42 protein-coding genes and 1 tRNA gene are annotated in these 55346 nt (G+C 63.9%); 19 read left to right on the forward strand and 24 right to left on the reverse strand.

Annotated features, from left to right (window positions below; translation table 11 throughout):
* Nucleotides 1–344: 344 nt before the first annotated feature.
* The 7 genes from N3C12_15980 to N3C12_16010 form a co-directional block, all read right to left on the reverse strand.
* Nucleotides 345–2861: a BatD family protein gene (locus tag N3C12_15980; protein ID MCX8073914.1), complete on the reverse strand. Its 2517-nt coding sequence runs from the start codon at nucleotides 2859–2861 to the stop codon at nucleotides 345–347.
* Nucleotides 2862–2872: 11 nt separating this feature from the next.
* Entirely contained in the window at nucleotides 2873–3787 is a 915-nt protein-coding gene (locus N3C12_15985) for a tetratricopeptide repeat protein (GenBank protein ID MCX8073915.1), read from the reverse strand.
* Entirely contained in the window at nucleotides 3784–4812 is a 1029-nt protein-coding gene (locus N3C12_15990) for a VWA domain-containing protein (protein MCX8073916.1), read from the reverse strand. The genes N3C12_15985 and N3C12_15990 overlap by 4 nt, the downstream gene beginning before the upstream one ends.
* Nucleotides 4809–5804, reverse strand: coding sequence for a VWA domain-containing protein (locus N3C12_15995; protein ID MCX8073917.1), 996 nt, complete (start codon nucleotides 5802–5804; stop codon nucleotides 4809–4811). Before N3C12_15995 ends, N3C12_15990 begins: the two co-directional genes overlap by 4 nt.
* Nucleotides 5794–6813, reverse strand: a complete 1020-nt coding sequence (locus N3C12_16000) for a BatD family protein (protein ID MCX8073918.1) — start codon at nucleotides 6811–6813, stop codon at nucleotides 5794–5796. Before N3C12_16000 ends, N3C12_15995 begins: the two co-directional genes overlap by 11 nt.
* Complete coding sequence (locus N3C12_16005; protein MCX8073919.1) at nucleotides 6810–7685, reverse strand: DUF58 domain-containing protein; 876 nt, start codon at nucleotides 7683–7685, stop codon at nucleotides 6810–6812. Before N3C12_16005 ends, N3C12_16000 begins: the two co-directional genes overlap by 4 nt.
* A gap of 67 nt (nucleotides 7686–7752) precedes the next feature.
* A complete protein-coding gene (locus N3C12_16010) occupies nucleotides 7753–8742 on the reverse strand; it encodes a MoxR family ATPase (GenBank protein MCX8073920.1) in 990 nt (329 codons plus the stop codon).
* A 334-nt stretch (nucleotides 8743–9076) separates the two neighbouring features.
* On the opposite strand from N3C12_16010, the gene N3C12_16015 reads away from it, so the two are divergent.
* The 3 genes from N3C12_16015 (at nucleotide 9077) to aat (ending at nucleotide 12532) form a co-directional block, all read left to right on the forward strand.
* A complete protein-coding gene (locus tag N3C12_16015; GenBank protein ID MCX8073921.1) occupies nucleotides 9077–10024 on the forward strand; it encodes a bifunctional methionine sulfoxide reductase B/A protein in 948 nt (315 codons plus the stop codon).
* Between the two features lie 556 nt (nucleotides 10025–10580).
* Entirely contained in the window at nucleotides 10581–11792 is a 1212-nt protein-coding gene (locus tag N3C12_16020) for an MFS transporter (GenBank protein MCX8073922.1), read from the forward strand.
* A gap of 83 nt (nucleotides 11793–11875) precedes the next feature.
* Nucleotides 11876–12532, forward strand: coding sequence for a leucyl/phenylalanyl-tRNA--protein transferase (gene aat, locus N3C12_16025; GenBank protein ID MCX8073923.1), 657 nt, complete (start codon nucleotides 11876–11878; stop codon nucleotides 12530–12532).
* 60 nt (nucleotides 12533–12592) lie between these two features.
* On the opposite strand, the gene N3C12_16030 is transcribed toward aat, so the two are convergent.
* From N3C12_16030 to N3C12_16055, 6 genes are all read right to left on the reverse strand, one after another.
* Nucleotides 12593–13102, reverse strand: a complete 510-nt coding sequence (locus N3C12_16030; GenBank protein ID MCX8073924.1) for a hypothetical protein — start codon at nucleotides 13100–13102, stop codon at nucleotides 12593–12595.
* Between the two features lie 46 nt (nucleotides 13103–13148).
* The gene (locus N3C12_16035; protein MCX8073925.1) at nucleotides 13149–14282 is read right to left on the reverse strand and encodes a DGQHR domain-containing protein; all 1134 of its coding nucleotides are present in this window, start codon (nucleotides 14280–14282) and stop codon (nucleotides 13149–13151) included.
* 117 nt (nucleotides 14283–14399) lie between these two features.
* A complete protein-coding gene (locus tag N3C12_16040; GenBank protein ID MCX8073926.1) occupies nucleotides 14400–15623 on the reverse strand; it encodes an anion transporter in 1224 nt (407 codons plus the stop codon).
* A complete protein-coding gene (locus N3C12_16045; protein ID MCX8073927.1) occupies nucleotides 15611–15949 on the reverse strand; it encodes a hypothetical protein in 339 nt (112 codons plus the stop codon). The genes N3C12_16040 and N3C12_16045 overlap by 13 nt, the downstream gene beginning before the upstream one ends.
* Before the next feature lie 20 nt (nucleotides 15950–15969).
* Nucleotides 15970–17136 carry an acyl-CoA dehydrogenase gene (locus N3C12_16050; protein MCX8073928.1) on the reverse strand — a complete coding sequence of 389 codons (1167 nt, stop codon included), beginning with the start codon at nucleotides 17134–17136 and terminating at the stop codon, nucleotides 15970–15972.
* A 226-nt stretch (nucleotides 17137–17362) separates the two neighbouring features.
* The gene (locus N3C12_16055; protein ID MCX8073929.1) at nucleotides 17363–19000 is read right to left on the reverse strand and encodes a hypothetical protein; all 1638 of its coding nucleotides are present in this window, start codon (nucleotides 18998–19000) and stop codon (nucleotides 17363–17365) included.
* A 99-nt stretch (nucleotides 19001–19099) separates the two neighbouring features.
* Between N3C12_16055 and N3C12_16060 the strand changes: the two genes are divergently transcribed.
* From N3C12_16060 to N3C12_16070, 3 genes are all read left to right on the forward strand, one after another.
* Entirely contained in the window at nucleotides 19100–20227 is a 1128-nt protein-coding gene (locus N3C12_16060; protein MCX8073930.1) for an Ig domain-containing protein, read from the forward strand.
* A 750-nt stretch (nucleotides 20228–20977) separates the two neighbouring features.
* Entirely contained in the window at nucleotides 20978–21202 is a 225-nt protein-coding gene (locus N3C12_16065) for a hypothetical protein (GenBank protein MCX8073931.1), read from the forward strand.
* Between the two features lie 12 nt (nucleotides 21203–21214).
* The gene (locus tag N3C12_16070; protein ID MCX8073932.1) at nucleotides 21215–23038 is read left to right on the forward strand and encodes a CRTAC1 family protein; all 1824 of its coding nucleotides are present in this window, start codon (nucleotides 21215–21217) and stop codon (nucleotides 23036–23038) included.
* 147 nt (nucleotides 23039–23185) lie between these two features.
* Here the strand turns inward: N3C12_16070 and N3C12_16075 are convergent, their stop codons facing one another.
* The 7 genes from N3C12_16075 to N3C12_16105 form a co-directional block, all read right to left on the reverse strand.
* A complete protein-coding gene (locus N3C12_16075) occupies nucleotides 23186–24274 on the reverse strand; it encodes a transcriptional regulator (protein MCX8073933.1) in 1089 nt (362 codons plus the stop codon).
* Between the two features lie 351 nt (nucleotides 24275–24625).
* Entirely contained in the window at nucleotides 24626–24979 is a 354-nt protein-coding gene (locus N3C12_16080) for a ferredoxin family protein (GenBank protein MCX8073934.1), read from the reverse strand.
* Between the two features lie 27 nt (nucleotides 24980–25006).
* Nucleotides 25007–25495, reverse strand: a complete 489-nt coding sequence (locus N3C12_16085) for an Rrf2 family transcriptional regulator (protein ID MCX8073935.1) — start codon at nucleotides 25493–25495, stop codon at nucleotides 25007–25009.
* Nucleotides 25496–25606: 111 nt separating this feature from the next.
* Nucleotides 25607–26494 carry a dihydropteroate synthase gene (folP, locus tag N3C12_16090; GenBank protein MCX8073936.1) on the reverse strand — a complete coding sequence of 296 codons (888 nt, stop codon included), beginning with the start codon at nucleotides 26492–26494 and terminating at the stop codon, nucleotides 25607–25609.
* Nucleotides 26457–27236 carry an enoyl-CoA hydratase-related protein gene (locus tag N3C12_16095; protein ID MCX8073937.1) on the reverse strand — a complete coding sequence of 260 codons (780 nt, stop codon included), beginning with the start codon at nucleotides 27234–27236 and terminating at the stop codon, nucleotides 26457–26459. The genes folP and N3C12_16095 overlap by 38 nt, the downstream gene beginning before the upstream one ends.
* A gap of 965 nt (nucleotides 27237–28201) precedes the next feature.
* A complete protein-coding gene (tkt, locus tag N3C12_16100; protein MCX8073938.1) occupies nucleotides 28202–30214 on the reverse strand; it encodes a transketolase in 2013 nt (670 codons plus the stop codon).
* A gap of 180 nt (nucleotides 30215–30394) precedes the next feature.
* Complete coding sequence (locus N3C12_16105; protein ID MCX8073939.1) at nucleotides 30395–31726, reverse strand: citrate synthase; 1332 nt, start codon at nucleotides 31724–31726, stop codon at nucleotides 30395–30397.
* A 135-nt stretch (nucleotides 31727–31861) separates the two neighbouring features.
* Here N3C12_16105 and N3C12_16110 point away from each other — a divergent pair, with 135 nt between their 5' ends.
* The 6 genes from N3C12_16110 (at nucleotide 31862) to N3C12_16135 (ending at nucleotide 39268) form a co-directional block, all read left to right on the forward strand.
* On the forward strand, nucleotides 31862–33721 hold the full coding sequence (locus N3C12_16110) for a glycoside hydrolase family 3 C-terminal domain-containing protein (GenBank protein ID MCX8073940.1): 1860 nt from the start codon (nucleotides 31862–31864) through the stop codon (nucleotides 33719–33721).
* A 129-nt stretch (nucleotides 33722–33850) separates the two neighbouring features.
* A complete protein-coding gene (recG, locus tag N3C12_16115) occupies nucleotides 33851–36352 on the forward strand; it encodes an ATP-dependent DNA helicase RecG (GenBank protein ID MCX8073941.1) in 2502 nt (833 codons plus the stop codon).
* 16 nt (nucleotides 36353–36368) lie between these two features.
* Nucleotides 36369–37277, forward strand: coding sequence for a cytochrome c (locus N3C12_16120; GenBank protein MCX8073942.1), 909 nt, complete (start codon nucleotides 36369–36371; stop codon nucleotides 37275–37277).
* A 76-nt stretch (nucleotides 37278–37353) separates the two neighbouring features.
* Nucleotides 37354–37800, forward strand: a complete 447-nt coding sequence (locus tag N3C12_16125; protein ID MCX8073943.1) for a cytochrome c — start codon at nucleotides 37354–37356, stop codon at nucleotides 37798–37800.
* A gap of 64 nt (nucleotides 37801–37864) precedes the next feature.
* Nucleotides 37865–37937, forward strand: a tRNA-Asn gene (locus N3C12_16130).
* 1151 nt (nucleotides 37938–39088) lie between these two features.
* Nucleotides 39089–39268, forward strand: a complete 180-nt coding sequence (locus N3C12_16135; protein MCX8073944.1) for a hypothetical protein — start codon at nucleotides 39089–39091, stop codon at nucleotides 39266–39268.
* 472 nt (nucleotides 39269–39740) lie between these two features.
* On the opposite strand, the gene N3C12_16140 is transcribed toward N3C12_16135, so the two are convergent.
* Nucleotides 39741–42551 carry a penicillin acylase family protein gene (locus N3C12_16140; GenBank protein ID MCX8073945.1) on the reverse strand — a complete coding sequence of 937 codons (2811 nt, stop codon included), beginning with the start codon at nucleotides 42549–42551 and terminating at the stop codon, nucleotides 39741–39743.
* Between the two features lie 109 nt (nucleotides 42552–42660).
* Here N3C12_16140 and N3C12_16145 point away from each other — a divergent pair, with 109 nt between their 5' ends.
* The 5 genes from N3C12_16145 (at nucleotide 42661) to N3C12_16165 (ending at nucleotide 48064) form a co-directional block, all read left to right on the forward strand.
* Complete coding sequence (locus N3C12_16145) at nucleotides 42661–42987, forward strand: carboxymuconolactone decarboxylase family protein (GenBank protein MCX8073946.1); 327 nt, start codon at nucleotides 42661–42663, stop codon at nucleotides 42985–42987.
* A 76-nt stretch (nucleotides 42988–43063) separates the two neighbouring features.
* A complete protein-coding gene (locus tag N3C12_16150; GenBank protein ID MCX8073947.1) occupies nucleotides 43064–44482 on the forward strand; it encodes a 4-hydroxybutyrate CoA-transferase in 1419 nt (472 codons plus the stop codon).
* 326 nt (nucleotides 44483–44808) lie between these two features.
* Nucleotides 44809–45591 (forward strand): QueT transporter family protein, encoded by a 783-nt coding sequence (locus N3C12_16155; protein ID MCX8073948.1) that lies wholly within the window; start codon nucleotides 44809–44811, stop codon nucleotides 45589–45591.
* Nucleotide 45592: 1 nt separating this feature from the next.
* Complete coding sequence (locus N3C12_16160; GenBank protein ID MCX8073949.1) at nucleotides 45593–47287, forward strand: energy-coupling factor transporter ATPase; 1695 nt, start codon at nucleotides 45593–45595, stop codon at nucleotides 47285–47287.
* A gap of 6 nt (nucleotides 47288–47293) precedes the next feature.
* The gene (locus N3C12_16165) at nucleotides 47294–48064 is read left to right on the forward strand and encodes an energy-coupling factor transporter transmembrane protein EcfT (protein ID MCX8073950.1); all 771 of its coding nucleotides are present in this window, start codon (nucleotides 47294–47296) and stop codon (nucleotides 48062–48064) included.
* 144 nt (nucleotides 48065–48208) lie between these two features.
* On the opposite strand, the gene glmU is transcribed toward N3C12_16165, so the two are convergent.
* Nucleotides 48209–49642: a bifunctional UDP-N-acetylglucosamine diphosphorylase/glucosamine-1-phosphate N-acetyltransferase GlmU gene (glmU, locus tag N3C12_16170; GenBank protein ID MCX8073951.1), complete on the reverse strand. Its 1434-nt coding sequence runs from the start codon at nucleotides 49640–49642 to the stop codon at nucleotides 48209–48211.
* A gap of 258 nt (nucleotides 49643–49900) precedes the next feature.
* On the opposite strand from glmU, the gene N3C12_16175 reads away from it, so the two are divergent.
* Entirely contained in the window at nucleotides 49901–50800 is a 900-nt protein-coding gene (locus N3C12_16175) for a LysR family transcriptional regulator (protein ID MCX8073952.1), read from the forward strand.
* Between the two features lie 9 nt (nucleotides 50801–50809).
* Here N3C12_16175 and N3C12_16180 read toward each other — a convergent pair whose 3' ends face one another.
* The gene (locus N3C12_16180; GenBank protein ID MCX8073953.1) at nucleotides 50810–53206 is read right to left on the reverse strand and encodes a penicillin acylase family protein; all 2397 of its coding nucleotides are present in this window, start codon (nucleotides 53204–53206) and stop codon (nucleotides 50810–50812) included.
* Nucleotides 53207–53320: 114 nt separating this feature from the next.
* Nucleotides 53321–53896: a hypothetical protein gene (locus N3C12_16185; protein ID MCX8073954.1), complete on the reverse strand. Its 576-nt coding sequence runs from the start codon at nucleotides 53894–53896 to the stop codon at nucleotides 53321–53323.
* Between the two features lie 198 nt (nucleotides 53897–54094).
* Between N3C12_16185 and N3C12_16190 the strand changes: the two genes are divergently transcribed.
* The coding region (locus tag N3C12_16190) for a hypothetical protein (GenBank protein ID MCX8073955.1) at nucleotides 54095–55346 on the forward strand (1252 nt) is incomplete at its 3' end.

The raw sequence follows: 55346 nt of genomic DNA on the forward strand, positions 1-55346 counted from the left end.
TTTTGCAACGCGCCGTACACGAACTTTTGTAGCTTTGCGCCCTCGCCCTGGATACGCTTTTGGCACTTGTCGATGGCGGCATGGCTCGTGCCTGCGGCGAGCAGCAGGGCTCCAACGACCGCTGTCACCGTGATTCTCCTCATCGAGTACCCTCCCTCGTTGAATAATTTTGCCGCGCTGCTCGCACCTCGAGCGCGGCGCCGTTGCGACCACTGGTTCTTCCTGCGAGCGGCGCCCACCATACGAAGACTCAGGCTCGTTTGTCAATACTGAATGTTTACCGTGGGTGCTTTGCCGTGATTCCGCGGTGCACGTACGCTCCGGAGTCGGGTTAAAACTGCCCATCAACGGTGCGGTGGTAGCGGAGCCAACGCTTCCACCTCTCGAGCTTGCACCCAGCCGCGCCGGCCATCGCAGCGTTGTGCGAGCAGCCAATCTCCGCGTCGTTCGCGAATCTTCACCGCCGCTCCGGCAGGTAAGCGGAAGTATTCGGTCGCTTGGGGTTCCGGGGCAAATCGTGCCACCGCCGGCATTAATGTGATTCCCGTTCGACTCCACGGGCGAGCCACGTCCGCCCACAGGGCGTTCGTTGCTGCCGCAAGCGCCATGAATGTGGCCGCAACCGCGAGTTGCTGCCAGCGCTTGCGCCAGGTTGGGTGGAGGAAGGCTACCGTCCACAAACCCAACGCGAGCAGGTAAACGAACGAAGCGGTCTGCCACAGGCTGGCGCGCGACACGCGCGGCGCCAGTGGAAACATCGCTCGCTCCCACCACGGCGCCGCACACGCAGGGGCGCGCGCCTCGCTGCGGGCAAACTCGAGATTGGCCAGGATGTCGGCATCGCGCGGGGCGAGCGCGTGGGCGCGCTCGTAGTTGAGAATGGCTTTGCCGAGGTTGCCGAGCTTGTAGTACGCGTTGCCGAGGTTGAAGAACAGGTTTGCTGAGCCCACTCCTTGGTCCACCACCTTCTCATAGGCAGCAATGGCAGCAGCGTAGTCTTGCGCCGCATACGCGCTGTTCCCCTGGTGAAACCAGGCGTCGGGCACGGCCGCCGACGCCTGGCGCGCCACGCTGCACAGGAGCCAAGCGAGCAGCCAAAAGCGCCAGCGCCAAGCGCGCTGGCTTTTGCCGTCGCTTTCTTCAAGCACGCGCTGAAACAGTTGCCAGTGCTCCTCCACCGCGGCGGCTGAAACTTGCTGACCGAAACGCACCTCTTCGCACGCTTCCAGAAGGCGGGCGACATCGGCACGGAGGGGCGGGTCAATCGGGAGCTCCGGAACAGTTGCCGCGTCGAGCCGGCCCGGGGGTAAGGCAAAGCGCTGCCGCAAGTATTCCCGCAAACCGGTGGCGATGACGTCATAAAACCGCTGCGGGTCGCCGGCAGAGCGCGCGGCCGTACACTCGGCAAGCACGCGTGCAGCCACTTTCCGGGCTGCGGTGCGCTGCTGGAAAAGGGCATCGGCCGCTTGTTGGCGCCGGCGGCGATCGAAGAGGTAGGCGGCCACGGGCACAACGAGAAGCCCGCCGTGCACGGCAACGAGCGCGGGCGCACTGCGCTCATGCAAGCGCACCCACCGCCCCGGTTCTTCCTTGATGTACACAATGTCGCGCCCGAGCGTCTCGCTCGGAGCCGTGGGTGTCGCAGGAGCAGCCAGCGCTGGCGGGCTTTCGGCGCGCGGGCGCACGGTAACTTCGATCGGGCGGCTGCGCTCCGTGTGGTAACGGCCCGCTTCGGGGTCGAAGTAGCTGAACTCGATGGGTGGCAGGCTGCTGACTCGCTCGGTGGGAATCGCCACCTGCTCGAAAACGAACTCGCCCGCTTCCGCGTTCACCGCATGCGGCTCGTACACCCGCCAGGCGGGCGACTCGCGCAGCGCGGGCGGGGACACACCGTCGAGATTGCCTTGCCCGCGGAGAACGATCCGGAGCGTGATCGGATCGCCCACGGTCAGTTCGGTCGGGCTTGCCTGCACAGCCAGCGAAAAGCGCCCCACGGCACCGCTGAACGTAGCGGGTTTGCCTTCTTCCGGAAGCGGCAGCACTTCGAGCGTCACGGGTTCGCTTTCCAAACTCACGGGGCGCCGCTGCGAGAAAAAGGGATCGTCAAAAAACCCACCGCGACGCCGCTCGTACACGTTGAGGCGGGTGGTTGCCGGACCGAGCACCAGAGTGCCGGTGCGCAGGGGCGTGAGAGAAGAGGCAAAGCGCACCACGGTGTAGGTAACCCCGTCGATCTCCTCTTGCGTTTGTGTGGGCTCTTGGAAGCGATCGAGAGCACACCCGTCCGCGGGCAAGCTCGGGTATTGCAAGTCGCCAGCCCGTACCGCCCCGACATACAACGCCACCTCCACGGGCACTTTTTCGCGCAGGTACAAGCGGGTGCGGGGAACGCGGACGACCAGGCGCAAGGCGCCCCCGTACGGGCTTGTGGCCTGCCCGCGGCCGGCCACGTGCAGGGTGACCGCTTGCGCCTCGTACCGCTGGCCGCCGTGCAGCACGGTGAACGGACCGAGGCGGTAGGTGCCCGGTTTTTCCGCCGTGACGCTGTAGCGGTGCTGCACCGACGCCTGCATCCGGCCGTTGATGATGGTCACCTGCGTGGCCGGGCCGATGTATTCGACACGCACGCCCTCCGTGGCTGCGATCGTTGGAGCAGGCGCATCTTGCGCCCCGGCGATTTCGATGCTGAGCAGGGCGGCCTCGCCCGCCTGCACGGTGGGCGGCTGCAACGTGGCGCGCACCTCGATGGCCGCGATCGCCGGTTGGGGTGCGGTGGTCGTCAGCAGCGCACCGAGCACGATGCAGGCAAAGGCCTTGGCGCCGTCTCGGCCTTTCCGCACTGATCCCCTCGCGTAAAGCACGAGTGCCTCCATCACCAGTCTTGCGCCGGCTCTGCCACCACGCCGTGCTGTTGCTGCCGCCAGAATTCCATCGGCGACAGTTCCTCTTGACGCGCCGTATCGATGAGCGCGCGAGCCTCACGCCGATCGCGTGCTTCCTCGCTACTGGAAGCCACGGCCTCCCCCGTGCCGGCTCCCCCCTGCGGTTCGCCAGTGCTTTCCTCCTCGCTGGTCTCTGCACCGCTCGGCGCTTGTGCTTGTTCTTCTTGGCTCGCTCGCGGCTCGCTCGGCGCATTTTGCCCCCCGGCTTGCTGCTCGGAGTGTTCTTGTTGGTCCTGTGCTTGCTGTTGCTGGCCGCTGCTGTCGGAGGGCGCCGGTGGGGTTTGTTCCGCTGCTTGCTCCTGGTTCGCGGGCGTCGGCGGCGGCTGCTGCTCGCCCGCAGGCGGTGTGGGCTGCTGCTTGGCCGTTTCCTCCAGGCGTTTGCGGAGTTCTTCCATTTTTCGCTGCGTGTATTCGTAGTTGAACTTGGCGTCCTCGTCGTTGGGGGCGCGGCTCAGCGCGCGCCGGTACTCGACGAGCGCTTCGGCGTACTTGGCTAGAGCTTCTTGGGGGCGATCCTGCTCTTGCCCTTGTGCGATGCGGAAGAGCGCGTTCGCGCTGTTGTAAATCGCGCGGGCGGCCAACTCCGGGTCGGCTTTGTCCGCCCGCACCCGCCGGTATGCTTGCACTGCGGCTTCGTACTGTTTGGCACGGTAGTGGGCGTTGCCGAGGTTGTACGCAATCAGCGGCGAGTCCGGCTCGTCGGCGAGTGCCTGGCCGAGTTTGTCCACCGCAGCTTCGGCTTTCCCTTCGCCGAGCAACCGTTCCGCAGCCCGCAGGTTGTCGTTTGCCGGGGCGAGCCACGAGCTGCCGAGGAAGAGCAAGGGCAACACTGCGAGGACGCTCACCGCTGACCTCCTCTTGTTTGCCGCGCGGCGCGGCGGACGAGCCAGTAGGGTTCGAAGACGAGCAACAGGACCGCAGGTGCAAGCAGCCACCAGAAGCGATGCTCCATCCGCTTTTCGAGCGTGCTCTTGCGCTCGCGCTTGTCGAGCTTGGCTAAGTGTTCCTCGTACAGTGTTTCCAAGCCGAGTTGGCTCGTGCTGCCGCGCAGGAACGCACCGCCAGTTTTCTCCGCAATTTTTTGCAGGGTGACCTCATCGAGGCGCGACTTCACCACCTGCCCGCGACGATCTTTGAGGAAGCCTCCCTGTCCCTTCTCGCTCGTAGGGATGAGTTCGCCCTCCGGGGAGCCGACGCCCACGGTGTAAATTCTCACCCCGCTTTGGGCAGCGAGCTCAATCGCCTCGTCTACCCCGCCTTCATGGTCTTCCCCGTCGGTCAGCAACACCACCGCGCGGTACGTGCCTTCGTGACCCTCGAAGGCCTGCAGGGCCGTGCGGATGGCAGCCGCTAGCGATGTGCCGCCGCGCGGAACGATGCCGACGTCGGTGGCCCGCAGCGTTTCCAAGAAAGCATTGTAGTCCAGGGTGAGCGGGCACTGAGTGAAGGCGGTGCCCGCGAAGGCCACCAACGCCACACGATCGCCGCGGAGCTTTTTGACCAAGTCCTGGATTTCCAGTTTGGCGCGCAGCAAGCGGCTCGGCTTGACGTCTTGCGCCAGCATGCTGCGCGAAGTGTCGAGGGCAATCACCAGGTCGATCCCTTGCCCCCGCACCTCTTGCCAACGAAAGCCCCACTGCGGGCCAGCAGCCGCAGCAGTGAGCAGCACGACCGTGAGCGCGGGCACTGCCCACGACCAGCCCTCGGGCTCGAGCCGTGCCGAGGGGGCGAACTTGTGCCAGAGGTGCAGCGCCGCAAACCGCTCGTAGGCGCGGCGGCGCCGTCGCTCCGCAAGGGCGAGCAGCACCACGAGCAGTGGCACGAGGGCAAGGAGCACCAACAGCGTTGGTTTGTACCAGGGAATCGTCACGGCACCACCCGAAGCCAAGTGTGGCGAAGGACGAGCTCGCTGACGTACAACAACAGGCCAGCGAGAATAAACCACGGATAGGCGTCTTCGTACGCGTGGTAGCGCGGGGCGGTAAACTCGGTGCGCTCCATGCGGTCGATCTCGTTGTACACTTGCCGCAAGCTCGCAGTGTCGGTGGCGCGGAAGTACCGACCGCCGGTGAGCTCGGCGACTTCTTGTAGCGTGGCTTCGTCGACATCCACCGGCATGGGCCGGTACACCCGATTCCCGAACACATCGCGGGCGGGAAACGGGGCCAGTCCGCGGGTGCCCGCGCCGATGGTGTACACACGAATACCGAGGGTGGCGGCAGCTTCCGCGGCTGTTTTCGGCGACACCTTTCCAGCATTGTTTTGCCCGTCGGTGAGCAGCACGATGACTTTACTTTTGGCGTCCGAAGCCTCCAGGCGCCCAGCGGCGGTCGCCAGCGCCGATCCGATGGCCGTGCCATCTTCGATCATCCCGATTTGCACGCGCTCCAGGTTGCGCAGTAGCCAGCCGTGATCGAGCGTGAGCGGGCACTGCGTGTACGGCCGACCCGCAAACACCACCAGGCCAATGCGATCGTTGCGCCGGCGCGCCACGAACTCGCGCACAACGTCTTTGACCACTTCGAGGCGGTTGGCGCGCTCCCCGGAAGGCTTGGTGAAATCCTCCGCCAACATGCTGCCGGAGATATCGACGGCCAAGACAATATCGATACCTTCGCCGCGGTACTCGCTTTCCGCCGTGCCGTACTGCGGGCGGCTGGCGGCCACCACGAGCGCGGCGAGGCAGAGGGTGCGGAGGGCGTTCGGCAGCCATTGCCAGCGGACGCGTCCGAGGGGAGCGCTGGGCAGGTGCGGAAAAAAGGGCAGAGGAGCCGCCTCGTTCGTCGTGGGACGGTTCCACCACCAGAGGAGCAAGGGCAGAAATGCGAGCAGCAGCAGTACCCACGGATACTCAAGCTGCACGGCGTTCCTCCTCCGCAGTTGTAGTCAGTTTGGTTTCGTCGACGAAGCGGCGGGCGCTGCGGTAGGCAGCCTCGGCATCGGCGAAGCTCGGCACCGCGCGCGCAAACTTCACCAAATCGGCTTGCACGAGGAAGTCGGCAAGCAACTCGCGCTGCGCGGCCGTGAGGCGGCTGTCGGTGCGGGCGGCAGCGAGAAATTCTTCCGTGGTCATTTCCGGAGCGCGGAGATGGAAGCGCTCCTCCAAGTACTTCCGCACGATGCTGCTGAGTTCAACGTAGTAAGGCTCCCAGCGCCCTTCTTGGAGATCGTGCCGCGCCCACAAGCGATCGAGCGCGCGCAGGGCGATCTCGTGCGGCGGAGGCGGTGGGACTACGTAGGCCTTCTTGGGGCGATTGAAGAGAAACCACAGAGCCGCGGCGAGTGCGAGCAAGCCTGCGAGCGAGGCGGCTCCGAAGTACAACGGACGGTAGTCTCTCGGTGCCGAGACCAGCGGCTTGATGTCGCGGATGTCGGTGGCCCCTTCGTTCTTCGGAAGCACACTGCGGACTTCGACAGTGACCTCGTTGCCTTGCACCGCGTGTTTCCCTTCTCCCTGTTGCACCTGCACGGTGGGCGCGGGCAGCACGTAGCGGCCAGTGTCGAAGGTGGTGAGTGTGTACCAGTGAGCGGTGCGCACGCGGCCGTTGTGGCTGCGGGGCGGTTCCGAGCCGAAGTCGACAATTTCGAACACCCCTATGCGCTCCGCGAGCACGGGCACGCTGAGCTTGGTTCCTTCCGGCGCCTCCACCTCGATCGTGTAGCGCAGGCGGTCGCCAATGGTGACGTGTGCAGGCTCGGCGTGGGCGCGCACGAGTACCAAGGGAGTGTCCGGTGAAGCCGCGGCTTCCGGGGTTGCCGTGGTTTGCAACGGAGGGGGCGACTCCTGGCTGGCAGCGGGCTGGGGTGCGGCGGCAGCGAGCAAGAGGCAGAGCAGAACTGGTAACGGGATGCGGATACGGGCAGCTGTCATCGGCGTTTCTCCCGCGTGCGGAAAAAGCGCACCAGCGCAGGCGCGTAGGGTTCGTCGGTGCGGACGACAACAGTATCCACATCGCAGGCGCGCAGACGGCGCAAGCGCTCCTCGGCAAACGCGCGGGCCTGCTCGGTAAAGCGGCGGCGCACTTGCGGGTGGGAGCTATCGACGAGCAGAGTGCGCCCGGTTTCCGGATCGGTGAGCCGGAGCAACCCGAGCGGGGGCAATTCGAAATCGCGCGGGTCGTCGAGCACGATGGCGATCAAGTCGTGCCGTTGGCGGGCGAGTTTCAGTGCGGCATAGCCCTCGGGGTCGAGAAAATCCGACAGGACGAAGACGACCGAGCGGCGTTTGTGCACATGGACGAGATGCTCAATGGCGGCGGTGAGGCTGGTGCTGTGCCCGCGCGGAACGAACGACAACACGTCGCGCACCACGCGCAGCACATGCCGCGTCCCTTTTTTCGGCCGCAGGGAGTGCTCCACCTGGTCGGTGAATAAGATCAGGCCGACTTTATCGTTGTTGCGGATGGCAGCGAAGGCGAGCAGCGCGGCCAGCTCGGCCGCGAGTTCGCTTTTCAATTGGCGAACAGACCCAAAGCGAGTAGAGCGGCTGGCATCGACGAGCAGCATCACCGCGAGTTCCCGTTCTTCCACATAGCGCTTCACGTGGGGCGTGCCGGTGCGGGCTGTGACGTTCCAATCGATGGTGCGCACGTCGTCGCCGGGCACGTAGGGGCGCACTTCAGAAAACTCCATCCCGCGGCCTTTGAAGACGCTATGGTACGCTCCGGCAAAAAAGTCGCTCACCAAGTGACTGGTGTGGATTTGAATCTTGCGGATTGCTCGCAGTTGTTCCGTCGTGAGCATGGTGTCCAAGCCCTGCACGCGCGCGGGGAACCGTCAGCCGCAAGGCATTCGCCAGTGCTGCCGTGCCTCACGGTACGGGAACGCCATCGAGCACGCGTTTGACGATTTCGTCAGCTGTGATGTCCTCGGCCTCGGCTTCGTAGGAGACAATGACGCGGTGCCGGAGCACGTCCGGCGCCAGGGATTTCACGTCCTGGGGGGTGACGTAGCCGCGGCCTTGCAGGAGGGCGTGGGCCTTGGCCGCCAGGGTTAAGTACAACGTGGCGCGGGGCGAGGCGCCGTACTGAATCCAGCGCTGCAGGTCGAGCTGGTATGCTTGAGGCTCGCGTGTGGCGAACACCAGGTCGACAATGTAGTCCTTGATCTTGTCGTCCACGTACACTTGGTCGACGAGTTGGCGGAGCCGCACGATGTCGCGCGTGGAGAGCACCGGCGCCGGCTCCGGGGGCGGTAAGGTGGAGGCCATGCGGTCGAGAATCTGCCGTTCCTCGCTTTTACTCGGGTACTGGATGGTGAGCTTCAGCATGAAGCGATCCACTTGTGCTTCGGGCAGCGGGTACGTGCCTTCTTGTTCGATGGGGTTTTGGGTGGCCAACACGAGGAAGGGATCGGGAAGCGGGTGGGTTTCTTCGCCGATGGTCACTTGCCGCTCTTGCATCGCCTCGAGCAAGGCACTTTGTACCTTGGCCGGGGCGCGATTGATTTCGTCGGCCAACACGATGTTGGCGAAGATCGGCCCCTTCTTCGTGGTGAACGTGCCGTTTTGCGGCTGGTAGACGAGGGTGCCGATTAAGTCGGCCGGCAGCAGATCGGGCGTGAACTGCACGCGCTGGAAACTCGCGTCGATCGTGCGCGCCAAGGTTTTGATCGACAAGGTCTTGGCCAAGCCCGGCACTCCTTCGAGGAGCACGTGGCCGTTTGCGAGCAAGCCGATGAGCAGGCGGTCGACCAGCGCGCGCTGGCCGACGATGACCCGGCCAATTTCTTCGCGCACGCGAAAGAGCTGGGTGGCTTCTTGACGCAGTTGCTCTTGCAACAAACTCGTTCCTGCTTCCATCCTGGTTTGTTCCTCCTGCGCTTGCGGTTGCCGGCGGAACACCGTGCCGCGCCGGCGCGCAACGCGCCCTCAGACGTGGCTGTGGTCGCTTTGCTTCAAACGCATGTTGGTGGCGCCATGTGCGAGGCAACGACTCTTACCATCGATGCGCGAGCGCGCAAGTTTGCGACCGCCTCCCGTGCAACGCGGCGAGCGGTGTGGCACATTGGGGGCTGTGGCGGTTTCCTGCTGGAAAGCGTGCTCGTGGATTTTCCTGGTGGCCGTGCTGCTCTCCGCTTGCCGGAGTGCGGACGTGATGCCACAAGTGGGAGCGAAAGGAGTGGAGCGAGAACGTATGCGTCCGCGTTATTCCCCGTCGCTGTACGACATCACCCCGCTGTCGCGCGAGGAAGTGGAGCGCCTGGCTGCGCGGCTCGATGCTGAGGCCTACCGTGTGACCCAGCGCGCAGGAACCGAGCCGCCGTTTTGCGGGCAGTTTGTCGATCATCACGAGCCCGGGGTGTACGCGTGCGTGGTGTGCGGGCTTCCGCTGTACAAGAGCGAGCACAAGTTCCACTCTGGCACCGGGTGGCCGTCGTTCTATCGGGAGTTCGACCGCGCGCACGTAGAGCGCCGATTGGACTTGTCGCACGGGATGGTGCGCACGGAGATTGTTTGCGTGCGGTGCGGAGCGCACTTAGGGCATGTGTTCGATGACGGTCCGCCGCCCACGGGAGAGCGGCACTGTCTCAACTCCGCCGCACTCACGTTTTACAAGGAGGGCGAGCCGCTGCCGCCGGAAAGCCAGCCCGTGCCGGCGGAAGTGGCCTATTTTGCCGGTGGCTGTTTTTGGGGCATCGAGCATTATTTCCAGCAGGGCCCGGGGGTGATCGATGCGGTGTCGGGCTACATGCAGGGGCACGTGGAGCAGCCGACGTACGAGCAAGTCTGCTCAGGCAACACCGGGCATGCGGAGACGGTCAAGGTGGTGTACGACCCGCGCCGCATCACCTACCGGCGGCTGCTAGAGGCGTTTTTCCGCATGCACGACCCCACGCAGTGGAACCGCCAGGGCCCGGACATTGGCGAGCAGTACCGCTCAGGCATTTGGTACGTGAACGAAGAACAGCGGCGGCAGGCGGAAGAGTACATCAAGGATCTCGAGGCGAGTGGCCGCTACGGCGGGCGCAAAATTGTAACGCTGGTGGAACCGGCAAAAACCTTTTGGCCAGCCGAGGATTACCATCAGGATTACATCGCCAAGACCGGACGCCCCTGCCACGTGTCGAACCCCTGGGAGTAAGCCCGGCGCGACGGGTAATCCCCCGAAGCGGCAGCAATTGTGCGGCAGGAGTAGCGAGCCGCGAGCGACGGGGCGGAAAGGACGTCCGCCTGCCTCCGTCGGGAACGAAGGCTGCCACGTCTCGCCGAGATAATGCCAACGAGACGCGCGGCGTGTGGAGTGCGTGTGCAAACGTCGCCGGCAGGATGTGGCGACGCGTGACGAAATGCTTGTGCAGCGTTTGCGCCGCTGTCCCATGGCGCCGCCCTGGGGCGGCGCAATAAACGCAGGGCCGGGGAGGCGGTGGTGACCAGCGAGCGGCGAGCTGGGAACGGCGGTCGGCGCGCAATAGGTGCGGCCAATGCAGGACGGAATAGTGGACACCAGGTAATTGACCCGCGGATGCTCGCAGGCTCGAGGCTTCTGGCTGCTGCGGCGGCGGTGGCGATTGGCTATCCTGAATCCGTGCTCGCTGGCGACGGGGCGTACGACGACAAGGGTTGCCTTGCGACACACCGCTTGTTGCCTCTGCTGCGCCCTTGCGGCTCCCAGGTGGGATGGGTAGCGGTGAGCGTTCATGACTCGTCGGTTCCCCGCCGATGTGTGGTCGTATTTGCTCAGCCGGTTCTGTGCGGCCACGTCGATGACGCTCATGCGCGCCACGGTGGCGTGGCACATTTTCGAACTCTCGCGCTCGCCGTTTTACCTCGGGCTCGTCGGACTCGTGCAGTTCGTGCCCGCATTTTCCCTGCTCCTGGTCGGCGGCATGGTGGCCGATCGCTACGAGCGGCGCCGCATCGTGATGCTGGCGCAGTCGGTAGCGCTTGCGGGTGCAGCGCTGCTAGCGTGGAGCACCGCGCACGGGTGGGTGACGCTGATCGTGGTATACGCGGTGATTTTTGTTCAGGCCGCCGCCGCGGCATTCGACAATCCTGCGCGCGCTTCGATCTTGCCGAATCTCGTGCCCCCGGCAGACTTTCCCCGGGCAGTGACGCTGGCTTCCACCGTCCAAGCGTTAGCTTTTGCCACTGGCCCGGCGCTCAGTGGAATGGTGATTGCGGCAGCAGGAGTTGCTGCGGCCTATGGGCTGGCGGGCGGTTTGTTGTTGGTGGCGATTGCGGGGCTGACGCGCGTGCGACCGAGTTGGCCCGAGGGCACGGGGCGCGCCATGGGCTGGCAGGCGATGGTGCGAGGGGTGCGCTTCGTGGCCAGTCGGCCGGTGGTGTGGGGTTGCATGCTGCTCGACATGCTGGCGGTGATCTTCGGCGGTGCGACGGCGTTGCTCCCAGTGTACGCGAACGAGATCCTGCGCGTGGGTCCGCGCGGCTACGGGATCCTGTCGGCCTCCTTGGAAATGGGCGCCTTGCTGACCTCGCTTGCCCTGATGCTGTTGCCGCCGATCCGGCGGGCTGGCCGCGCTCTGCTGTCGGCTGTGGCGGTGTTCGGCGTCGCCACCATCGTCTTCGGCCTATCGCGCTGGTTTCCTTTGTCGGTTGCAGCGTACATGATGGCCGGCATGGCGGATCAAATCAGTGTGGTGATGCGCAGCACGATCGTGCAACTGAATACCCCTGATCATTTGCGCGGGCGGGTGAGTGCGATCAATTTCATGTTCATCAACGCCTCGAATCAACTCGGCGCCGTGGAATCGGGCTTCGTGGCGGCGCTGACCTCGCCGACGTTTTCCGTGGTGAGCGGCGGCGTGGGTTGCCTGCTGGTGGTCGCTGCCATTGCGCTCCGTGTTCCTGCATTACGCACCTACACGATCCGCGGCGAAATTCGGCCTTGAGTGCGGCAAGCTGCGGAGATCCGTTATATTGGAGCGCGATTGCCGGCGTATGACCGGCCGGAGTCGAGCAGAACGAGGAACCTATGCCGCGCGATGAGTGGTCCCCAACGGTGGTAGATGATGACCGCGACGGTTTGGTCGCCATCGGCGGCCGGCTCGACGCGCGCACGGTGCTTTACGCGTACCGGCAGGGCATTTTCCCGTGGCCGGTGCCGGGGCTGCCGATGCTGTGGTTTTGCCCCAAGGAGCGCGCGATTCTCGAATTTGCTCGCTTGCACGTACCCCGCAGTTTGCGGCAAGCCCGCCGGCGCTGCACGCTGGAGTTCACCATCGACCGCGCGTTTCCCGCCGTCATCCGCGCTTGCGCCGAAACGCCGCGGCCGCACCAAGAGGGCACCTGGATCACCCCCGAGGTGATTCGTACCTACACGCGCCTTCACGAGATGGGGGTGGCGCACAGCGTCGAAGCGTGGCGCGACGGGAAGCTTGTGGGCGGTGTGTACGGGGTCGACATTGATGGCGCGTTTGCTGGCGAAAGCATGTTTTACCGCGAACCCAACGCCTCCAAGCTCGCCTTGTTGTTTTTGATCGATCATCTCGCCAGCCGGGGGTTGGACTGGATCGATATCCAAATGATGACCCCGCACATGGCGCGCCTCGGGGCGCACGTGATCACCCGCGAGGAGTTTCTCGCCAAGCTGGCCGCCACGCGGGAGCGTGGTTTACGCTTGTTCGAGTGAGCTCTGGTAGCTCGCGCCCTCGCTGCGCGAGCTGCAATGCCCTCGGTTTGTGTGCCGCTGTCACTCCCGCCAGTCGGGTGGCGGCGGAAACGTCACACTCCCTTTGCGCACCGCGTACGCTTCCAGCAAAAACCCAGTCGGCCCAACTTCGCCTGCGTAAGTGGTATACACATCCCAGCGGACCATTTGCGTGGCACCGGGGGCCAGGCGAACGTCCATGAACTTGTAAAAGCGATCGAGCTCGCGGGCTCCGGCATCCGGGGCGGCGAGGAGTTTGAGCACGAGGCGCACGCCCTCCACCGGCTCGTTGCCGTCGTTCCGCACCACCGCGCGGAGAGCGATCTGTTGGCCGTCGGTCAACTGATCGGTCGCCACTACGCTCAGGCGAGCCGGGTCTGGAGCGGCGGGGGCGGGCGTGACCGCCACGAACCGGCGCGCACCGGGTTGCGGCCTCCCTCCCGGCGCAAGGCAGAGCAACGCGAGGAGGCATGCCAGCGCGCGGAGGTTTCCGGGATCGCGCGGTGTCACGAACCAGGCTCTGGCTTTGTGCTTGCGATGCCAGCGGGGCATGCCCGTCATCTTCCGCGCCGCGACCGCCAGTGGCAAGTCCCGGAGTTCATGCACCTAAGGCGGTGCGCAGCTCGCGGGTAAGAATTTCCACCGTGCCCCTAGTGCCTCCGCCGAGCTTCAACCGCCATTCCCCATCGGTCTCGAAGCGTGCATCGCCCAAGTAGGTGCTCCACGGTTCCAGCACGCGATGCAGCGCCCCGGCATCGAGCGGATCGCCGCCGTTTTTCCGTACCGCAGCAAGTACGTCGGGGACCACACGGATGAAGGCGCGCAAGGCCGCCGCGGTTTTGATGCTGTAGCGCTTGCCGGTCCAGGCCCGCGGAAACACGTTGGAGACCGCCCGGAAGTAGGTGAGAAAAAACTTGGCGGAACGCTCGCGAAAGTCTTCCGCTTGCCGCCCGCCGAGCGCTTCCAGGGCGGTGAGCACGCCCTTGAGTTCCTCGGCAAGCGGTGCTTGCGCCACGCGGCCCCGCCCCACCCCGAACAACTTGATCTCGCCATGGAGCGGGGAGGCAGGATCTTCGCTGAGCGCGCGCACCACGTCGTGCGCGGCGGCCAGCGTCGGGTCCGGATACAAGCGACGTCCCGCGAGCGAAATCAGGTGCGACGGGTTCAGGCGCGTGTGCTTGGCGTTGATCGTGACGAACAGTTCCACCACTTGGTCGGGAGTCAGGCAGTCGAACACGATAGCCGGCACTTGCACGTCGGGCGGTTGTCCTTGCTCCGCCAATTGGTGCAGGGCGAGCAACCGGTGCTGGCCATCCAACGCTCGCAAGCAGCCCTCCTCGCTGGGCAGTTGCAAGATGCCGAGCACGCGATGGGCGGTGACGGGCACGAACTCCAGTCGCCGCTCGGAAGTGAGCAGCACGGCGCCCGGAATGGCGGGGAGAGTTTGCGTTTCGGCGCACTGCAAATAGTAGTCGATCAGCTCGGCAATTTTGCGCTGGATAATGGGGCGCTGGTAAGCCTCCTCGCTGTGGGCAATCTTTTCTTCGAGCACCTCCCAGTTGATCTTCCCGGCCCGCTGCGTTTTGAGCGGCCGCCGCCCGTGCGTGCGCCCTTCATGGCCGTAACTCAGCACTTCGAAACGTACCAGACGCTGAATGTCTCGCACCGCGAGTGAGCACTGATAAAACACCACGCCGAACTGATGCAGCCGGATGGCTGGAACCGACGTCATCGCGCCTCCTTTTGCCCACAGCGGCACTCTACGGGAGCGGAAGCAGCTCGGTCAAGCCGGCGAGAGAGTGCTTGGTGAACGCGGGAGGCGTACGCAGGCGGGCCGTGTCCTCGGCCGTCAGCGGTACACATAGGCGAAGGTGAGAACCGTCAGCGTCAGGGTGGCAAGAGTCACGGGAATTCCCACGCGGGCGTATTGCCAAAACGAAATCGCGATCCCGGCGCGCCGGGCTTGTTCGAGCACAATCAGGTTGGCCACCGAGCCAATGGTGAGCAGATTGCCGGCAAACGTGCTGGCGGCGGCAACGAGCATGGCGGTGCGTGTTGGGTCGGTTGCCTGCACAACGGCGGGTTTGAGCAACATCACCGCCGGCACGTTGCTCACCAGGTTGGAAAGCGCAGCGGTGGCGGCGAGGAGCGCCGCGACGCCCCAATGGTGGATGCTGGCCACGGCGGAAAGCACGCGGCGGTCGATTCCCGCATGCTCGACGGCACCCACGATCACGAACAGGCCAATGAACAGCACCAGCAGCGGCCAATCGATTTCCCGGTAAATCTTCTCAGGGCGCACGCGGCGCGTGGCGAGAAGCCAGGCGGCCACGCCGAGGGATACTTCCGCGACGGGGTAACCGGCAAAGAACAAACTCACGGTCAACAATGCGGCAAAACTCGACTTGTACAGCAGCGGCTTGTGCACCCGCCGCTCGAGTAAGTCGGTTGCCGGTACCGTAAGGTGCCCATAGAGTTCGCGGCGGAAGAGGAGGCGCAAGATGGCGTAATCCACTACGAGGCCGGCCGCGGCGAGCGGCGCGAGGTGCAGGGCAAAGTCCGCGTACGGAACGCGCGCGAAACTGGCGACCAGCATGTTTTGCGGATTGCCGCTGATCGTGGCCGCACTGCCAATGTTCGCCGCAGTGGCGAGCGCGAGCAAATACGGTGTGGGCGGGAGGCGCAGGCGGTGGGCAACTTGCAACACCAGCGGAGTGCAAACGAGACACACGACATCATTGATGAAAAAAGCCGCGAGGATCCCCGGTACGAACACCGTGACCGCCAGGAGCTGCCGCGGCGAGCGCGCGCGGGCCACAGCGCCGGCGGTGACCAGACGGAAAAACCCCGCCAGGCGAAGGTTGGCGACCACGATCATCATGCCGAAGAGGAAGATCAACGTGCGGTAATCGACGGCCTCGACGGCAGCGTCGAGCGGAATCGCCCCGGTGAGCAGCATGGCGGCAGCGCCCATAATGGCGATGCCGGTACGGTCGAAGCGGAACGGAGGCAGGCCGCCCACGGCCAGCAGGGCGTAGGAGACGAGGAAAAGCGCGAGCGTCAGGCGGTCCATGGTCGCCGGCAGCCGACCTTGCGCACGGCAATACCGTGGCGCTTCAGCCACCGTTGCCAGTAGCCGAGGGCGCGCAGCGAGTACGGTTCCATCTCCACCGGTTGCCAGCGTTCGCCTTGTTGCGCGGCGTAGCCCACGCACAACTCGTCGCCGTCGAGCGTAAAGGCGAGGCTCACGACGCGATCTTGCTCGCGCAGTTGGTACCAGGTGCCGACCGCCACCACCTGCTCGCCGCTGGCGAGGCGGGCAACCACCCCGAGCTGGCTGAGGGTGCGGTCGGACTTGACCGACACCTGCCCACCACCGCGGCGGCGTTTTGCGCCCACGAGCTGCGCCTCCCCGCCGTTTAACGGATGGCGTCGAAGCCGGTGATGTCCCGCCCGACGATGAGCGTGTGCATATCGTAGGTGCCTTCGTACGTATTCACGGTTTCCAAATTGAGCATGTGGCGGATCACCGGGTATTCGTTCACAATGCCGTTGGCCCCCAAAATGTCGCGCGCCAAGCGGGCAATCTCCAGAGCTTGCGCCACATTGTTGCGCTTGGCCAGCGACACTTGTTGCGGGCGCAACTTGCCTTGGTCTTTGAGTTGCCCCAATCGGTAAGCGAGCAACTGCCCCTTCGTGATCTCGCTCAGCATGAACACCAGCTTTTGCTGCACGAGTTGATAACCTGCAATCGGCCGCTCGAACTGATGCCGCGTCTTCGCGTACTCCAGAGCGGTGTGATAACAGGCCATGGCCGCCCCGAGAGCACCCCACACGATGCCGTAGCGGGCTTGCGTGAGGCAGGAAAACGGGCCTTTGAGACCGAGCACGCCGGGGAGGACGTTGGCATCAGGCACGCGGACTTCGTCGAGAACGAGCTCGGAAGTGATCGATGCGCGCAGCGAGAATTTCCCTTTGATATCGCGCGCGGAAAACCCGGGACGATCGGTTTCGACCAAAAACCCCCGAATGCCCTCCGGGGTTTTCGCCCAGATTACAGCGAGTTGTGCAATCGAGCCGTTGGTAATCCAGCGCTTGGTGCCTGTGAGGACCCAATGCGAACCGTCGCGCCGCGCTTTGGTTTCCATCCCGCCCGGGTCGGAGCCGTGGTCCGGTTCGGTAAGGCCGAAGCAACCGATCACGTCTCCCTTGGCCATGGGAGGGAGCCAGCGCTGTTTCTGCTCCTCCGAGCCGAAGGCATAAATCGGGTACATGCACAGCGAGCCTTGCACGGACACCATCGAGCGCAGCCCGCTGTCGCCACGTTCCAGCTCTTGGCAAATCAGGCCGTAAGCGATGTTGTCCAAGCCGGCGCAACCATAGCCGTGCAGGTTTGCGCCAAAGAGGCCAAGCGCGGCCATGCGCGGGATCAAGTGCCTGGGAAACTCCTCGCGGGCATGGCAGTCTTCGATAACGGGCAACGCCTCGCTCTCCACGAACTCGCGCACCGTCCGCTGAATCAAGCGCTGCTCCGGGGTGAGCAGATCGTCGAGGCCGTAGTAATCGACTCCGGAAAATCGTTGCATGGTGCGGTCACCTCACTGGGAATGGCCGCCCTTATCGCAAAGGAACTCCACTTGTGCCAACTGTTGTCGGAGCGAACAGGTTGGTCGTGGGGGTGCGGACAAAATCGAATCACTCGGATCAACGGAACTTGGCTGACGGTCTGCCGGCTCGCTCCCAGCGATCGATCGCATGCTCCGTCTGAGCGGAACGGGGCGGGAAGCCCTCTGTTCGCCTCGCGGCGACGGATCAGTGGGAGCGCCACCCCTCGATCACCGTGAGTCGGAGGTTCTCCCAGCGATTGATGGGCTGGGTGTCGGGGAGTTCCACCGCCCAAATGCCGGTTGCGTGCTCGCGCAGCAGCACAGCGATCTCTTGCTCCCACGCTTCGAGGTAGGGCCCGGCACGCCAGCCGGTGACCGGGTGAGGCCCTGGCGGCATCGTGGGCACCGGGTGGCCGGGTGGAGGCGCACTTAAATCGCCCACGAGCCACACGCGGTGCCCGCTTTGAAGGGTGTCTTCGATGCGCTGGCGTTCGGCGGCGATGCCTTGGCTTCCGCGGGCGATCTTGGCGCGAATTTGCAAATGGTAGTGAAAGCGGCGGTCGGGAATATCGGGGAGAGTCATCCACGGCGCTTGGCCGCGATAGTAACGGCCGAAGCTGATCCCGCAGTACCAGGGAGCGACCACCACGAGGTCCGTCGGCGCTGCTTCGTGTGCGACGGCAGCGGCGATGAGGTCGGCATTGGTGGCGCGGACTTTCGTGCTCGGTAGGTCTTGCCAAGCGGTAACGGCCGCGGCCGAGGCGAGCATCGCGAGCACGAACCATTGTGCGGTTTTGGGGCGCGCCACCAAGAGGTGGGCCAAGTTCGCTTCCGCTGCGAGAGCGAGCAGCGCGTTGAGGGAAAAGTAGTGCCACTCTTGGCTCGGCAAGCGAGCAATTGTCCGGAAATAGACGAGAAACCCGGCGAGACCGATCAAGGCAGCGAGGGCAAGCACGCATTCCGGTTGGGATGCTGCTCGGGAGCGCAGGCAGCGTGCGCTGCCGCCAACGACGATGGCGAGCGCAGCGAGCCAGAGCAAAAACTGGGCGGGGAGTGCAGTGCCGAGACTTTCCCACCACACGCGCGCGACTCCCGTCAGGGTTACGGGCCGCTGCTCGGCGCTGCCGACTTCGAAGGCATAGGCAATCCAGTGCCAGGAGAGTCCGAGCGACAGGGTGGCGGCGCCGAATGCCACGGCAAGGCCAGCCCAAATGCGCCGCGCATGCGGCGCGGAGGGCCAAAACACCAGTGCCGCTGCGGCATGGGTCGCGGCGAGGAGCACGCCATTTGCGAAATTCGCCTGAACGGCGGCGATATTGGCGAGAGCCAAGACCGCAGCGCGGCTGCGCGTTGGGCTGCGCAAGAAGTGGATGAGGCCCGCGGTGGCGAGCAGGAACACTGCGGCGCTGAGGCCGTAGCCGCGAAACATGCTGCCGTAAACGATGGTCGAGGGCGAAAGCGCGTAGAGCGCGAGCGCGAGGAGGGGCGCAGTGGCGGCGGCCACGCGGGCGGCGCACCACAGAGCCGCGAGTTGCGCCCATCCCATGAGCAAACCGGCCTGGCGGAGCGAGGTGTCGTCGGTCCATCCCGCGTTACCGAGCAGCCAAACGAGCGCGTTCCACAGGAGAGGAAAGGAGTCGTAGCGCGCGTGCTCCCAAATGCTCCACCAGTCGCGCAGTGCCACCAGGTTGGCGCTGTTCGCTTCGTCGCGCCACAACCCGCCGGCATGAAGGACGAAGCGGCGCTGCAGTGCGGCGATAACAGTCGTGAGGAGAACCGCGGCCAGGAGCTTCGGCAGCTCGGTCCGTGAGCGGGCGTGGGAAATCGAGCTTCGGTTGCGCATCGGTGGCTATCGCTCATGGCACGGTTTGCTCGCGGTGCAAAGCCGGTGGCCGCCTCGGACCCTCGCAGGAGGCGTGGCCGCGGTGGTAAGGTGGGTGCCATGTTGCGCTGTGCGTGGTTGGTTGTGGTGTTGTCGGCGTTCGCCTGGGGCTCGGGGAGTGCATTGGCCCAGGGTTGCGTGGGCGATTGCAACGGTGACGGCGAAGTGACCGTTGATGAAGTTGTCCGCGGTGTCAACGTGGCGCTCGGCGGGCTCGAGCTTACCATTTGCCCGGCCTTCGATCGCGATGGCGATGCGGTGGTGGCGATTGACGAAATCGTGGCCGCAGTTGGGTTCTTGTTGAACGGCTGCCCTGCCATTGCTTCGCCGCCGCTCACGCGCACCGCCACGCCAACGCCAACGGCAACGCCGATTCCGAACCGCCCGCCCTCGCTCACGCCGGCGGTGTGGTACCGCGCTTACGTGGGCTATCCCGTGAGGCTGGTATTAGGAGCGAGCGATCCCGACGGCGACGCGCTCCGTTGCTCTGCCACGGGCCTGCCGAGCGGTGCGCGCATGGACGAAACGACCGCCACCATAGAGTGGGTTCCCGAGCCGTTTTCTGCCGGGCAGCATGACGTCACGGTGGAGTGCCGCGACCCGGTGGGGCATGCCACGGGGGCGCGTGTGGTGTTTTCCGTTGCGGAAGTAACGAGCTGTGCCGAGCCGGTGTGCGACCCGGCGGTCGGTTGCTCGCGCGAGCTGGTGTCGCTTGCTGCCCCGTGCTGCCCGGTTGCCTCGTCTGTGGAGCTGGCGGTGCCGGACCTCCCTTGCCCGGCGGGCCGGGCGGTGTGGGTCAGCGAGGACATCGACGGAGGGTTTCGACCGCTGCACGATTGCGACCTCAAATACGTGCGCAACAATGCGCAGGCTGCAGCCGAGGTGAGGTTCAAGTTCCGGGCGCGCTGTTTTAGCCTCGACGACCGCATCCTGCTCACTGCGCGCATGGAGACGAGAGAGCGCACTCCGGTCATCGACGACCGCTATCGCGTGCGGTTTTACGAGGCGGGTCCGGACTTGGTGGAGTCGCGCACCGTGCAGTTCGAAGTGCGTCCCCCAGCGCCGTTTTTCGACATGCAAGACGCCGAGGCGAACCTGGTGGTCACGCTCACCGACGGCCGACTGCAAACGCATACGGAGTCGCTACGCTTGCGCCTGACCTTCACGCCGGTGCCCACACCGCCTTGAGAGTAACCGACGGCACTCATCGCAGCATCATCGCGGCAACAGCTCGGCGGGCCGCGGTGGCGTTCGTTCCCGACGGACACGCCGCGCCACCACGCTCCGACCGAACGTTTCTTGGAGACGCAACGCGTGTGGCGCCGGTCGGACCAGGCAGCGCCCCAGCCCCCTTACGCGCGCTGGTCTCCACATGCCGCTCGTCTTGCCCCCAACATCTCGGCGGGACGTGATGGCATCCCTTCCCGATGGAGGCAGGGTGTCACCACGCCCCGACGGAACGTTTGCAACGGGTGTGGAGTGCGGTGGGAGCGGCTACGGATGCTGCCGTTCGAGCAGAATGCCGCGGTGGCCGCTGACACCGCTGTAGTTGCCGGCGCGCGTAAAGGGGCGCGAAGATCTCCGTGCGCCCCGTCGCGCGCCGGCGGCGCCGCACCCGCGGCGCCCCGGGGGCGGGGCGGAGAAGCGGGGACTGCTCCCACGCAGCGCCGAATTGCATAGGTGTCCCGTGCTTTGGTGCGGGTGAATTCGGTGGGTGTCACGTATTGTGCGCGGACCACCGCTCGCCGTTCGCTATCCCCTACTTCTCCTCGCTGCTGGCTGCTGCCCGCTCGCCCCTCGCTGCTCGCCTCTCGCTGGTCGCGGACGCGGCTCGCGATTCGCCATTCTCCTTGTGCGCTTGTCAGAGGTAGGTGCGGGGCGTACGCTCACTGCGCTCTGAGCGTGAAGGATCGGGCATGGAGCGCGCTTGGGTAAAACATGCGGGGCGTTGCCTTGGAGCGGTGGCGCCGGGTGGTATTGGCTGCCGCGGCCGACAGTATCGCACTGCTCGTCGAATTTGTTGCGCCAGCATGCGCGGCGTGGCAGTTCGTCGAGGTTCACGAAGAGGCTGGGCTGGTTTACGAGCACCGGATTTCCGCAGCTAGCGCGGCGGAGTGGAGTGCGGGTGGCGTGGCCGCTGGTGACTTCGACGGCGACGGTTGAACTGATCTCTACGTGGTGCGCGGCGCGGCCGGGGCCAACGAGCTCTATCGCAAGCGTGGCGACGGTACCTTCGAGGCCGGCGGCGAGCGGGCGGGTGTGGCCCTCAGCGGGGCGCGCAGCGTGGGCCCGGTGTTTGTCGACTTCGATGGCGATGGCTGGCTCGATCTCTTCGTTCCGGCGCTCCTGTGCCCGGACAAATTTGCCTTCTGCGACGATACCCCCGTGCGGCGCACGGCCGCGGTGAAACTGTTCCGCAATCGTGGCGACGGAACCTTCCAAGACGTTACCGAGGCCAGCGGCTTGCGTTTTACGCGCGATTCCTTTTCGGCAGCTTGGGGCGACTACGACCTCGATGGCGACTTGGATTTATTCGTCACCCACTGGGGCGAAAACCGCCCGCCGGGCTCTTCCGAGCATTTGTGGCGGAACAATGGCGATGCCACCTTCACCGATGTCAGCGTCCTGCTCGGCATTTCTGCTGCTTTCGAGTTCGTCAGCGGGGACATCGGCAACCTGAGCTTTGCCGGAAACTTTGCCGATATCGACAGCGACGGTTGGCCGGATTTGCTGGTGACTGGGGATTTCCGCCTGACCAAGGTGTTTCAGAATTTGGCTGGGCAAAGATTCCTGGAGACGACTACAGCGGTTATTTCCGACGAAAACGGCATGGGCGCGGCCGTCGGCGATTACGATAACGTTGGCGATCTCGACTGGTTCGTGTCGTCAATCTGGGATCCCGATCAGGACAACCAAGGGAACAACTGGTATGTCTCTGGCAATCGCTTGTACCGAAACCGGGGCGACGGTTCGTTCGACGATGCGACGGACCTCGCCGGTGTGCGTGCTGGGTATTGGGGTTGGGCCGCGACCTTTGCCGACTTGGACAATGACGGTTGGCTCGACCTTTATCATGTAAACGGTTGGCGCACCGACGACCCTGCCGCTTACGAATTCCATCGCGACCCCGCCGTGCTCTTTCACAATCGTGGCGACGGTGCCTTCGAGGAAATTGCCGAGGGTGTGGGTGCGGCCGACCGTGGTCAGGGATGCGGGTTGGTTGCTTTCGATTATGACCGGGACGGCGATCTGGGTCTTTTTATCGCCAACATTCAAGGCCCTCCGGCGCTGTACCGCAACGAGTTGCCGGCAGAGCGCAGCTTTCTGTCCGTGCGTTTGATCGGAAGAGCCCCGAACAGCGAAGGGATCGGGGCGCGGGTGTGGGTGGAGGCGGCAGGTTCAACAAAAACGCGCGAGCTCCGCGCGGGCACCAACTTCGTCTCGCAGGATCCTGCCGAGGCACACTTCGGGCTGGGCGCGGCAACCGGCGTCGAGCGGCTGCGCGTGCGTTGGCCGAGCGGTGAAGAGCAAGAGTGGGAGGGATTGCCTGCGAATGCCTGGGTCACCGTTTGGCAAGGGGAGGCCGCGCTTGAAATCCGTCAACGCACTGCGGGAAGCTCACCTATCCCCACAGAGCCGATCTCCTTGCCCACGAGCACCCCTCTGCCGACGGCCACTCTAGAGGGGCCGTCCGCGACGGAGACTGCGCTTCGGTCGCCGACTGTCACGCAGACGGCCGCGCCTCCTTCCACAGGCGCAGCATGCCCGGGCGATTGCAGCGGCGATGCCGGGGTGTCCATCGACGAACTCGTCCTTTTGGTTCGCATCGCGCTCAGTGAGGCGGATGGCACGATTTGCGCGCACTTGTTTGCAACCGCCTCGGCCAACGTGACGATCGACTACAGTGCGGGCGGTGAATGCTGCGCTGTTCGGTTGCGCGTGGGAGAGAGCGCTTCAGCGATGAGCCCGGCGGCCACGTGTTCGCAACTCCCGACGTAACCCGGGAGGAGCGAGCGAACCGTTGACGAGACTGCACTCCAAGTGTGCGTTGGTCCGAGCGAGGGTCGCGAAGTGGCCCGCTACCCCCAAAGTTGCCCGCGGCCGCCCCCTCAGCCGCAGGCTCCCCATTTCCCGGCCCTTGCCGGTTCAGCGAGCCTCTCGTTGCCTTCGTGCTCCCGCTCGGACCGCTCTCGTATCTAATCTGCTCAGAGCGGGCGGCAACGCGATTTTGTCACCTGGGGACAAACTTTCTTTCGGCGGCGGCACGTAGCGGAGCAACGCACGTTGCAGCTCTTGCGCCACTCCTTCGCGGAGCCACTGCGGTTCCAACACTTCGGCATAGGCTCCGAGCTGCAAAAGAAAGCGCTTGATCTCCTCGGTGGCTTCGACGGTCAGTTCCACCTCGACTGCACCCGCATCGAGGCGACGGATTTTTTGGCTGGCGTGCAACTGCCGCTCTGCCACCCAGCGCGCGAGTGGCGGGTAGACCCGAAACCGGATTGGCTGCACGTTGGCCTCGCGCCACATACGAAAGGCATCGCGTAGGAAGGTTTTCACGTCGAAGTCGGCGGGCGGGTCGAAGCGACGCTCCGTCAGGCGCACGTTGTCGAACCGGTGCACGGCGAAAACACGGATGGCTTTCCGCAGGTGGCACCAGGCGAAGAGGTACAGCGCTTCGAGTCCCGGGTCGAAGTACAGGCGATAGGGGTCGAGGTCGCGCACCGTTGAGTCGGGCCGGTTCAATCCCGAGTAGACGGCCCGCACGGTGCGGTGCTCTTGAATTGCGGTGCACAAGGTCTCGAGCTTCGGCAGGTGCGGGCGGTAGTCGATGGCACAGGTCGAGCGGGTTTGCAGCAACGCGCGAACGCGCGGAAAGAGTTCGCCTTGGGCGCCGTTGGTGCCCGCCAAGCGCGTGTACAGTTGATCGAAGGCCTTTTCGACTGGTGTGCCGCGTAGCGGCCGCAAGAACTCGCGCGCCACGTGGAGGGACAGCAGTTCATCGGCCTTGAGCGGGAAGGGGAGTTGTGCCTGCCACTGATCGGCCAGTTTCCACCGCCCTTGCGCGGTGCGCTCGATGGGGAAGCCCGCCTTCTTCAATGCGTCGATGTCGCGATACACCGTGCGCAAGCGCAAGCCGTGGCGCTCCGCGAGGAGCTGTGCCGGCAGCCCGCGCGGCGCGCGCACGAGCGCCATGAGCAATTGGTAAATCCGACACACCTGATCACCGCGAGGCATCGCCGGCCTCTTACATTAGGCAATCGCGCTGGAGCAAGCAGAATTCGCGGAGCGAATAGCGAATAGTGAATAGTGAATAGTGAATAGTGAATGAGGAACACCTCGGTTGCCCATGCCGTCGGCACCGGCGCCGCGCGCGTGCCCGTTTTGGCACGCTGGGCCAACGGCATCGTAGGGGCAGCCCTTGTGGCTGCCCCTACGATGCCGGCCACCACGCCGCGACGAAATCTTTCCAGCGAAACGCAACCCGTAGGGGCGACGCATGTGTCGCCCGTGGTGCCGCAGCGCCGTGCCCGGCGGCGCGGGGGGTGCAACTGGCGAGCAGCCAGAGGCAGGTGGGCGGGGCGAGAATCACCCCGTGTAGCCCCACTTGCGCTTGTTCGCTTCCACCTGTTCGGGGGTGGGCTTCGGCTTCTGTTCGTGCTTCTTCACTTGGAACTCGCCGCTGTGCTCGCGGATTTCGTAGTTCAGGGCAATGTCGCTCTTGAAAATTTCCGGAACGGCGGACTCTTCGAAAATCGCTTGCCACGGGCACTCCGGTTCACACGCACCGCAGTCGATGCATTCGTCGGGGTGAATGTACAGCTGGTTCGGGAAGTGCTCGCGATCCGATCCGGTGTATTCGTAAATACAATCCACGGGGCAAACCGACACGCAGGCGGTGTCGACGCAATCGATGCACAACCGGGTGATGATGTACGCCATCCTCTCCTCCTTGAGCTGTTGCGCGGATCAGTGTTCCGCGATTTGTTGTTTCTCTTGCATCCGCGGGACGAGCCCGTGGCGGTCGGCAATGGATTGAATGGTGATCTCTTCGAGATACTGCGCGAGCAACTGTTGTGCGCCGCGCCAAATGTGAATTTGCGTGCACACCGAAGCGAAGCAGCAGGCTTCGTCCTCCTCATTGACGCAACCGATAAGACACAAAGGCCCCTCCAAGCTTTCGTAGACCTCGCGAAGCGTAATCATGCCAGCGGGCTTGCTTAAGCGGAAGCCCCCGTGCGCGCCGGGGACAGAAATGAGCAGGCCGGCCTGCACCAAGTCGCGCAAAATTTTTGATAAGAACGGCGCCGGGATATTTTGTCGGGCTTGAATCTCGCGCCGCGGCACGAAGCGGCCTGCCGGCTGGGCAGCCACGTAGCAGAGCGCACGCACGGCGTAGTCCACCCGCCGCCCCACGTTCATGATGGAGCTACGGTGCGAAAACCGACTGGCGCTCACCTTCGCCTCCGCATTGCTTGTGCATGCTCTCCGCCTCTCGATCCCGTGCGTGTGCGCGTTCAGGGAGAAAACGAAACAACGTCAGTAGCTAAACTTGCGGCCGCCTCCAAGTCAACGGCATCCCAGCGTCACCGCGTCGGCCACGCAGACGGCGTCCACGGTGGCGGCGACATCGTGGGTGCGGATGATCGCTGCGCCGTGAAGCACAGCAACGGCGGCCGCAGCGAGGGATGCTGCGAGGCGTTCGCTGGGGTCGTTGCGTCCGGTAATCTTGCCGAGGAAGGACTTGCGGGACGCACCGACGAGCAGCGGCCGGCCCAAACGGCGAAAGCGTCGCAAGTGGCGGAGGATGGCGAGGTCCACCTCGTACCACGGCAGCCGCGCCAGGCGGTAAAACCCGACGCCGGGGTCGAGCACGATGCGCCGTGTGGGAATGCGGGCGCGGCGGGCGCGGTGCAAACACGCGCGCAGCAGTGTCTCCACCAGCGGCACCGCCGCTTGCCGAGTAGATTTGCGGGGTTGCGCCATGAGGATCACGCCCCGCGCCTGGCGTGCCACTTCCGCCATAGCGGGGTCGGCGCTGAGTCCGCTTACGTCGTTGACGATGTCCGCGCCGTGCTCGAGGGCAGCGGCGGCCACGGCGGCGCGTTGGGTGTCGACTGAAATCGGCAGGGTTACTTCGGCGCGGGCGATTTTCACCGCCTCCACCAAGCGCCGCCGCTCTTCTTCGGCATCGATCCAGCCCTGGCGATAGGGGGCGGTGGACATGGCGCCGAGGTCGACGAAGTGGGCGCCTTCGGCGGCGGCGCGCCGCACCCGCTCGGCGAGCGCGCGGCGGCTCTTGGCCACCGATGCTGCGAAGAACGACTCCGGGCTTACGTTGATGGCGGCCATGATGCGGGTGGGGAAACCGTCGCCGACCTCGACGCCGCCGAGTTCGGCGTAAATGCGCGGGCGCGGGTTACTTGCCTTTCCATTCCGGCTTGCGCTTTTGGGCAAAGGCCATTACTCCTTCCATCAAGTCTTCGGAGCGGAACAACTCGCCGATCATCGAATAAGAGCGGCTCAAAGCTTCCTCCAGCGGCAACCCTTGGCTTTGCAGCGCCACCTGTTTCGTAGTGCGCACCGAAATGGGTGAGCACTCCAGGATTTCGTTCGCCCAACGCTCGGCCGCAGCCCGCAGTTCCGCAGCCGGCACCACTTCGTTCACGATGCCCCAGCGGTGCGCTTCTTGGGCGGTCATGTGTTTGCCCGTGAGCATGTAGCCCATGGCGATTTTCAAGGGCATGTGACGCGGCAGCCGCTGCATGCCGCCGGCGAGCGCGGCCAGGCCCACGCGCGGTTCGGGGAGGCCGAAGCGTGCATGTTCGGCAGCAACAATAATGTCGCAGGCGAGGGCAATTTCGAAACCGCCGCCCAGTGCAAAGCCGTTCACCGCCGCGATTACGGGTTTGAACAAATCGAAACGTGCGGTAATCCCGCCGAAGCCGCCGCTGCCGACCTGAATGTTGGCCATTCCTTGCGAAGCCGAATACTTGAGGTCGTTGCCCGCCGAGAAGGCCTTGTCACCGGCGCCGGTGATGATGGCGACCCAGGCATCGGGGTCGGCGGCAAAATCGTCGAACGCTTTGGAAAGCTCGAGGTTTGCCGGAGGATGCAGTGCGTTCATCACCTCAGGGCGGTTGATGGTGATCCACACGATGCGTCCAGCTTTCTCGTACTTAATGAATTCGAACGGCATGTAATGACTCCTCGTTGCGTTAAGCTCGCGCGCACCCGGCCCGCGGCGGCGGCAGTATGGGCCAATGGCGGCGTCCACTCAAGGCCGGTGCCTGCGTTGCTGCGCAATAACGGCGAGCAGCGAGCGGCGAGCCGCTGAATGGGTGGAGGAGCGCGGTGTTGCGATCGGCGCCACATACACGTTGCGTCTCGAAGGAAGATTCCCCCGGGGGTGGCGGCGCGCTGCCTCCGTCGGGAACGCATGCCGCCACGTCCCGCCGAGATGTTGCGGACGCGACGAGCGGCGTGTGGAGTGCGTGCGCAAACGCCGCCGGGAGGATTTGGCGACACGTGACCGAATGCCGGTGCGGCGTTTGCGCCGCTGTCCCATTGCGCCGCCCTGGGGCGGCGCAACCGGGGAGGCTGGGGGAGGCGGCGACGCGGCGAGCAGCGAGCGGCGAGGGCAAGAGGCCATCGCAGGTAGCGAATGGCGAGCGGTGCAGCATATGCGCGGGCCTCGCCACATCCTCCGCCCCACCGGGGCGCCGCCTGCTGCGGCGCCCCGGCGCGCGACGGGGCGCATGGAGGTGTGGGGCGCCCCTTTACGCGCGCCGGCAACTAGAGCGGTGCCAGCGGCCACCGTGGCATTCTGCTCGAACGGCAGTATCCGTGGCCGCTGCCACCGCACTCCACACGCGCTCCTTCTCCGTCGGGAACGAATGCCGCCACGTCCCGCCGAGATGCGTCCGGCGCGACGAGCGGCGCTACACGCGTTTCGTCTCGAAGAAATATTCCGTCGGGGGGTGGTGGCGTGCTGCCTCCGTCGGGAACGGAAGCCGCCGCGTTCTGCCGAGAGCGCGATCGGACAATCAACCCCCCGGTTGGGTGCGAGCTACGGAACAAGCAAATAGAGCAGGTCGAGGCCGACGAATGAGCCGAGAACCGCGGCAATTACTGCCCAAACGAGCCGGCGACGAGCGCGTGGGGTCATGCAGAGAGTATCTCCCGTACCGTTCGTGCAATATGTTCTGCGGTAAACCCGAACTTTTGCAAATTCACTTCCCCGGGCGCCGAGGCTCCGAAGCGGTGCATGCCGATCACCCGCCCGCGTTCGCCTACCCAACGCTCCCAACCGAAGGGCACGGCTGCCTCCACCGCCACGCGCGCCGTGATGTCCTCCGGCAACACGTGCTGCCGATAGGCGGCTTCCTGCTGGGCAAAGAGTTCCCACGAGGGCATAGAGACGACCCGCACGGGAGTGCCCGCAGCCGCCAGCAGTCGCTGCGCCTCCAGCGCGGGATGCACTTCGGATCCGGTGGCGATGACGATCGCCACCGGCTTTTCGTGCTGCGGCTCGCTCAAAATGTAGGCGCCGCGTTGTAACTCGCTTGCGGGCGCCAAGTGGGTACGGTCGAGCACCGGTAATTTTTGCCGCGATAGGATGAGGGCCACCGGACCTTCCCGATGCCGCATCGCCCAGCGCCACGCTTCGGCGGTTTCGTTGGCGTCGCAAGGGCGAATGACCACTAGGTTGGGAATGGCACGAAGCGCTGCCAAGTGCTCGATGGGCTGGTGAGTGGGCCCGTCTTCGCCCACACCGATGGAGTCGTGCGTCCACACGTAAATCACCGGCAAGTGGCTCATGGCCGCCAAGCGGATCGGCGGTCGCATGTAATCGGAAAATACCAGGAAGGTGGCCACATACGGCCGAACGCCGCCGTGGTAACACAAGCCGTTGGCAATCGCTCCCATGGCGTGCTCGCGCACGCCAAAGTGCAAATTGCGACCGGCGCCGGTCTGCCCGTCGAACGAACTCTCGCCGACGAGTGCGGTGTTGGTGGAGACGGAAAGATCGCCGTCGCCACCCATGAGGAAGTGCACGCGCTGGGCAATGGCGTTGAGCACCTTGCCGCTCGCAACCCGAGTGGCCAGCCCTTCGGTTGCGGGGAACATGGGGATGTCGCGATCCCATTCGAGCGGGAGCTCGCCGCGCAAGGTGCGATGCCATTCTTCGGCTAGCTCCGGATATTCGTGAGCGTAGGCCGTGAAGCGTTCGTCCCACTCTCGTTGCGCCCGCTCGCCTCGCTCGACCGCGGTGCGAAAGTGTGCGAGTGCAGCGTCGGGGACGTAAAAGGTTTTGTTCGGGTCCCAGCCTAACGCCTGCTTGGTGAGCCGCACCTCTTCCTCGCCGAGCGGGCTACCATGCGCGTGATGGGTGCCCGCCTTGTGTGGCGAGCCGTAGCCGAGGGTGGTGTGCACGATGACGAGCGCAGGGCTGGAGGTATCGCTCTCCGCTTCGGTCAAGGCGGCGTCGATGGCAGCCGTGTCGTGATTCCCGTCCGCCACTTCGTACACCCGCCATCCGTAAGCGCGAAAGCGCGCGGCGACGTCCTCCCGAGAGAATGTGAGGCTCGTCGGGCCGTCGAGCGACACTCCATTGCTGTCGTACAGGAAGATCAACTTCCCCAAACGCAAATGGCCGGCGAGCGAAGCCGCTTCGGCACACACGCCTTCCATCATATCGCCGTCCGAGAGGAGAGCATAGGTGCGATGATCGACGATGCAGTGTCCGGGTCGATTGAAGCGATGGGCCAAGACGCGCTCGGCAATCGCCATCCCCACGGCGTTGGCCGCCCCTTGCCCGAGCGGGCCGGTGGTGGCCTCCACACCGGGAGTCAGGCGAAATTCGGGGTGCCCCGGTGTAATGCTGCCCCATTGGCGAAAGGACTGGATATCTTCGAGGCTGACGTCGTAGCCGGTCAGGTAGAGCAAGGCATACAACAGCATGCTCCCGTGGCCGGCGGAAAGGACAAAGCGGTCGCGATCCGGCCACAGCGGGTTGCGCGGGTTGTGCCGCAGGTGATGTTGCCAGAGAACATAGGCCATCGGGGCGGCGCCCAGCGGCATGCCGGGATGGCCGGAGTTGGCCTTTTGCACAGCGTCGATAGCGAGTGTGCGGATACTATTGATGCAAAGCTGTTCCAGATTGCGATCGGTCACTCTCACGCGTGTTCTCCTCGTTGCAGCAAGCGCGGTGGCCAGCGCGGCAGCTAGTCGGCCCCTCTAGCCCAAGCAAGGGAGGCCTGCACCCCCCGAGTCGAACCTGGGCGCCCTCGCACCGCTGCAGGGCTCGACTCGGGGTAAGCCGCACCGGAGCAGGAGCCGCTCGCGAGTACGCGGCTAAATCGCTTCGCTCACGGCGTCCTCGCGTTGCGTCGGCTCCGGCCGTTCTTCGATGGGAATGTAGTGCCGCTCGGGCTCACCGATGTAAATTTGGCGCGGGCGCGTAATTTTCTGCTCGGGGTCGCGCACCATTTCCGCCCACTGCGCCATCCATCCGGAAGTGCGAGGAATGGCGAACAACACTGGGAACATCGTGAGCGGAAAGCCCATGGCCTGGTAAATGATGCCGGAGTAAAAGTCGACGTTCGGGTACAGCTTGCGGCTGACGAAGTAATCGTCTTGCAAGGCGATGCGCTCGAGCTCCAGAGCGATGTCGATCAGCGGGTTCTTGCCCGTGACCTCGAATACCTCGTAGGCAATTTTCTTGATGATTTTCGCCCGCGGGTCGTAGTTCTTGTATACGCGGTGGCCGAAGCCCATCAGGCGCCCTTCGCCGGATTTGAACTTTTTGATGTACTCGGGCACGCGGCTGACCGAACCGATTTCCATCAGCATGCGGATGACCGCCTCGTTGGCGCCGCCGTGCAGCGGCCCGTACAACGCGGCTACCGCCGCGGCCACGGCGGAATACGGGTCGACTTGCGAGCTCGCCACGCTACGTAGCGCATTCGTGGAACAGTTTTGCTCGTGGTCGGCATGGAGGATGAAGAGCACATCCAGCGCCCGCTCGAGCACAGGGTCCGGCTTGTACTTGAGCTCCGTCATCTTCCACAGCATCGACATGAAATTGCCGGTGTAGCTCAAGTCGTTGTCGGGGTAGACGTAGGGGAGCCCGCGCATTTTGCGATAGGCCCAAGCCGCGATCGTGGGAATCTTGCCAATCAGGCGGCGCGTCTGCAGCCGGCGGGATTCGAGGTCGAAGATGTTCTTGGCGTCTGGATAGAACGTCGACATCGCACCGATGGTCCCGACCAAGATTCCCATCGGGTGCGCGTCGTACCGAAAGCCTTCGATGAAGGTCTTGATGTTTTCGTGCACCATCGTGTGATTGGTGATGTTTTGCCGCCACGCGGCAAAGTGCTTGGCGTCGGGGAGCTCGCCCTTCACGATGAGGTAGGCGGTCTCCAAGTAGTTGCTCTTCTCCGCCAGCTCTTCGATCGGGTACCCGCGATACCGCAGAATCCCTTTTTCGCCGTCGATAAAGGTGATCCGACTTTTGCACGTGGCCGTGTTTGTCAGCGCGGGGTCGTACGACAATAAGCCCGGATCGTCGTCGTTCACCTTGATTTGTTTGAGATCGGCGGCACGAATGGCGTTGTGCTCAATGGGAATTTCGTACTGCTTGCCAGTGCGATTATCGATGATCGTGAGCGTGTTCTTTCCTGTCATGGCGCCACACCTCCTCTCTGCCGCATTATGGCTGGATGGGCGCAACGTGCAATGCGCCGCCGGTGAGTTTCTGCGCTCGTGGAAACGGGCCCCCGAGACTTGCACGGCCCGCCGCCTTCAGCGTAGGGCGAAGCCATGAGGCAGCAGTATTCATGGATTTTGCCCGTGCTCACGCTCGCTTGCGCGGCACTAGCCGCGGGCTGTGGCGACGACGGCGAGCCGGCCGGTGGCAAAGGCGGCTTGCGGCGCTTCGATGCGCAAGTGGAAGCCGTGCTCCGACAAATGACGCTGGAGGAAAAGGCGGGGCAGATGACGCAAGCGGAGATCGACAAGCTTGCCAGTCTCGACGACATCCCCGCATTCGCCTTGGGCTCGTTGCTCAACGGCGGCGATGCCGACCCACCCGACGGCAACAGCGTGCAAGCCTGGGCCCGCATGTACGACGAGGCGCAGCGCGCTGCTTTGCGAAGCCGCTTGCGGATCCCACTGCTGTATGGCGTCGATGCCGTGCACGGTCACAGCAACGTGGTCGGAGCGGTGATCTTTCCGCACAACATCGGCCTCGGCTGCACGCGCAATGAAGAGCTCGTCGAAGAAATTGCTCACGTCACTGCTCGCGAAATGCGGGCCACCGGCTTGCACTGGACCTTCGCTCCCACGGTGGCGGTAGCGCGCGACGAGCGTTGGGGGCGCACCTACGAGAGCTTTTCCGAGGATCCGGAGCTGGTAGCGCGGCTCGGCGCCGCGGCGGTGCGCGGATTCCAACGCGGCGGGCTCCGCGAGCGCGAGGCAGTGCTGGCAACGGCAAAGCACTTTCTTGCCGATGGCGGCACGGCGTTCGGCTCCTCTACGCCTCCGCTCATGCTTATCGACCAAGGCGATGCCCGAATTGCAGAGAGCGAGCTGCGCGCCATCCACTTGCTCCCGTATCGCCGTGCGATCGCGGCAGGGGCGGCGTCCATCATGGCTTCTTACAGCAGTTGGAACGGCACCAAGATGCACGCCAACCGCTATTTGCTCACGGAACTCCTCAAGAACGAGCTCGGCTTTGACGGTTTCGTGATCTCGGATTACCTCGCGATCGACCAACTGAATCCCGATTACAAAGAAGCGGTTCGGCAAGCGATCACCGCCGGCATCGACATGGGCATGGTGGCGCACCGCTACCGCGACTTCATCACCGCCCTGCTGGCACTGGTGCGGGAAGGTGCCATTGGCGAGGATCGCATCGAGGACGCAGTGCGGCGCATCTTGCGGGTAAAAGCGGCGATGGGCTTGCTGAACGCTACTCCTGCGCTGTGGTCGAACGCGGAATTGCAGGAGTATGTCGGCTCGGCGGAGCATCGGGCGCTGGCTCGACGAGCAGTGCGCGAGTCCGTAGTGCTGTTGAAAAACGAGCGCTCCCTGCTGCCGCTTTCGAAGTCGGCGCGACGCATTCACGTCGCCGGAGTGCACGCCGACAATCTGGGATATCAGTGCGGTGGTTGGACGATCGCATGGCGGGGAGGGAGCGGGCGGATTACCGAGGGGACCACGATTTTGGAAGGAATTAGAGCCATAGTGTCGCCGGCAACGGAGGTGACGTACTCGCTGGACGGCAGTGGCGCCGCCGGGGCCGATGTGGCCATTGTCGCCATTGGCGAACGGCCATACGCCGAGTACACCGGCGATCGGGCAGACCTTGCCCTCGAGCCGAGGCAAGTGGAGCTAGTGCGCACGGTGGCGCAGGCAGGCGCGCCGGTGGTGGTGGTTTTAGTGACCGGAAGGCCTCTCATTTTGGGCGAGGTGCTCTCGCTTGCGGATGCATTGTTGGTCGTATGGCTTCCGGGTACCGAAGGGCAGGGCGTGGCCGACGTGCTGTTCGGCGACTTCGCTCCGGTGGGGAAGCTTTCGTTTTCATGGCCGCGTTCGATAGAGCAAATTCCCATCAATGTGGGCGACGCCGTGTACGACCCGCTGTTTCCCTTCGGTTACGGACTCGTGTACTCGAGGTAAGGTTGGCGCACCGCAGCCGGTGGCAACGTTGCCGCCATATCCAAAGTGGGTATTTCCCTCTTGCTTGGTGAGGGAACCATATCGCCAGCAATGGAAACTTGCGGCAAATTGGGCCAAAGTGACGGCCGTATGCAGGGACAGAAAGTGACGCCAAGCGAGGCCGCTCCGGCTGCCCAGCCAGGGCAGGCGGGCATCTCTGCGGAGCTCGCGCAGTTCTTGGAGGCGGTCCGGGCACCGCTGCGCTTCCTCGCGCAAGCCTCGCCTGAGGTGGCGTCACGCACGGAGTTTCCAGCGGCAGAGCTTGCCCAACAAGGGCGGGCCTTGCTGTCGGGCTTGGCGACCGCGGCGCAACGCGGCGCGTTGGCAGCCTTGTGCGCGGCACTGGAGCGAGTTTACGCGGTGCCCGCGAGTGAGCGGGGCGCCATGATTGCCCGTTGCCGAGCTGAACTCGGGGCCTTGGAGACGGCGCTTGCGGCACCGCCCGCCGACGTGGCCTACCGGCGCTTCACTGGCAACCTAGAACGCAGCTTCGAGTTGCTGTCCCGTCCGGTGCAGTTCCTGAAAGGCGTGGGGCCGCAGCGCGCGCAAGACTTGCAGCGCTTCGGCATCGAGACGGTGGAAGACCTCCTCTACCACTTGCCGTTCCGGTACGAAGACCGGCGCACCGTCACCCCGATTCGCGCGTTGCGAATCGGAGAAACGGCCACGGTGGTGGGCGAGCTGGTGTCGCTACAAGAGCGTTTCGTCGGGCGGGTCCAACGCCATGTTCTGCAAGGCGTGTTGCGCGATGCCACCGGCTCGCTCGCACTGGTGTGGTTCCACCAGCTCCCGTTCTTTAAGAACAACCTGGTGGTGGGCGAACGCTACCGCGTGTACGGCCGGGTGGAGGGCAGCTACCGCTTCACGCTGCAGATGGCGCATCCAGACGTGGAGGCGGAAAGCGTGGCCGCCAAGCAGCAATCGCGCGTACTGCCGGTGTACCAAAAGCCCGGACGCATGGCGCTCACCACAATGCGGCGCATTGTGCAGCAGGCAGTGCAAGATTTTGCTTCCTACCTCCCGAGCGTGCTTCCGGCTGAGCTCGTGGCCGAGATGGGTGTGATGGATTTGACGGCGGCGATGGAGCAACTCCACCTGCCCGACAACAACGCCGATGTAGAAGCCCTCAACCTGTTTCGTTCGCTCGCGCACCGCTCGCTCGTCTTCGATGAACTCTTTTTTCTGCAGCTCGGCATGCAACTGCGGCGCCGCTCGGTGGAAAAAGAGAAGAGTCTCGTGTTCGACGACGGCGGGGCACTCGCGCAAGATTTCTTGCGCCGGCTGCCGTTTGCTCTGACCGCCGCACAACAACGGGTGATTCGCGAAATCACCAGCGATCTCCAGCGCGGCCACCCCATGCACCGGCTCGTGCAGGGCGATGTGGGAAGCGGCAAAACCGTGGTTGCGCTCTACGCCGCGCTGGTGGCGATTGCCAACGGAGCGCAGTGCGCGTTCATGGCGCCGACGGAGCTTTTGGCGGAGCAGCATTATCGAACGATCACCCGGCTTGCCGAGGGGCTGCCGGTGCGCGTGGCGTTGCTCACCGGGGCGGTGCGCCGCCGCGAGCGCGAGCCCCTGCTGCGCGAGATTGCTGCCGGCGACATTCACCTGGTGGTGGGAACGCATGCGCTCATCCAGGAGGGGGTGCGCTTTGCCAACTTGGGCCTCGGGGTGATCGACGAGCAGCATCGCTTTGGTGTTTTGCAACGCGCGGCATTGCACCGCCTGGGGTGCCGTGGCGAGGCGAGCCCGCACATCCTGCTCATGACTGCAACGCCGATTCCGCGCACGCTGACGATGACCTTGTACGGCGATCTCGATGTGTCCCTCCTCGATGAACTGCCCCCCGGACGGAAACCGGTGCAGACGTTTTTGCGCGGCGAGGCCGAGCGTGCGGAGGTGTATGCGCTGGTCAAGCGCGAGCTCGACCGCGGGCGGCAAGCGTACATCGTCTACCCGCTTGTGGAGGGGGGTGACGACTCGGAACTGCGCGACGCCACGACCATGGCCAAGGAGCTCGCGCGCACGGTGTTCCAGGGCTACCGCGTGGGCCTCGTGCATGGCCGCATGAAACCGGCGGAAAAGGATGCTGTGATGCGCCGCTTTCAGGCGGGCGAGGTGCAGTTGCTCGTGAGCACGACGGTGATCGAAGTGGGCATCGATGTGCCCAATGCTACCGTGATGGTGGTGGAGCACGCCGAGCGGTTCGGATTGTCGCAGTTGCATCAGTTGCGTGGCCGGGTGGGGCGCGGTGCAGACGAATCCTATTGCATCCTATTGGCATCGTACCGCCGTGGCGACGACACCGAGCGGCGCCTGCAAGCGATGAAAATTACCGACGGCTTTCAGATTGCCGAGATCGACTTGGAGCTGCGCGGCCCCGGGGAGCTGCTCGGGACGCGACAAGCCGGGGTGCCGGATTTTCGCGTGGCGAACGTCGTGCGCGATCGCGTCGTGCTCGAACAAGCGCGGGCAGCAGCGGAGCAGTGGCTGGCGAAGGACCCGGAATTGCGCTTGCCGGAATCGCGCCTTTTGCGGGCGGTGCTTAAACACCGCTGGGCGGACCGCTTGGAGTTGGCGCAAATCGGCTGAGCCGAGGGATGGGGCGGTGGTGAGGAAGAGCGTGCGGGTGGGTGCCGGAGTGTGGGTTTGCTGGGTGCTGCTGTCGATCGGTTTGGGGTTGCTCCTCGCCGCTCGGGCAAAGGCCGAAACTGCAGTCGAGCGCGGGCGCGTGCTCTTCGCCCTTGCTGGAGGATGCGGCTGCCACACCAGCAAGGACGGGCCCGTGGGCGCGGGGGGAGGCGAGGTGCCGACGCCATTCGGGAAGTTCTACGGAACGAACATCACGCCTGACCCGGAAACCGGAATCGGCAAGTGGAGCGACCAGGAAATCATTGCCGCTATCCGCGACGGGGTCGCGCGCGGGAAGGGGGTCGAGTCGCCAGCGATGCCGTACTACTGGTATGCAGGCATGAGCGACGAGGATGTGCGCGCGCTGGTGGCTTACCTGCGTAGCCTGCCCGCGGTGCGCCAGCCGAATCGGCCGCATGAGGGAGAACCCCCGTTTGCACGGCTCGCTTATCGCGCGTGGCGTGCACTCTGGGCGCCGCGCTTTCGCCCAGCGCCGGTGCGTCCCTCCGATCCAGTGGAGCGTGGGCGTTACTTCGTCGACCACGTTTCCCTTTGTGCCGATTGTCATACCCCGAGGAACTTCGTCGGGGCAATCCGCTTCGACTTGTATCTGGCCGGCACAGAGGCCGGTCCGGGTGGAACGCACGTGCCCAACATCACCCCGCATGAAACTGGAATTGGTTCTTGGGACGAGGACGACATCGTGAACCTGTTGCGCACCGGCTTCACGCCGGAGTTCGACAACGTACAAGGTTGGATGGCGGAGGTGGTGGAGGGCAAGGCTGGCGGCCCGGGCTACCGCGATGCACCGGAAGAAGAGCTGCGGGCAATTGCGCGGTATTTGCGGCAAGTGCGGCCGATTGCGCATCGGGTGGAGCGGGACTGACTGCCCCACTGGCGCACTTTCTCAGTTGACCAAGGGCGGGGGTTCACGTAAGCGCTCGCCCCTGAAGGAGGAGTCGATGCGGGAATGGATCGTTTTTCTGGTGGCAACGGGAGTTGCCGGGCTCGTGTGGGCCCACGAGAACAAGGAGCCGCTCCCAGAAGGACCTATTCGCGAGCGCCATGAATTGATGGAGCAAATCGGGGATCAGGCCAAGATCATTGGGGACGCGTTGAAAGCGGGGAAACTCGATCCGGTCGGTCCGGCCGCTGCGAAGATCGCAGAAGAAGCGGGCAAGGCGTTGCCTTTGTTCCCGGAAGGCAGCACGCATCCGCGCTCGCGGGCAAAAGCGGAGATTTGGCAGCAGTGGCCGGAGTTCGAAAAACTCATGAAGCAACTCGTGGCCGACGCCAAGGCCACGGCTGAGGCAGCTGCTGGGGGCGGCGACGTGAAAGCCGCGGCCAACAAAATGTTCGGGAACTGCAAGAGCTGCCACGATCGCTTCCGCTTACCGGAAAAGAAGTAAGCGGCGCCATTCTCTTGCAGGGGTTCGGCGGCTGTGTTAGCCGAACGCGCTCGCACGGTAGTGTTCCCCGGTAGCTCAGTCGGTAGAGCGGTCGGCTGTTAACCGATTGGTCGCTGGTTCGAATCCGGCCCGGGGAGCTTCCTCTTGAACGGCACCAACGAGGGCTGGCGGGTCCGATGAGTTCCCCCGGTCGCTCCGCTTGCGCGAAGTGTCCCGCTCCGCCGCAGCCGCCATCGGCGCTGGCAGGCCGCCCGCCGAGCGTGTTCGCCCGGCGACCACAAGCCGAGGCGGAGAGTCTACGAGGCACAGCTAGTCTTTGAGCCGGAGCCAGCCGATTGGTCGCGGCCGTTCCGCACAAATCCGGCACCGGTCGGCATAAAGCGTTGCGTGAGCTCGCGGACTCGAAAAGATGGCGCGGTGCTTTGGGCGCCGTGAAGAGGTTAGGTGTTGATGTAAGTCGTCCAACGCGTGAGGGCCAGAAGAAATGAGAAGCATGGTGCTCGCCAGACTTGGCCTTTAGCCAAACGGGTGTCCGTTCCTCGTTGCGCTTGCTGCGGCGCAACGGAATGGACTCGGATGGCGCGGTCTCTCGCGGCACGCGGCAGAAAAAACTTAGAGAGTGCGCTCGATCGTTAGCCAGCCCGCGTCAGGGGCGATGCGCTGACCGAACAGCCGGTTGCGCCGCCGCCCGCACGAAGAGAAGGAGGTCCGTCACGACCAGGTGGACTTGGGCGGTGTCCCCCACTCTCGCCGTTGTCGCTGTGATGTGGTCGCGTCCGCGGGCAACCCACGTGTGAGAAACCAGGGTGCAATGCTGACCCCAGCACAGTTGTCTGCCGGCCAAAGGCAGCGAATTCGATGCTCGACAAGCTCGTTGTGCTGGCCGGCAACGATGAGGCGTCGATCTACAACGTCCTCGAAGAGTTTCTCGAAGATAAGCTCTCCGTTGATCGCAACGCCAAAGCGTCCAGCGGCGAGGGTTCAGGGCCCGCGGGAGCGGAAATACGAGCCGCAGATGATCCGCGGCGTGGGGCGCAGCATCGCATTCGTGGCAATCGGGAGAAGGTGATCAGCATCCTGATGAAGGTCTGGGTTCGCCCCCTGCGCGACCTGTATCCCCCGCAGCGGGAAGGCCTCGATCTTGTCTCATGGCTTCCGCGCCAGGGGCGGATCGCTGTGCACTGGGGCATGGTGATGGCGGTTTACCCGTTTTGGGCGGGTCGCGGCGCACGTCGGACGGTTGCTCAGGCTCCAGGGAACGGCAAGCCATGCCCAGGTGCGCCGCCGTGTGATGGAGCAATATGGCCAGCGGCCAACCGTGAAGGATGCGGTGCGGGGGGTTTTGCGCTCGATGGTCGACTGGGGTGTCCTGAACGACGCCAAGACGGCAGGCGCGCGAGGTGGGGACGGCACGTACGTTGCCGGCCTTTCACTGCCCATCGCGGCTGCAGAACTCATCGCGTGGTAGGCTTCGGCGTTCTTGCACGCTCAGCCCGGCGGTTCCGTGCCTCTCGGAGCAGTGCTCGGCTCCACGAGCTTATTTCCGTTTTGCCTGAGCCCGTTTTCCGCGTATCAGTTAGCTGCGGTTTCTGGTCGGCTCGAGGTGCTACGGCAAGGTCTCGATGAGGACTTGCTCATCCTCCGCACGGTTGAGCTTCCGTTCGGGAATGGAGGCGAGTCCCAAAGCTCGCTTCGTTCGCATCGCCAAAACGTCGCGCGATTCCGCCTCTGAGTGGCGCCTGGGTCCCTAGCACTCCGCACAGGGGATCCCGTTGATTTGGGCGGAGCCGCCCATGGCTCTGTCGTGCCGATCCGGGTCGCCCCTCTGCGCTTCGATCCGCGGAGTGAGTTGGTGAATTCCGGGTCGAGGTGGTCGGGCGGCGATTCGCTGGAAAGGCATCCTCCCGCGCTGGCGAGTTGGATCGGTATCCCGATCACTCTTATGGCACAAAGCGGACCTTGCGTCGGGCCGCGGCGGCTACCTCGCTTCGCTGGAAGCGGAAGGTGAATGTGTCGCCGTTGATCCAGGCGCCGACCCAGTCGCCAAAGTGAATGTCCGGCTGGATGCGGTTGAAGCGATTGTCGTCTGCCGTGCCGCCCGGGTCGCCATTGTTGCCGCCGGGCAAGACGTTGTGGGCACGGATGCCGCGCGGGTCGAGCTCCACCACGAAACGCATCGAGGCGCCGCCGGAGAACTCGAAATTGTCGCTGTTCAGGCTGAACCCGCCTGGATTGACGGTTTCGCGGAAGCCGGGGGCCGGGAACGGGCCGAGATCGAAAATGTTCAAGCCCGCTTGACCCAAGAAGTGCTGGAACCGCACTCGATGAATTTTGCCCCACAGCCATTGCTCCTGAGCGTCGGTGGAAAACTTCTCCTGCAAGAACGTGAGTCCGTCGCGCAGTGCCTGAAGCAAAATTTCGTCGCGAGTTTCGCGCTGCGGGGTGTTGCGGTTGTCCCAGAGAAAACTTTCTCCGCTGGCATCCTTGGTGTGAACGACGAAGCCGGGGTCGGTGCGGTCTTGGTCTTCGAGGAGGTGGAGCAACGCGCGGGTGGCGTCATCGCCTCCTGGCGTGCCGATGCCGGTGCCGGCAAAGTCGTCCGCGAACGTCAGCCGGCTCAGGCGGGTGAGAAAGCCGGCAAAGATCGACGCAGCCGCAGCATCGGCTTTTTCCTCGTCGGACACGGGTTGAGCGCGGTGGCCTAAGTCGGTGCGCTCGTCTGCAGCATCCACGCCGGGCGGTGTGTCGAACGGCGGGGATCCGGGTCGCTCCTCGCCCCAGCGGCGTAGCCGCTCCAACGCCTCTGCCATCGCGGGCGTGACTAGATCCGGCCGCCGCTCCGCGGCAGCAAACAGAAATGGCAGAAAGCGCGCGGCTTCTTTCGAGCTGTGGTCGAATTGAAAGCGCGCCATGTCCTCCAAAGTCAGTTTTCCTCCTCCCGGGCGGGTGATGGCCGCTGTCAGAAGTTCCGTCGCTCGTTGTGCCCGGAAGCCATTGGCAAACTGAGGTGCCAGGTAGACGCTGTCGTTCAACGGATCGTTGTCCAGCGTGCCGCCGATTTGGTCGTTGTTGGCGGTGACCAAGAAGCCGCTGTCGGGGTTGACGGCCTGCGGGATCTTCTCGCTCGGGAGCCAGAGCGTTCTCCCGAGGTCATCACTCAGCCACTCGGCCTCTCCCGTGCCCGGCACGGGGAGGTACGGGACGATGCCAGGCGGCCGCTGCGGGATGAGCACCTGAGTGGAGTAGGCGATGTTCCCTTGGGTATCCGCCCAAATCCAGTTCTGCGCGCCGACACCGAAGTTGCGCAGCGCATTGCGGAAGTCGTTCACCGAACGGGCGCGCTGCAGGTCGAACAAGAAGCGCGCATCGTTGGTGATCTCGTGGCCGGTCCAACGCACGGTCATTCCGGTTGCAGCCAAGCCTACGGCACTGTCGTTTAGGTCGGGGTCGGCCACATTCGGACCGTGATGCGGCACGACCTCGATCGGCAGCAGGAAGGGTTGCGGACGTCCGCGCACTTGGATGGGTTCGTCCACCCGCAGCACGGGAACCCGCTGCCCCCTGAATCGCACCGTGCGCGGTGAAGCCGGGTAATCGGGGGGAGTTTCGAAGTCCTCGACATAGAGGTCGGTCACGTCATATCCGGCAGTTGTCGCTCCCCACGCACCATGACGATTGTGGCCGAGAATGACTCCAGGGAGCCCGGGGAAAATCACGCCGATGACATCCTCTTGGGTGTCGGCAATCGAGAGATGCAGCATGTGCCACACAGGAGGATTGAACAGGGCGAGGTGCGGATCGTTGGCCAGCAAGGCGTGGCCGTTCTGGGTGTGACGTGGTGCGACAATCCAGTTGTTGCTGCCCGCGCCGCGGCTGCGCGTACCGAAGGGCAAATTCGACGCGAGCTCGTCGAACATTCCCGTCAGGTCTTCGAGAATCTTCGGAGGCACGACAAATAGCGAGCCCGAGCTCGTGTCCCCGCGGATCCGATTTGCGCGCGCAGTGCGCGGTGGAAGAACCGTTGTGGGCGCGGCAGGGGCAAAGCGAAAGACGTCGCGGAACACCGCATCCGCAAGACTTTGCTGCGCGCGCGCCCACTGGATTTCGTCGCCTGAGGAATCGGACAGGCTGAATGCTTGCAAACGCGCGACGGCGAGCGTGTCCGCCGGTTCCCAAGGGGCGAGCTGCTCGGCGGTAAAGCCGAGGACGCCGACCAACGTGTACTCGGGTGGCAAGTGCGCACCGTTGCGGCCGTGTTTGAGATCGTCCAACCATGCGTTCACGCCTGCGGAGTATGCCTCGATCAAGCTTGCGACCTCGGGGTCAATCGCTTGCACGTGTTCCCAGAGCGCCCGGTGGAGTCGGCGCCCATCGCGGGTGGTGAAAAAGGTTCGCATTTGAACATCGGTGGAGAGTGACAGACGGCCGAAGAGCTCGCTCAAACGCCCGGTGGCAAAGCGGCGGATGACGTCCATCTCCCAGAAGCGCGCTTGCGCGGTGACGTAGCCTTGCACGTACACCGCCGCCGTGAAGTTCGGGGCGTAAATGTGCGGCATTCCGAGGTCATCGAAGACCACGTCAACCGTGCCGGGAAGCCCGTTCAAAGCGATTGTTTGCGCGACGGGCAAGGCAGCGATTGGGTCGGCGCTTTGTTCCCCATCGTCACCGCAGCCAGAACATGCGAGTGCAATCAGCAGCGCAGCAACGGGCAAACTCCAGGTGCCTTTCCCGCGAATCTTCCCATTCCACATGCTTGAGCTCACTCGCTGCCCTTAATCAGCGAAGAGAAAATTTGGCAAGCCACGCTTGCTGTGGAAACCGCGATTGACGCGCGAAGGAGGCGCGTGGTAGCCAGGTGCTATGGCGCCACGAGCACAAGACAATCCGAAACCACCAAAGGCTTACGAAGAATTTGTCCGACGCTTTCCGAAACTCGGTGAAGCGTGGGAAGCGATTGCCGAGGCGGGCAACGATGGGCCGCTCGAGGAACAAACGCGGCGGCTGGTGAAGCTTGCGGTAGCGATCGGCGCCATGCGTGAGGAGGCCGTACGCGCGAGTGTGCGCAAGGCGCGCGCTGCGGGGATTGACATGCGAGCACTCGAGCAAGTGATCGCGCTGGCCGCGGGCACGATTGGCTTGCCTGCAGCGGTAGCCGCCTTTACCTGGCTCGAGCAAGCTGAGGACTGAGCCACGAGCAACTAGCGCCGAGAGCTGCAAGGGAGAGGCTGCAAGCGGGGCCGAGCTGGGCAGCAATGGATTCCCGGTGGCCAAACGCGTGGCCACGGGCGAGGGCGCGGGTGGCTGCGCTGTGTGGCAGGCGACGGGCTGCGGAGAAGGGCAAGCGACAATGAAACGAGTGAACCATCGGGATGCGAAGGCGATGTATCGCGAGAAGTTACGAACTCCTCAGGAAGCTGCTGCGCTGGTGCAGCGCGAGGATACTTTGGCCGTACCGATTGCCACGGGACAACCGACCGCGTTTCTCACTGCCTTGGGTGAACGGGACGACTGGACAAACCTCGTCTTGTTTTCCGCCTTAATGATTCGTCCGTACGCGCTGTTGCAAAAGCCCGGTGTGCGGCTGATTTCGGGCTTCTTTGGTCCGATCGAGCGGATGATGAAAGCAGCCGGGGCGCGCATCGACTACTTGCCTGCCGACTTTCTCGGTTGGGAGCGCTATGCGCGGCTGATGCCGCCGCGGGTGATGGCCTCGGCGTTCGCGCCGATGGATGATCACGGCTACCTCAACTTTGGCCTGCACGCGGGGGCAACCTTTCACGCCTTTGTTGCGGCGGCGCGGGATCCAAATCGTTTGGCGATTGCGGAAGTCAACACCACGATGCCCCAAGTCTGCGGGTTGGCGCGGTTTGGTGGCCATCGGATTCACATTTCGGAAGTGGACTGCATCATCGAGACCGACGAGCCCGTGTTCGAACTGCCGGAGGAGCCGGTCACGGATCAGGACCGAGCGATTGCCGAGTATGTCGAACGGCTGATCGATAACGGTGCCACCCTACAGATCGGCATTGGTGGGGTGCCGAACATTGTGGCGAAGCTACTGGCGGAGGGCAAAAAGGGAGACTTTGGCATCCACACCGAGATGCTCGTCAACGGCATTATGCATCTCCATCAAGCGGGGAAGGTGACGAATCACAAAGGGGTATTCGATGGCTTCTCGGTGGCGACCTTTTGTGCTGGAAGCCGCAAGCTGTACGATTGGGTGCACCGCAATCCGGAGGTGCGCATGTTGCCGGTGACGTACGTGAACGACCCGGCCATCATCCGTCGCAACCGCGCGATGGTGAGCATCAATGGTGCGTTGGCGATCGATCTCAGCGGGCAAGTGATGGCGGATACCATCGGTCCCCGGCAATACTCCGGAGTCGGCGGGCACGAGCTCTTCGTCATCGGGGCTCACGACAGCGAGGGCGGCAAAAGTTTCATCTGCTTGCATTCCACGGCCAAAGCCGGTGGCCAGCGCGTGTCGACGATCGTGGCGAGCTTCGCCCCAGGCACGCCGACGACCACACCCCGGCACCACGTGCAGTACGTGGTTACAGAGTACGGTGCCGTGAATCTTTCGCTGCTGACGGATGCGGAACGCGCGCACGCTCTCGTGGAGATCGCGCATCCGGACTTCCGCGAGGAATTGCGGGAGGCTGTGCGGCAGCGCTTTGGATGAGCTGGCGAAGGAGAGTAGCGATCGATCTGGTGACGGATGCGCTCACGGGAAGAGGTTCGAGGAGGGGAAGTGCATGCACTATGTCTGCCCGCGCTGTAACCGTTCCTACCGGGTGAAACCGCCTGAGGGCACGTGCCCGCAGTGCAACGCAGCTCTGGTTCCAGAAAGCGAGAGCCACGAAGGCGAACCGAAGCCGAACGCAGGCGAACCCATGCCACCGCGACGCCGGTTGTAAACCGGAAGCGACTGGGTAGGCGCGCACAGTTGCCAGAGCCGATGGGTTACCCCAGGTGCTTGGCAGGCTCGAATTGGCTACCACCTCGGCCATGCGCGAGCTCGTGAGTATGTGGCGGAATACCCGCATGGTGGTGTTTGCCGCCCTCACTGCCTCGCTTTACGCAGCGATTCTTATCCCGTTCAAAGTGTTGCCCATCATTCCCGGAGTTACGGAACTCCGCCCTGCCAACGCGGTGCCGGTGGTGTGCTCGTTCTTGTTCGGACCAGCCGCGGCCTGGGGCGCCGGCATTGGGAATGTCATCGGGGATTTTTTCGGCGGCTTCGGTCCGGGAGATTTGTTCGGGTTTTTCGGTAACTTCCTCTATGGCTTTTTACCCTATCGGACGTGGGAGCTCCTCAGCGCGCGCACTCCGACGCCGCGCCAGGTGCGAGAGTGGGTGTTGTTCGGTGCGGTGGTGGCGCTCGCCAGTGGAGCTTGTGCACTGGTGATCGGTTGGGGACTCAACTTGCTCGGCTTCGTGCCTTTTCGGGTGTTGGGCAATATCGTGTGGATCAACAACATGCTGGCGAGTCTGCTGCTCGCGCCTTTTTTGCTGGCAGTGATTTATCCACGCGCGGAGCGCGGCCGATTGACTTACCGCCACGTGATGGGACAGCGGGAAGCGAGTGCGTCGATCGTGCGCTACCTCGGGTTGGCAGTGGTGGTGTTTGCCGTCGCGGTGGGCATGTGGCTCGGGAACGGGTTGTCTGCGGGTACCGTGACCGTGCCGTGGGTGGATGCAGATGCGGCGACGGGCACCGGGCAGCTTGCGGTGGGTCTCGGATTGCTGCCGGTGCTCGGTTTGCTCGTGCTGGGCATTGCGCTGTTGTGACGTGAAGGCGGCAAGCGAACTTGCGGTCTGCTTGCGTGGAGTGAGCTTCGTATACGACGGCGCGAGCGAGCCTGCGCTGCGCGAGGTGAACTTGGCGGTGGGGCGCGGTCAAATGGTGGTGGTGATGGGGCCGAGCCACGCGGGCAAAAGCACCCTGGCCAAGATTCTGAATCGCACCGTGCCTGCCTTCCAATCGGGCTCGTTGCGCGGCGAGGTGTGGCTTCTCGGGCAACGCTGCAGCAACGAGACCGTGGCGGATTTTGCCGGTCGCATTGGCCTCGTGGCGCAGGACTTCGAAGCCCAGTTGTTTTCCACCTCGGTAGAGTGCGAGGTAGCCTTTGCCCTAGAGCAGTTCGGCATTGCGCCCGCGGCAATGCGCGAGCGCGTACGCCGGGCGATGCGTGCCGTGGGGCTCGAGGGGTTCGAACAGCGGGATCCGGCGACGCTCTCCGGTGGGGAGAAACAGCGCCTGGCAATTGCCTCAATGTTGGCTTTGGAGCCGGAACTCCTGGTTTTCGATGAGCCGACGACGGACTTGGACCCTGCAGGCAAGGAGGAGGTGTTAGCCGTTTTGGCGGCGCTGCGTGCGCAAGGGCGCACGTTAGTTGTCGTGGAGCATGAAACCTTTGCGGCAGAGATGGCTGATTGGCTTGTCTTCATGGTGGGGGGCGAGGTGGTGCGCCAGGGGTCTCCCGGAGAGCTCTTGCGCGATGTCGAGCTCTGTCTTCGCTGTGCCGTACGGCCGCCGGACACTGCCGTGTTGGCCAAGGGTTACGGCTGGCCGGAGGTGCCAACGACCATCGAGGCGGCGGCAGCCAAGCTCGAAGCGCAGATTGCGAAGGTGCAACCGGTAGAAAGTGCTGCTCGAGACCGAGAGCCGGTGCGCGGGGCGGCCCCGCCACTGTTGGAGGTCGATCGCGTGTCGGTGCGATATCGGGACGCCGCGCAGCCGGCGCTGGAAAACATTTCCTTTTCGGTGCGCGCGGGGGAGTTGATCGCCTTGCTCGGGCAGAACGGCTCCGGCAAGACCACGCTGGCGAAGTGTTTGAACGGGCTGCTACCTCCCGCCGCAGGCGAGGTGCGCTGGCGGGGTGTGCCGCTTGCGGAGCTGCCCCTGAGCAAGCGGGCAGCGGCTGTCGGTTACGTGTTCCAGAACCCCGACTATCAAATCTTTGCCGATCGCGTGTACGACGAGGTGGCGTTCGGCCCGCGCAACGTCGGGTTATCCGCGGAGGAGGTCCAGGCTCGAGTCGGAGAGGCGCTAACGGCTGTGGATTTGCTGCCGCGTGCGGATGACGATCCCTTTTGGCTCACCAAAGGAGAACGGCAACGGCTGGCGGTGGCTTCGTTGCTGGCGCTGCGCCCGGAGGTATTGGTGTTGGACGAGCCCACCACTGGCCTCGACTATCGGGAACAGCGTCAAATGATGGAGCTGGTGCGTAAACTCCAGACCCAGGGTATGGCCGTGATCATCATCACCCACAGCGTGTGGCTGGCCGCCGAATACGCAAAGCGCGTGCTGTTGCTGCGCAGTGGGCGGCTCGTCTTCGATGGCTCCGTTGCCGAACTCTTCGCACAGCGAGAATTGCTGGAGTCAGCCCGCTTGCGGGTGCCCGCCGCGGTGGAGCTTGGGCAACGCTATGGCTTGTCGGTGCGTTCGGCGGACGAACTTGTGGACATCCTACGAGGCGGCTGAGGGACGATGAATCTCAGTCTCTACATCCCGAGCACCTCCGCACTCCATCGCCTGCATCCGGTCGCCAAGATGTTCGGCGTGCTTTGCTTTTTCATTGCCGCATTTGTCGCCGAGCGGCCAGCGCAAAGCATTCCCTTGGGTGCGTTCGTGCTCGGCTTGTTCTGGGCTGGTGGAGTCGGTGCCAATGCTTGGCGCTTTCGTTGGTTTCTTGCCCTGGTGTTCGCGATGACCTTTGTGGTGTGGACCTTATTTTTCAACAGTGCGCAGCCGTGGTTTTCTTTTGGGCCAGTGCATCCCGGTCCCGACGGCGCGGTGTTTGCGCTCGCCATGGCGTGCAAGTTGACCACATTTTTCCTTTGCGGTTTGTTATTTCTCTCGACCACCCGGGTGGAGGAATTTGCCGATGCTCTGCGCATGGTGGGCGTGCCCGCCAAATTGGGTTTCACCTTCACGCTGGCATTTCGGCTCGTTCCGGTGTTCGTCGATGCCGCCGTCTCGGTGGTGCAAGCGCAGCGGTGTCGCGGGTTCGATTTTGATCGCGGGAGTTGGCTCCAGAGGATCGCGCGTTATGTGCCGGTGATTGTGCCGGTATTCATCGGAGCGCTGCGACGAGCCGATCTTATGGCCATGGCGCTGGAGGCACGCGGATTTCAGCGGCGGGGGCCTCGAACCAGTTTTCGGACTTACGACTTCGGCTGGCGCGAGATTGTCGCTCTCGCCGTTTCCGTGGTGCTCGCCGCGTTGTGGTTGTGGGTGCGCCGCCCGGTGGTGTCTTGACACTCGCGCCGCGGAGGAGCGGCAAATTGGTTGGAGCCCGGTTGGCAACCCACCCGCTGGTCGGACCGGATCGTGCGGGAGGCATCGGAGCCGCGCTGCCAGAAGGAGATGGCACGTGGCGGGAAGCGCGCACGCGTAGGCTGGTCAGCCGGATTCTTCGGGTGATCCCCCTTCTTGGCCGTTGCCTTTGCGGGCTTCGCGAGAGCGGCGAGCGGCAACCCAGCCGAGCCGCTCCTTTTGGGGCTTGGGGTTGTACACGAGGGCGCCTGCCGGCACGTCCTTCCGGACCGTGGTGCCCGTGGCCACATACGCATCGTCCCCAACCGCAACAGGAGCCACCAGTTGGGAATCGCTTCCAACTTGCACGCGGGCGCCAATGACCGTCCTGTACTTGCGAAAGCCATCGTAGTTGCACGTGATCGTGCCTGCGCCGATGTTCGTTTCTTCGCCGACGTCGACGTCGCCCAAGTACGCCAGGTGGTTGGCTTTGACACCCGCGGCAAGCACGGCATTTTTCGTTTCCACGAAGTCGCCGATATGCACGCGGGGGCCGAGCCGCGTTCCTGGGCGTAGCTGGGCGAAGGGGCCGACCACGACGTCCTCAGCGAGTTCCGCTTCCTGCATGACGACGCCGAACTTGATGTGGCAGTTCGGACCAATGCGGGAATCGACGACGCGTGCACTGCCGTCGAAGCGTGTGCCGGAGGCAACCGAGGTGCGTCCGTACAGCAGCACGTTCGGGCCAATGACGACGTCGGGCGATAACTCCACCTGGGGGCCGATGTATGCTGTGGCAGGGTCGACAATTGTGACCCCGTGGAGCATCCACTTGTGGGAGATCCGCCTGCGCAGAAGGGCCTCGCAGTGCGCCAGGTCACTCAGATTGCTCACCTGCGCCACTTCCTCGTTTGCGGCGGCAACCGAGCTAACGTGCATGCCGGCGCCCCGCGCCAGGGCGATGACGTCCGTGAAATAGAGTTCGCCTTGGGCATTGTTGGGCTCGAGGCGAACGAGCAGGCCTCGGAGTGCAGCCGAGTTGACGCAGTACACCCCGACGTTCACTTCGCGAATTCGCCGTTCGGCCTCGGTCGTGTCGCGGTGTTCGCGGATGAGGAGGACGTGTCCCTTGTCATCACGAATTACGCGGCCAAACCCAGTTGGATCCTCTACGGTTTGGGTGAGAAGCGTAACCGCTGCCTGATCGGCGCGGTGATGAGACAGTAAGCGCAGGAGGGTGTCGGGTTGCAGCAACGGTAAGTCCCCGGGGAGGATCAACAGGTCCCCTGCGTAATCGGGCAGGCTTTCGAGGGCTACCCGAACGGCGTCGCCAGTGCCCCGGGGACGCGGCTGTACGACCAAACGGGGTGTGAACGGTGCACAGGCAACTCGGGTTTCCTCCGCCTCGGGCGCGACCACGACCACCAGAGGGTCCGCACCTACAGAGCGCAACAAGCGTAGCGGATAGGTGATCAACGGCTCGCCGGCTAGCTCGTGGAGCACCTTGGGGCGCACGGTGCGCATCCTCGTTCCACGCCCAGCAGCGAGCAGCACTGCGCCAACCTGATCGAGAGCGGCCATAGAATCTCCTTGCTGTACCCTCGCACGAGGATCAACTCATTGCCTTCGTTCGAGGTATCTCGACAACATATTACTGTCTACACCACAGTCATTCGCTTTGTCTAGTCCTCTTCGTTGCGGCGCCCGCCCGACGGCCAGAAACTCCTGACGTCGGATTTCCCAGCGACCGTGGAGAGGCTTTCGGTGGGTGGACAGCCGAAAATAAGATTACATGCACATTGGTTGACTTCCGCATGAGGTCCACTAACATTTGCCGCCATGCACATCGAGACGCTGAAGGTCTTCTGCGACGTAGTCGAGACTGGGAGCTTTTCGCAAGCGGCGGCACAAAACTTCATTACGCAATCGGCGGTAAGCCAGCAATTGCGTAACCTGGAGATGAAGTACCAATGCCGGCTGCTGGAGCGGAGTCGCGCGGGTGCGAAACCCACCCCCGAAGGAGCGATTTTGTATCGCGCTAGCCGGGAGATTTTGGAGCGCTACCGTCAGATCGAAACGGAGCTCCAGGAAAGTGCCAAGATTGTTTGCGGGCCGTTGCGGGTGGCCATTGTGTACAGCGTCGGTTTGCACGAGTTGCCCCCGTACTTGAAGGAGTACCTGCGTTTGTACCCGCAGGTGAACGTGCACGTGGAATACTCGCGTCCGAACAAAATTTACGACGACGCGATTGCTGGCCGGATCGACCTCGGGATTGTCGCTTACCCTTCGAAGCACCCGCAAATTCAAATTGTGCCGTTCCGAGAGGACAAGCTGGTGGTGGTTTGTCCGCCGGATCATCCACTGTCGAACCAAAAGCGAGTTACGCTTGCGCGCCTGAACGGAGAGACGTTTGTGGGCTACGAGCGCGAGGTGGCCACGCGAAGGGCACTCGACCAACTGTTCCGCGACCGGCAGATTCAAGTGCGGTATGTCGGCGAGTACGACAACATCGAGACAATCAAGCGGGCCGTGGAAATCGGGCAGGGGATTAGCATTGTGCCGCTTGCTTCGGTGAAGCACGAAGTGGAGCATGGCACGCTCAAGGTCATGCAGTTGGCTGACGAAACGATTTTACGTCCGCTCGGCATCGTGCACAAAAAGGGGCGGCACTTGTCTCCGGCGGCGGTAAAGTTCATCGAAGTTTTGAAGCGCCCCGACTTGCAGAAGTTGCACGAATAGCGACTGCATTCAGGCAGCGGGCACGATCACGCGCTCGACCACGTCGGGAATCTCGTGGGGCTGCCAGAGTGCAGATTTGAAGTAGTCGAAGCGGCGCCAGTCGGTGGTGCAAGAATCGAAGTAGCGACTGTTGGGGTTGCCGCTCGGCCCTGAGGAATGCGCGAAATAGGCTTCCTCGGGCTTCGCGAGATCGCAGACAAAGCGGCTGGTGGCGCCGACGAAGGCGCGCAGTGTGTTGCCGAACGGGAAGGCAACACTGGGGCTCACGGTGTAGAGTTCGCCCGGGAAGCTGTCGTCGAGCGCGCGAAAATAGCGCCCAATCCAAGGCAGTTCTCCGAGCCAGAGTGCGAGACGAATACGCTGCACGCGACCCCAGGTCCACTCGCTTACGTTGGGCCCGAAGACTTTTTCGAGCCTCTCGATTGCCCGCTCGAACGCCCGCGCCACCAATTCTGGGAGCTGGTGGCGCGCGGCCTTCTCTACCGGTTCGCGCAACGGGTCGTTGGCATCGACGAGCAAACGATGCACGCGGGGGATGGCTCGGCGGGTACGGAGAAAGTGGCGTCCGGCTTGGGGCCCGAGCAAACTCAAGAAGCAAATGTCGGCCAACTCCCGTTGCAACCACGCGAGGATCGAGGGTGCGACTGCGCCGGTGTCGAAGCGGCCGTTCCACGAGCGCAGCGCTCGGAACGCGGCGCCGCGCACCCCATCGTGTTGTGCATAGCGGCGTTCGAGTGCCGTACAGATGGCATCGCGCAGGACGGTGCCGTAGTCGCTGTCGATGTCCGACTGAAGGGCAAAAAACGATTCGATGGAGTGCCGATCGTTCCCAGCGAGAAAGGTTTCGATGCGCCGCTGGCGGTACAGGGGCTCCACATGTGCGCGGGACGAGATGAGGTGGCTTTGGGTCTCGTCTGTGAAGGAGTTGGCGGTGGCGACAAAGCCGGATGCCGGGTTGATGATCTTCGGGTTTTCGGAGAAGGGGAGCATGCCCCGCCAGTCGGATGTGGGATCGTGAGCGTCGCGCACGAACAGGCCGCTGCGGGCACGAGCGACGAGTTGGCCGTACGGTTCCCAGGCGATCGTGCCGTCCACGTGACCGTAGACGTGATTGAAGTCGAAGGGGCCGAGATTGATTTCTTCCAACGCCGCACGGTGCTGCGCCACGGTGCGTGCCTCGGCGAGGCGGAGGAAGCCGTGGACGAAAGCCCCGGCATCGCTCGGCACGTAGCGGAGGGCGAGGTCGACACCGTCGTGGTGCTTCCACCCTGGGTACACGATTCCATGCGGGCAGCTTTCCCATTCGATCATGGCGTCGGATCCAAAACGCACGGTATGTCGCTCGCGGTGCTTTTTTAAGCTTCCCCAACCGGACGCGGTGCGGTACTTGCTGGGATCATCCGGTGCGCGGTGGATGCGGAACAAGTCCCACGCATCGCGATACGCGGTGGTCACGCCCCAGGCGAGGAAGCCATTGTGGCCAAACGGGAACACTGGGCAGCCAGGCAACAGCCCACCTTGGATGCGGTACTGTGGGCACTCGAGGTGCGCGTGGTACCAAAAAGTCGGCAGGGGGAAGAAGGGCACATGTGGATCGTTTGCGACCACAGGTTTCCCTGAAGCCGAACGGCTTCCGGCCACTGCCCAGTTGTTGCTTCCGGTGCCTTCCAGATGGAGTGGTGGTTCGGGCTCGGGGATGACTCCGGGAACGCACTCGGGGGCATCGTCCCAAGGTGCTTCCGGAAAGACTGCTCGCGCGAGGTCGTCGCCATTGGCGCCGCGCACTGCATCGAGCACGAGTTCAATGTCGAGGGGCGCAAGCGCCACGCAAAAGGCGCAGGTGCGCGCGATCAACAGCGCGTCTGCCGGCCGCCACGGAAGCACGGGTCCGAAGGGGAGGTGGTCGATTGGGTAGATGCCGTTCATTGCCTTGAGTGCGGCGTTGACTCCACCGGCGAAGGCTTCGAGCACGCGGCGCGCGCGTTCGGGGGCGCGTTCGTAGTCCCGCTCGCTTGCGGCCTCGAAATCGAGCGGGCGAACGAAGGCGTCGACATCGAGGAGCGACCGCCCTGGGAACACCAGGCTGGTGCGCGGGAAACGCGGGTTGCCGATCAATTCCGTGAGGCGCCCCGCCCCCAGATGGCGGAGCAAGTCCATCAACGTAAAGCGATCGGCACCCATCAGGTAGCCGAGCGCAGCATAGAGGTCGGCCTCGGTGCGGGCATAGATATGGGCAACGCCACGGGCATCGCGAACAATTTCCACCTCCGCATTCATCGGCGGCAGATGGGCTGGGGCGAGCGCTGGCCAGGTTAGAAGGCGGGTGCCTCGGATTCGCTCCACGAGGAAGCGCAACAGCGTGGCCATGCGGCGCTTGGGGGGTAGTTGGTTGGTTTCGATTGCCATCGCTCCTTACGTCCTTGTCCTCGGAAAAAGACACCTGTCCGCCTGCACGGAATTCCCCGTGTCGGGAGGCGCGCTGGCGGTGGGTGTGGAAGCTGGCGGCGCCGAGAAGCCAGGCTACCAGGCGGGAAAAACGTGCTGGAAGATCAAGCCGCCGGTGAAGTACGTGGTAATATCGGTCGACGGGCCCTTCACCGGGCGCATGTGTGCTTCGTCGCGTCGGGCGAACAATCCGAGCGTGTTGCCGTTACCTAGGCGATACTGCAACGCTCCGGCCAAGTACCAGCCTCCACCGTCGTCGTCGATCACCCCAAAGGTGTGGGTGTAGTAACCTCCACCGCTGGCCAGCGACACCTCGAGGTGCTCGTCGTAAAGCGCAAAGCGAGGGCCCCCGGTGATCGAAAACACGCTCTGCACATTGCGCCCTTTGGTGGAAACCCCGCTGTCCAAAGGCATGGCGGTAAACTGCGGTGTAAGTTCGATCCCAAAAGTAAAGCTATCGGCGAGAGTGAACAGGCGTATGCCTCCGCGAGGGGCGATCACTCCGCCAACATCCGCCGTGCGCCGAAGCTTCTCCGTTGGCGCGGCAAAGCCCAGATCCACAGCCGCATACGGTTCGAAGGCGTAAACCTTGGCAGTAATTACCGCGGATGCGGCAAGCGTATATGCCCACAACCAAACACGTTCCTTCATGTTCTGACCACCTCCTTCTAGTCTACTCGTCCACTTGCATTGAAACTCCGCTGCCGGGCGGCGCTGGGTTCCGTTTGTCCCCACAGGGACCCGCTTCGGCAAGCAAGCAGTACTTCAACTCCGGAAAAATTTGAAGGGAGTTGCTGCCGACTTCGCTGCGTAGGAAAGCTTAATGCAACTGCGCGGAGGTTTTGGCAATTGACTGAGGGCGTTTTGTGTGGCATTTACGGCGTAACTTTCGAAGGATCGTTGGCAGTGTTTCTGCGCGTAGGGGGACTTATGGCAGCGGTTATTCGGGGTTTTTGGGCTTGGCCGAAAGCTCGAAATATTGCGCTGGGTGTGTTTTCTGCAGGTTTACGGCTGGCGCCGCTTGTGGTGTGGGTTTGGGCGATCGCCGCGTTTGGTGCTGTCCACGTAGTTTCGCCGACCAGTCCTGGCGGGTGGGGCTTCTTGGTCGAAAGCGGTACGACGGCTGGCGGGAATTTTCAAAGCATCGGGCCGGGGACTCCGCCGCTCGGCTTTGGAAGCGTGAGACTACAGGTGAACAACGTGGCGGATGGAATTGTCTTCGGTCGCCTGGGCTGGAACAGTTTGCTGCTCGCGAATCTCGAGGTGCTGAGTTACTCGACATATCAAACGAGTGCGTCGTCGCCTGTTCTTTTGCCGACCTTGCAGATTCCGTACGACGCTAACGTTTTCGACTTCGACCTGTCCTTTCAAGGGAGGCTCGTGTTCGAGCCGTATTTGGCTACCGGTCTTAGTCAACCGGTGCAAAACGCCACCTGGCAAAGTTGGGATACATTGAACACTTCCGCGAACGGGTGGTGGGCTACCGGAGGGCAGGTTTCTACGGGGAACCTTTGCTTGCCCGGGGGCTGCACGCAAAGCAGTCCGTGTACCCTTGCGCAAATTATTGCCTGTTTTCCCAATATTGGCGTGCATCCGAGTGCTTTTTTCGGGGCGATCTTGTTCAAGGCGGGGAGCGGTTGGAACTCCTTTGACGGGAACGTGGATGCCTTTTCCATCAAGGTCAGCGGGCAAGAAATCGATGTGTACGACTTCGAAGGTGTGCCCCCGACCATGACCCCGACGCCGACTGAGACACCCACTCCGACGGAGACTGCGACTCCGACAAACACGCCGACAGTGACGAATACACTGACGCCAACGGACACACCGACGCCGACTAATACGCCTACACCGACAAACACGCCGACTGCGACCCAGACGGCGACTCCGACCGACACACTGACACCGACGGAGACTGCGACGCCGACGAATACGGCGACCCCAACAGAGACCGCGACTCCATCCCGGACGGCTACACCGACGCCGACTGAGACACCCACTCCGACGGAGACTGCGACTCCGACAAACACGCCGACAGTGACGAATACACTGACGCCAACGGACACACCGACGCCGACTAATACGCCTACACCGACAAACC

The sequence above is a fragment of the Candidatus Binatia bacterium genome, assembly GCA_026415395.1.
Lineage (GTDB): Bacteria > Desulfobacterota > Binatia > HRBIN30 > HRBIN30 > HRBIN30.

Coding starts and splice junctions, on each gene's coding strand:
- N3C12_16095 (MCX8073937.1), bottom strand. CDS start 27,236: ATGCCGTTCGAATTCATTAAGTACGAGAAAGCTGGACGCATCGTGTGG.
- N3C12_16040 (MCX8073926.1), bottom strand. CDS start 15,623: ATGGACCGCCTGACGCTCGCGCTTTTCCTCGTCTCCTACGCCCTGCTG.
- N3C12_16145 (MCX8073946.1), top strand. CDS start 42,661: ATGGCGCCACGAGCACAAGACAATCCGAAACCACCAAAGGCTTACGAA.
- N3C12_16080 (MCX8073934.1), bottom strand. CDS start 24,979: ATGGCGTACATCATCACCCGGTTGTGCATCGATTGCGTCGACACCGCC.
- N3C12_16125 (MCX8073943.1), top strand. CDS start 37,354: ATGCGGGAATGGATCGTTTTTCTGGTGGCAACGGGAGTTGCCGGGCTC.
- N3C12_16050 (MCX8073928.1), bottom strand. CDS start 17,136: ATGCAACGATTTTCCGGAGTCGATTACTACGGCCTCGACGATCTGCTC.
- N3C12_16055 (MCX8073929.1), bottom strand. CDS start 19,000: ATGCGCAACCGAAGCTCGATTTCCCACGCCCGCTCACGGACCGAGCTG.
- N3C12_16020 (MCX8073922.1), top strand. CDS start 10,581: ATGACTCGTCGGTTCCCCGCCGATGTGTGGTCGTATTTGCTCAGCCGG.
- N3C12_16075 (MCX8073933.1), bottom strand. CDS start 24,274: ATGCCTCGCGGTGATCAGGTGTGTCGGATTTACCAATTGCTCATGGCG.
- N3C12_16065 (MCX8073931.1), top strand. CDS start 20,978: ATGCGGGGCGTTGCCTTGGAGCGGTGGCGCCGGGTGGTATTGGCTGCC.
- N3C12_16165 (MCX8073950.1), top strand. CDS start 47,294: ATGAATCTCAGTCTCTACATCCCGAGCACCTCCGCACTCCATCGCCTG.
- N3C12_16155 (MCX8073948.1), top strand. CDS start 44,809: ATGCGCGAGCTCGTGAGTATGTGGCGGAATACCCGCATGGTGGTGTTT.
- N3C12_16015 (MCX8073921.1), top strand. CDS start 9,077: ATGCGTCCGCGTTATTCCCCGTCGCTGTACGACATCACCCCGCTGTCG.
- N3C12_16175 (MCX8073952.1), top strand. CDS start 49,901: ATGCACATCGAGACGCTGAAGGTCTTCTGCGACGTAGTCGAGACTGGG.
- N3C12_16110 (MCX8073940.1), top strand. CDS start 31,862: ATGAGGCAGCAGTATTCATGGATTTTGCCCGTGCTCACGCTCGCTTGC.
- N3C12_16005 (MCX8073919.1), bottom strand. CDS start 7,685: ATGCTCACGACGGAACAACTGCGAGCAATCCGCAAGATTCAAATCCAC.
- N3C12_16010 (MCX8073920.1), bottom strand. CDS start 8,742: ATGGAAGCAGGAACGAGTTTGTTGCAAGAGCAACTGCGTCAAGAAGCC.
- recG (MCX8073941.1), top strand. CDS start 33,851: ATGCAGGGACAGAAAGTGACGCCAAGCGAGGCCGCTCCGGCTGCCCAG.
- N3C12_16105 (MCX8073939.1), bottom strand. CDS start 31,726: ATGACAGGAAAGAACACGCTCACGATCATCGATAATCGCACTGGCAAG.
- N3C12_16185 (MCX8073954.1), bottom strand. CDS start 53,896: ATGAAGGAACGTGTTTGGTTGTGGGCATATACGCTTGCCGCATCCGCG.
- glmU (MCX8073951.1), bottom strand. CDS start 49,642: ATGGCCGCTCTCGATCAGGTTGGCGCAGTGCTGCTCGCTGCTGGGCGT.
- N3C12_16060 (MCX8073930.1), top strand. CDS start 19,100: ATGTTGCGCTGTGCGTGGTTGGTTGTGGTGTTGTCGGCGTTCGCCTGG.
- aat (MCX8073923.1), top strand. CDS start 11,876: ATGCCGCGCGATGAGTGGTCCCCAACGGTGGTAGATGATGACCGCGAC.
- N3C12_16140 (MCX8073945.1), bottom strand. CDS start 42,551: ATGTGGAATGGGAAGATTCGCGGGAAAGGCACCTGGAGTTTGCCCGTT.
- N3C12_16000 (MCX8073918.1), bottom strand. CDS start 6,813: ATGACAGCTGCCCGTATCCGCATCCCGTTACCAGTTCTGCTCTGCCTC.
- N3C12_16180 (MCX8073953.1), bottom strand. CDS start 53,206: ATGGCAATCGAAACCAACCAACTACCCCCCAAGCGCCGCATGGCCACG.
- N3C12_16030 (MCX8073924.1), bottom strand. CDS start 13,102: ATGCCCCGCTGGCATCGCAAGCACAAAGCCAGAGCCTGGTTCGTGACA.
- N3C12_16035 (MCX8073925.1), bottom strand. CDS start 14,282: ATGACGTCGGTTCCAGCCATCCGGCTGCATCAGTTCGGCGTGGTGTTT.